Below are 57,671 nucleotides of genomic sequence, written 5' to 3' on the forward strand. Positions count from 1 at the left end.
TGTACATACTCCTTAAATTCTTGATTAAAGGTAAGCAAACTCAAGAGATATAAGAAATGATACTTATTATAAAACCCTTCCACTAAGTTACACGAGTAAATATGCTTTAATATAGAAATCGCTTCCCTAAGCTTCCCCTCAACAATAGAGAAATGGCACATCAAAAGCTCTTGTTCAATATCATAATTTACAACTTTATCTTGCATATCATCACTTCGGTTGTATTTTTTTTCCTTTAATAAGGATATTTGCCTAAACTCATTTAAAGCTTCAATTTTTAATTTTTTTGGATCTTCTTCAACTTCTTCTTCGTTAACTAATGAACGATTTTGCTGAATCGAGTCATGAATAAAAAGAATGCATCGAATATAATTATAACGAGCTTCTAAACTATCGCGATACGTGTCGATGTTAAGTTCGTAATACATCATAAACCTGGCAGCAGCACTTCTATAGTCCCCCTGAGATACACATAAGTTTGCAATAACCAACTCACGTTCAGGGTTACCAGGGGTCAACTCAGAAATAATAGTAAACTGCTTTATTGCTTTAGGTATATCACCATTATAAATGTCATATTTTGCATTTAGCGTCATCGCTTGCGTCGAATTCGGTACCTTTGCTAGCATTTTTTCAACAATAGATTGTGCTCTAGCAAACTCACCTAGCTCTATTAAGCTATCAGCTAAGCCAGCATTTGCCCACTCAACGTCTTTTTCAACAATAATTGAGTCATATAGCTCTTTCGCTTCATTAAACATATTTAACAATGCGTAGAACTCTCCTCTAAACTTTTGAATTAGAAAATGGTATTGAGGGTGTTCAAACTCCAGTTCATCACATAAATTAAGACCGCGAGTATAATCTTTCTGATTTTTTGCTTGGTAAAGCTGATATAAAGCAGATTTTCTTGCTAGAGACCTTCGGATCTTATTAGTAAAATAAGCTGAATTAAAAGGCTTTAAAATATATTCATCAGGAGAGAGCTCAATAATAGAACGAACAATTTTTGATAATGATTCGCCAGTTATCACTATAAAACTACTTTTTGGTTTTATTAAACTGTAGTGTTGAAGCTCTTCAAAGACTTGTTTGCCATTGAGGCGTGTATAAAAATTATAATCGCAAATAATCAGGTCAAAACCCATTTTTTTACAGTGCCAGATAGCAGCTTTAGGATCTTTTGCATGATAAATATTCTTATCATTCAAACCTAAGCTAATCAGCATTCTTCGAATACTCGACAAGATCACTGGGGAGTCATCAACTATTAAAGCTAATATGTCACTGTAATTTTTCATAAATGGGTTGCTCTCCTATAACCGGGCAAGTGTAACATGACCAACTTTGTAAATAATCCCCCCAGTTACAAAAAAATGTGATGCCAGTTATTCTTGACTTAAGATCACACTTTTCACACCAGTAATATCCAGCTAATTGATATGAAGAAGAATAACAAAAAATATGTTACTCACCCTGAATTCATATCAAATCTCAATTTTTCATCTCAAAACGATATAGTGATGAATGCCCGCTTCTCTCAGAATGCGCACCAGCAACGCCGCTATACAAATGAAACACGATGAGAAGAGAAACCAAACAAGTGAACCTATCAGACCACATCATTCAAGAAGCCTTCGAAAACGACTGGCACACCTGCTTTTATCAGCCAAAGGTTGAACCTAGTATCGAGAAAGTGACTGGTGTTGAAGCGCTGTTTCGTTTAGATATTCCAGAAGAAGGGATTTTCTCTCCAGGTGTGTTTATTGATCGTGCATTTGCATTGGGTTATGAAGAAGAGATTTTCTTTAGTGTTCTTGAGCAATCACTGACAGAGGTAAAATCTCTCTCATCTCACTTGAACTTGGCAGTTAATATCAGCAAGAAGGTGTTGGCTAACCCTGATAACGTGGAAAAGGTTCGCGAATTACTTTGGAATACGTCGTTCAAAGCAAAGCAGCTTACTTTTGAACTGAGCGAAAACGATCAGTTGGATGACCAACTTTGTGAGCAGATAAAACGCTTTCAATCTCTTGGCATTAAAACCTCAATCGACGACTTTGGCATTGGCCATTCAGATATGAATAAGGTGATGAGCCTTACTTAATGTTGATGAAGTGAAGTTTGATAAGTCAATCGTGAATAGCGCAGAACCAGCACGTTCGGACTTGGTGAAGCGCACGTTGGCGTACTGCAAAGAGTCTGGAATCGAAACCGTGGCAGAAGGTGTTGAAGATACGGATACACATCAGCTCGTCCACCAGCTAGGTTTTGATAGCTATCAGGGCTTTCTATATTCAAAACCACTGCCTTTGACCGATCTTAGACTTGTCATGTAAAAGTGAGTACTCAAGCAAGGTTAATTTAAGACAAACTCGACGCTTTTCTTTTTCTGCTTAAGATCGTGATATCGAATGCACTTGAAGTAAATATCGTGTTTGTTTTGGATGTTCTGAGAGAACGGGTTATTCACTACTTTCTTTATATCAGCCTTGAAAAATGGCATGCCGAGTTTGCTCATATACGGCTCTAAGTAAAGATCATAGAGGAACTGGGACATTGCAGGATCAAGAGTAGGAAAGCGGAATTCAGTACCCGATAAATTGTCCGCCATGTAATCGAAGATCTTACGACGAATAACAATACTAACGGCACCAACACTGCAAAGCATCTTACTTAACCCGTCATACACCACATGCCCAATAATGACGCCCTCAAAAAGAAAACACAGTACCTGCATATCTTCTTTTATTACGCCTAGATGTTTAGAAACCTCGATAAAATCTTTGCCATAGGTTTTTTGATGCATGATTTGAATCGATTTGAGTCTTTTCGCTGGAAGTGTCCCCATGCTATATGACTCAACACTCGTCACCTCATAGTCATAACCAATATCAACACTGAATGGACGCTCCACATTCTTAGTGGCAGCTTTCACTTGCACCATTTCTTCAACGGAAAAGTCGTAATCTAGCTGAAAGAAGCTTGCGATACCCAGACGGCGCACAAAACTCGGTACTGTTTTTGCCCTTTCCCACTGGCTCACCATTACCTGATTCACACCAGAGAATGCCCGATGAGAATGGGACAACAACTCTGCGAATTCTTCCTGAGAAATGGATGCTGCTTCGCGAAGTCGTTTTAACTCTTCTGGAAAATTCTCTTTATTCATCGGTCACTTACCTAGCTTTTTTATCAGTGTAGTTCACTTACGCTCGTTAATAAATGGCGCTTTCAACATCGCTTTATTAAGTCAGTTAATTAATGAAATTGATTCACAAATCAAAGTAAATCGCTCACAATGACCATTAAGTTCGTCGTTGAAACTAGCTTAACTGGATACTTATGATTAACCCAAAACTCATCGCCCTGCTTCCGGATCTCGCCTCGTTCATTTTGGTGGTTAACGAAGGTAGTTTTACGGCTGCAGCAAAACAGTTAGGCGTGACACCATCAGCCTTGAGTAAGCTCATCACCCGCTTGGAAAAAGCGCTATCGGTGAAACTGTTTGAGCGTACCACTCGTACCCTTATCATTACGCAAGCGGGTCAATTGGTTTATGATCAGAGTGTGGTGATGATCAACGCAGCGCAACAAGCCGTTGAACTGTCTACCTCCGACCATACCGAACCTGCAGGCTCGATAACGGTAGCGGCGCCTGAAGCCTTCTTGAATTCGGTATTGCAGCCTTTCGTTGTTCCATTCTTAAATCAGTATCCAGAAATCCAACTTAAATTGAGAGCGGCTGACGGCGACATCGATATTTTACGTCAAGGCATCGACATTGCTTTCCGCCTGACTGATAAGCCCGACGAAAGCTTAGTATTGAAAGAGTTAGGAAAAACAAACCTTGTGTTGTGTGCAAGCCCTGACTATTTAGATGCCAAGGGGATTCCTCACCACCCTACCGAACTGTCTGAACACGACTGTTTGTATCTTGCAGAGACAGACAAAGATCACATTTGGGATTTTCTTAAAGATGATGAATTTCACACGGTACCCGTCAGTGGGCGTTACGCAGTTAATCATTCGCAGATGCGACTAAAAGGTGTGAAAGAAGGTCTAGGTGTAGGTATTTTCCATGACTTCGTGATTCAAGATGCGTTGGCTGAAGGCTCCGTGGTACAAGTGTTGGAAGATTGGACCATCAAGAGTAACTACCATGGTGCTATCGCGATGCAATTTGCTCAAACCAAGTATATGCCCGCACGACTGCGTGTATTCATTGATTACGCCATGAAGCACTTAGGTGACAAGTTGGCAGGAGAAATAAACTGATGCTGAAAGGAATACACCACGCGGCCATAATCTGTTCAAACTACGACGCGTCGAAACACTTTTACACTGAGATTTTGAAACTTGAGATAATTGCCGAAAACTATCGTGAGGCTCGCCAGTCGTACAAACTTGATTTAGCGCTACCTAATGGTGCTCAAATAGAACTATTCAGCTTCCCTAACGCGCCAGAAAGGCCTAGCTTTCCTGAAGCTCAAGGGCTAAGACACTTAGCTTTTTGTGTTGATGACGTTCAACAAATCAAAAGCTATTTGGAAGAACAAAGAATCGAAGTCGAACAGATCCGAATTGATGAATTTACAGGTAAAGCATTTACTTTTTTTGCCGATCCTGACGGGCTTCCGTTAGAGCTTTATGAAATCTAGAGCTTTATCAAATATAGAGCTGTACAAGTCTAACGTCTTCTTAATAAACAGAGCATGTCATCTGAATAATGAAACTGACCTCCTCAAAAAGGAGGTCAGTTTGTATATCAATTAACTCAATGCCGTCTTGAATTTCTCAACGCGTGAAAATAGTAACCAATCCAGCAGCATTGCTGTCACGATCGTCGCTCCCGCCAGTGGAAACAGTACTGAAATAACTATCACGATCACTAAACCTGTCTTCCAAAGCCCTGCATCGCCAAACTTCGGTGGCGTGCCAAGCTTTCTTTGACCTGAAGGTCTACGTATCCACCACATCACACCGCCAGTCACGGACACAACAATGAACGCCAAACAAAACAAAGCATTTAGAAGCTTGTTAATGATGCTGATGTCACCTTGATGCAATGAAATACCTACCGCTAACGTTTTGGCAATGAAGTTATAATCTTGCCATGTCACCTCACCCAGAATACGACCTGAGTATTGGTCGAGGTGCGTAGTATGGTCCTGCGTTGGATCAATGATGTCACCGCCCATAGTGTTGGCTGTGACCGTGTAAACACCCGTTTCTGAACGCGGGAAATTCACCTTGTATCGTGTAAAGCCAAGTGAGTATGCTTTTTCAGTAACGTCATCAATGTCGAAGTTGCTTGCTGACAACACATGTTGAGAGTGATCTTCACCCATCTTAGAGTGATCATGAGGTTCCGTCGCCTCTTCCACATGATGAACGTGTTCTGCTGGCTTATCTTGAGACAAAGGCAATAGTGTTTGCTCCAAGTTCCAAGGTAGCTCTTCTTCTGAGCCATGGTTGAGGGAAGCGTGCGTCTTATCAGACAACGGAATATCGTCCCACATTTGAGCAGGGAAAGTGCTCCATGCTTGAACAAGCTTACCGCCCCAAAAACCTGTCCATGCCAATCCAGACAGAATAAACAACAACAGAACGAGCGATAACACACCTCCAATGTTCGCATGCAGATCACGCATTAAAATACGCGTTCCTGAACCAAATCGAAGCTTAAGAAAACCAGCGCGGCTCGCGTTATCTCTAGGTAACCATAAGTAAATACCACTGATGAGCAACAGAATAGACAAGCTTATTGCGACTTCAATTAGATAATCACCCCAATCACCAATCAACAAAGTGCCGTGAATGTCATTCGCGAGTTGGTACAGGCTGTCGCTACGCGGAATCTCTCCGACCACTTCGCCCGTATATTGATTTACCGTGGCGAAGACCGATGTGCCGTCTACAAGTGCTACCGAAAAGCGGTTAGCCAGATCAGGAGCTTTGCTCGGAACAAACTGGGTAACCGAACCTTGTGGGTATTGAAGTTGTACTGCAGCTAACTGTTGTGACACTTTAATCGACTCGCCCGATGCAACAATCTCTAGGGCTTCGTGGTGGAAAGTCAATTCGATTTCATCATCAAACAGCATCACCAAACCAGTAATGCTCAGCATTAACATAAACGGGATAACAAATAGCCCAGCATAGAAGTGCCAGCGCCATGTGAGGAAATAGAGGGTTTTATTGCGGTCTTTGCTTTTTATATTGGTTTCCGAACCGGTTGTTGCACTGCTTTTAGACTGCGAAGTTGCTTGTGCTTTCGCAGGGGTTTGAGATTCATTTCTCAACATTATAATTTCCTTTGACACACGCAAACATACCTTCTGAAAAATCAGAAAGTAATCTGAGCATGTTTAACTTTACTTAATACTTTATTTTTTAATTATTTTAATGGGTTAGGTTTAAGCAATAACAAAGGGAGGGCCGCGCGGGGCTTGCCTCGTGTAGCGTTCGCTTAGAGCCAAAAAAGCGTAGCTGTCGGAGACAATAGAACTCAGTCGAGTTGTCAGTAGTGTAGTGGGAAGTTCATCTTGGTGAAACGTGGAAAAATGGCTAAACGGACACGGCTTTCCTTTATGAGTATTAGGTTCGCCTTCTTCGATTTGAACCAATTCAAAGCCATTGACCGTACATAACGACGCCCATACTCCCGCACTATTACCATGAGCATTGATAACAGGCATTAATGTCACTAGCGCCCAGCTTAATGCTGTTGCAAGTAACATGAAGAAGTTGAACGAGGTTCGGCGCATTATTCCAAGTCTTTATAAATTTCCCTTATTATGAGGGACTTGGAATATAGGTAAACGTAAAGATTAACAGCAAGTTAAAAAATTGAAGCTAACGCACACTCTTTTTCGTTAAATACTGGTTACAACACTAAAACTAAGAAAGTAATACTCATCTCTTTGCAGCAGGCTTTCGATAAAAGAGACAATAAAAACGCCGCCTTACACCTTCCTCGAAAGAGGGTAATGTAAGGCGGCGTTTTAGAAATCGAATCTTGAGGTTTGCTCTTTGTTACCTATCTAGCAAACGTTCATGATTAACGAATTAACCGAAGATCTTGCTCCAGATGCTTGGGTTACGCTTCTCATGGTACTCTTCACGAAGGCCATCAATAGTACGAAGTTCTCGCTGTGCCGACGCTAAGTCACCTTGGTCTAGCTTCTGCTCAATGCTATCCAGTGATGCACTGATCTTTTTGAAGCCTTCCATGAAGTTGTCTTCTTTCTCGACTGGGTAAACACCCGTTTTCAGCTCTGCCACTAGCGTATCTAAACGAACGATAGGCTTTTGCATCTCTTCAATGCTTTGAGCTTCTGCCGCTTGTTTGAACGCAAGCTTCATTTCTTGCATGTTTTTCTTAAGGTCTACATTAGCAAATGCGTTGCCAGACAATACTGAAGCAGCGATTAAGCCAGATAAAAGGATTGAGCGAGTTTTCATTGTTTCTCCAAGTGAAGCGGTGTCTTTGAAGTTAGAGCCGTCATTACTGTGGCACTTCGACTTTATTATTTTAGGCTAGTGTATACAAAAATCTTTCAGGCACAAAAATTGATTGTGTCGAAATGCAAACCCGCCGACATTCTCTTAAACAAGATCTGAATATTCTGGGATTTCATTACGACCGCGCAAGGCCAAAAAGGCTAGGAACTGCTTTGGCGAATGGGTAATCACTTTACTCGAATCTACGCCCACTTCATCTAACAATGCTGCGACTAAGTCTAAGCCACCGACATCCAAACAGAAATGCGCATCGCTGCCTGTTGTAATAAATGCACCCTTCGCTTTCGCTATTCTTGCAATCTCATAGCAGCGGTCAACACTGCCAACTCGGCTATTGCCTTTGAGTGTGGTGTTGTTGATCTCAATCGCCACGTTGTTCTCAACCGCACATTGAATAACGGCTTCGAAATCGAAATCAAAATTAGGATTGCCTAAGTGACCAAGCGCATCAATTCGACCGCCCTTAATCACATTCAACAATGCTTCTGTATGGGTAGCGACATCCGATGGGCGAAATACTGGCTCATGAAAACTCGCGATCACCCAATCCAAGTTCTTATCCACACTCGGATGAATGTCGATTTCACCCTGTGTGTTCATGATGTTTGACTCAACACCTCGAATAATTGCGACATCTTCAATAAAACGAGGGAGCACACGTTGGTTACTGAAGAACCAATAGTGTGGCGCGCCCGGCATTGATTCTGAATGATCAGTAGTACAAAACATGGCTAAACCATTTTGCTTTGCCGACTTGGCGTTTTCGATCAATGTGCTGTAAGCATGACCACTTGCGTATGTGTGGGTGTGAGTATCTACTTTGAGTTCCATGAATCAATGCCCTCTTCGCTCGGTCAAAATACGTTTTTCAGAAAGTAACTCTGAATCTCTTTCAGGAAAAGAATACTTCAGAAAATGAATGCCTAATGGCAACAATTCGGCCAGTTTATCAGCTGAAAGTGACAATTAGCACCCAAACATAAAGGTTTATTACTGGTTCATTTACACGACACGGGAATACGTGGCTAACCAGAGCCAGCCAGCGCTTGGCCTTATCTAAGTAGAACCGCACACACTCGGTAATTGCGCCAATTTTTTGCAACCTACCCAAGTTCGTCAATACTTAAACCAGTCTACAAACCGGAGTGTTAGATGAGAAGAAGACGATATCCGCTGAGTATCCACATCACTAGCCTTTTCCTAATTTTGACAACACTTGTCGGTGCGGTATTGATTTCGATAAGTTATCGGCACTCCCAAGAGCTGCTGCTAGGCACAGTGCGCGAGATCAGTAATGAGCACCGCGACAAACTGGAATCAGTATTTAAACAAGCCATTGCCCCTGTTATCACAACCTTAAATGTGATGGCGGTGAGCCCGTTTGTTGCTCATCAAGCTTCCGCTGTCGAAAAAGACTCTTGGCTTGCTTCGGTCGATATCATCTTCAAGCAAAACACCAATTTGGTCGCTCTATTTTATGGTTCTGAAGATGGTGACTTCAGAATCTTTCGTCCATTAAGCACCAATAAACAGAGAGCCGAAAACAGCGCGCCCGCTAAAGCGACCATGATGGTCAGCAGCACCAATCTAGACGGTGAAAACTTTATTACCTATCTTGATGGCGCACATCAAGTGATCAGTACTCGACAAGCAGAGAGTAAGTTCAACCCCACAACTCGTCCTTGGTTTCGTAACGCAAAGCCTGATGGCTCAATACAACTCTCTGAGCCCTATCTATTCTATTTCCTGCAAACCAATGGCATTACACTCTCTAGGCGTTCTGCCGATGGCAAGCATGTGGTTGGTGCCGACTTTACGTTGAGTTCCCTCTCTTCTCAGATCAGTGAATTAGCTTATTCTCCGCAAACCCGACTCGCCTTGTTCGATCAACATTTTAATCTTCTCGGTCAGCATCAACTTGAGCTATCAGTACCCAAGCCTGACTCCCAATCTGATGACACAAGTAAAACTGAGCAAACGAACAACCAAACGACGGGGAATCTCTCTGGCAGTGAGCAAGACCAAAGCTTCTTTAACGTGCCCAAACGTGAACAGATGGAAGCATTGAAAGCGTCCGTTATTGCGCCGCTTATCTCTGATGAAGAGAAGTTTAACCTCAATCTAAAAAACGTTGAGTACAACTTAAACACTTGGGCACTAACGCTAACGCCGGTTCAACTGACTCAAAATGTCACCTTACACTTGGCAGAAGCGACGCCACACAATGAGCTGCTCGCTGATCTTATCTCGATGCGAGACAAGCAAGTTGCGGTCGCGATTGGGATGTTGTTCATCTGCTTCGCTATCGTATGGTTTGTTGCTAATCGACTGTCTCAGCCGCTCAATACGCTGATGCAACTCACCGACAACATCGCTCGGTTCGACTTCAGGCGTACTCATTATCCCAAAAGCATGATTCAAGAAGTGGCTAACCTCGCCCACTCGATTGAGCTAATGGAACACACGCTTCATGATCTGATTACCCTACTTCGAGACACCGCCGGGAATCAGGAGTTTTCGATCTTAGCCAAGAACATTGCTCATCAAAGCTATTTAATTACCAAAGCAGAAACCATTGTCCTTTTCACTCAATCCAAAGAGAAAGACGTGTTTGATACGGCAGCCAACCTTGCCATTCTTCCTTTTAAGGCCGACATCAATGACTTCATCAAACACACGCCTTGGTTGCTGTGTCAGCTTAAATCTGGTGAGACGATCCATTTAAACAGAGAAGACAATGTTCTCAACTATTACCAAGATTCGATCTTCAATTCAGACCTGTACCTATTTCCACTATTAAACCGAGAGAAACTGTTGGTAGGGATTGTGGCAATTGGCTATGAGAGACCAATTACCAAGATGCAGGCAGACAAGCACGCCTTTTTAAGAGAGTTGCTCAGCTTTGCGGAAATAGCGAAAGACAACATCGACCAAATGCAGCAACAAAAAGACATGCTTAATGCCTTTATTGAGCTGATTGCATCGGCGATTGATACCAAGTCACCTTATACGGGCGGGCATTGCCAACGAGTGCCTGAGCTCACCAAATGGCTAACTCAAGCAACCATAGATGATGACCGCTATTACCCGCAATTCTCATTGGACAGTAAACAGTGGGAAGAGTTGATGCTCGCCGCTTGGCTTCATGACTGCGGCAAGGTGACCACGCCTGAATATGTGGTAGATAAGGCAACAAAACTGGAAACCATTTACGACCGAATCCACGAAGTGCGAATGCGTTTTGAGTTGTTGAAACAGCAAGCGGAAACCGATTACTGGAAAGCGATGGCGAACGGTGCACTACAAGAAGAACAACTCAAAATACTCGAACAAAGCCTGTCTGAACTGGATAAGGAGTTTGCCTTCGTTGCTGAGTGTAATCTTGGCGGCGAATCTATGACGGAAGAGCAGTTAGAACGCTTAGATCAAATAGCCAAACGCCAATGGAAACGTACACTGGATGATCAATTGGGTTTGTCTTGGTCTGAAAAAGAGAGATTTAACACCCAAAAAGAGTCGGTTGAGAAAGAGAGAACTGAGCCAACAAGTCAGGAAAATGGTTTGCCTGTCATGGAGCCTCTGCTTGCAGACAAACCGGAGCATAAAATACCTTGGGACAATGGCTTTAACCCTGCCGATGTATGGCAAGAAGCGTTTGTACTTAAGCCCGGAGAAGTTAAATACAACCAAGGTGAACTGCACAATTTGAAAGTACGCCGTGGTACGCTAAACGATGAAGAACGTTTCATGATCAACGATCATATTATCCAAACCTTCACCATGCTCAACAAGTTGCCTTACCCGCCTTACCTTCAAAACATTCCGGATATCGCCAGCGGACACCACGAACGTATCGACGGTAAGGGATACCCAAGAGGCTTAAACGAAGACCAGTTACCTCTGCCGTCCAGAGCAATGGCAATTGCTGATGTCTTTGAAGCGCTCACCTCTAGTGATCGCCCTTATAAGAAAGGTAAACTCTTAAGCGAATCACTCAACATCATGACCGACATGGCCACCAGCGGTCATATCGATCCCAAGTTGTATTTACTGTTTTTGGAAAACAAAATCTACGATAAATACGCTGAGCGATTCCTAGAAATGAACCAACGCTGCGAGATTGACCCGCACGAACACATCGACCGAGTAAAAGAATACATACGCTCATTGTTCTAAGTTTTAAATTAACCATTCAGAGGATAAGCCATAACTCAATGGTTAGCTTTTAGCTGCCGAGTCCAATACCGCAACGTCCACTACAGTCGCTACAGCCACTGTGGTGTGCGGTTTTTGTTTGGCTTTCGCCTTGCTGTGTCTTTTTGCCAGCAATGTATTGGTGATGCTCGCCACGACAATCAGGTTAATGCCAATCATCTGCTGTGTAGAAAACACATCATCAAAGAACAAGCCCTGCCAAAGCGCGCTAAACAGCATGTTAGTAAAAATCAGAGGTGCCAACTGGGAGCCACTGTCTGCAAGCTTATACGCCTTGGAACGGAAGATTTGGGTATTGATGGTAAACAGTGCAAGACCAAGTGATCCGAGAACAATCCAGCGTAAATCGTCAAAAGACAGCAACGCCGACAAGGTTCCTTTCTCTGCACTTTCAAGTACATCAGGCACCGCAGAAACAGAAGTAAACACCACCATTGGTATCACAATAATTGCCGCAACTAAAAAGGTCCACGCGTTAAGCTCTGCCGGAGTCAGGCTGGTTTTAGACGCTCGGTACAAACTCACTTGCGAGCCAGAATTAAATACCCCCGCGAGAAGCCCAAGCAGAAGCGCAGGTCTAAAGAACTCCGAACCCAACTCAAACTGCGACCAATCCCCCGCCATCATCACTACGCCAACAAAAGTGACAGCTAAACACACGATCGTCGTTGTATGAATCTTGGTTCTAAATATTAACTTTTCTAACAATGGAATAAACAGAGGACCCGTACTGAATAACACAACCCCTTCAACCAGCGTTAAGGTTTGCAGTGAAGTAAGGAAACACCACTGACACGCCACCATAAAGATCGCTCGCATCACCAAAGGTTTCCACATTTCTCGTGTCGGCTTGCTGATTTTGTAAAAAGTCAGGAAAAGAAATAAAAACAGACTGGGTAACAAAAAACGCACAAAACTGAGTAACGAAGTGGGCATCACTTCAGATAGATACTTGGCCATCAAGCCACTTAAAGACAAACTGAACGTCGACAACAACATGAAAGTCGTCGCCTTGGTAATATCAGACATAATTATCACCTCCTATGACATCTATTTTAGAGGCGTGACGTAATGAAAAATAGCGAGTAATATTAACGATAACTGTAAGGAAAACTTACCAATGAAAAAACTCGTTCCGCTTAAATCCGTTTACGCTTTCATTGCTGTCGCTGAGACTGGCAGCATGACCGACGCCGCTCGGGTGCTGTACGTCAGTCACTCTGCGGTAAGCCAAGCGATAAAGTCGTTAGAACAACTGGTCAACAAGCCTTTGTTTCAACGAGTCGGTCGTCGTGTTGTTCTTAATGCCGCAGGTAAGCGATATTACCGCAAAGTCGCGCCCGCACTTGAGCAAGTGATAGAGGCGACCGAAGAGCTTGCCAGAACGCCTAACGACCACCGCATTACCCTCAACATGGTCAATTCGCTCGCGATGCACTGGTGGATCCCACGAGTTCCCGACTTCCAAGCTTTCGCTCCCTCACTTGATATCCGTATTTCGACGCTAACTGGCCCTTTCGATATTGAACAGGAAGGGGTCGATGTTGCGCTCGTACATGGCAAGCCCAATGAGTGGGAGCAATATTACAGCGAGAAACTGGGCGACGATGATCTGGTCTTGGTGTGCAGCCCTACTCTATTAAAAAACCAGACCGGATTGAGCGTCGAGCAACTCGTCAAACAAAACCCGACCATTGGCGTTTTTAACCTCAGGCGGCAACACGACTGGCAAGTGTGGTGCGACAATTACCAAATTCCACTGCCCACATTCCATAGCAATCTGACGTTCGATGTCTCCATTCAAGCAGTACAAGCTGCGATTCGTTCACTAGGCGTATTGGTTACACATCGCTTGTTTGTGAAGGATGACATCAGCCACGGGATGCTCGTTGAACTAGGTAAACCGGTTGCTAACCCGCACCAAGATTTTTACTTTGTTTGCCCAAAAAACAAATTAAAACAAGAAAGTGTGCTAAAACTGAGAACATGGTTAAGACATGAATTCACACGCTCAGAGACAGCACTGAACGATGACATTCAAGAGCAAGACCAAACTATCAATCAATAAGCGAGTGACAGCTCAGCAAGCTTACAAGAGGCCATTATGATTATTACCACCACACAATCAGTCGAAGGCAAGCGCATTGTCGATTACAAAGGGGTTATTGCCGGAGAAGCCATTCTAGGGGTGAACGTTTTCAAAGATATGTTTTCAGGAATTCGTGACTTTGTGGGTGGACGTTCTGGCACCTACGAGAAAGAACTGGAAAAAGCACGTAACTACGCGTTCAAAGAGTTAGAACAGAAAGCGATTGAAGCGGGTGCCAACGCGGTGGTGGGTGTCGACATCGATTATGAAGTCTTGGGTACAGGTAATGGCATGTTGATGGTGTCTGCTAGTGGCACTGCGGTGGTGGTTGCTTAGCCAGTGGCAAACCCATCGCTCAATAGCTCTATCCATCGAATAACGGATTCATTCGCTTAATCGTGTGATTCTCTAAAAATGCCCCTTAGCTAAATCGCTAACTAAGGGGCGTTATTGTATTCGCTGCCAAACTAGGCTTGAATATCTCTAACTCGCACGATCTTCTGGCTCAGAAATCATGGCATCAAAAGAGGCAATTCGAGCCAAAAACTCTTTTCTATCTTTAGGCATAATTGAGCTTGCCATTGGTAAGTTCGCCTTCATCGCATCGACGGCGCGACCACGAACCAATACCTCAAAGTGCAAGTGCGGGCCAGTAATACGACCAGTAGCACCCGATAGCGCAATTTTCTGACCTCGCTTAATTTGCTGACCTTTCTTAACTAAGAAGCGGCTCAAGTGAAGATAACGCGTCGTATATACGCTGTTGTGTTCAATCACCAAATATTTACCAGCATACGGGTGGTCACGAAGTGCCACCACTCGACCATCACCAGTTGAGTAGATAGGTGAACCAACAGGTGTCGCAAAGTCGGTACCATTGTGCGGTGAGATTCGCCCAGTTACTGGGTGTCTTCGTGTCGGATTAAACGAAGAAGTGATTCTTCGGAATTTTCTGTCGACTGGGTATCTATCAAAGGCTTGCTCTAGACTATTTCCCTCTCTGTCATAAAAAAGACCATCTGGTGCTAGAAAAGCTGCGACTTCTCGGTTTTTTAATTGAATTGAGATACCTTGAATTTCTGTTTTACCCGTTAGGTGATCATCCGTGTACTGCTCTTTGACCAATACATTGAAGCTATCACCAGCTCTCAGCTCTCGAGCGAAGTTGACTTTGTCTTTTAGTGTGCGGGTGATATTGGCTATCTGGTTAGTAGTTAACCCCGCTTTGTAGGCTGACGTTGAAAAGCTACCATGCACACTGCCAGCATAAAGTTTTTCCTTCCACTCGCCTGGTATCTCATGGAACTGATAGCTGAAGCTTCCATCATCATTTCGAGTAAAGGCTGCTTGCTCAACCAAACTCTCGTGATAAATCAGCTCCACAAGCTGTTTTGAGTCACTATCCAAAAGCAACTCTAGATGGTCACCAGGTTTTATTGTGTCGAGTTTCAAAGACTCCAGATCCGCTTCCATCACCTTTTGAACGGTTCCATATGGCAGTTGCCATGACGAAAAGATGTTGCTTAGCGTATCGCCAACTTTCACAAAATAATGGACCTTAACCAAAGAGTTGGGAGTCGCTTGCGAGTCGATGACTTCCTTATCATTAGGTTGAGAACCTTGGTAAGGTGTTATTTTGATAGAGATTTCTGGTGCTGGTTTGGAGTGAAAAGAGAGCAAAGCAGCAAGGGAAAATGCGCTGATCGCAGTAACGATCAGACCAATACGGAGGAACTTCATAAATACTTAGCGGTTATAACGAGGAACTTAGAAAGTGTTATAACATAACAATTAAATCAAAAAAATAAATGAAATGTAAGAAACCGTTCCGTATAAAGCATAAAAGTATGGTGGACATAAGAAACCCACCATGTCACCAAACATTTATTCTTCGCGAAGCGCCTCAAAGCGCTCTAGGCCACGCAACATTTCAAAGTCCGGCTCTTCAGTTAGCAGCTCTCTCATGGACCCACTGGCTTCAATAGCGCGCTCTAAGTCATCGATAGCTTGACCTTCTGCCCCTAATCGAGCATAGGCGCAAGCACGTTGATACAAGGCATGAGCATTTTGGTCATCGACTTCTAATACACGGTTACAAAGACTCATTGCCCAGTGGTATTCCTGTATATCCATAGCAGCGTCAGCTTTGGCAGTAAGTGCTTCTAAATCTCCAGGACGAACCTTCAGTATTTCATCGTAGATTTCAATTTTTTGCTCTGCCGTTTGTGCGTTCTGTGCTCTCAACCACAAGTTGTGAATCTCATTGATGATTTCGATTTCTCGGTTGTTCTCTGAGATGATTCGAGTCTTGCGCTTAAGATCCCTCTCAAGAAGGTTAAACTTCTTCTCATAGTCTTGGGCAATGTCGTTGAGTCGTCGATCTGCCATCTCTTTAGTGGTATGTTTCAACTCTTTGAGCGATTGCCAACCCACCAGTGCAATTAGGGAGGCAACACCGGCAATAATGTAGAAGAAGTAGGTTACGGTTACATTGGCGTAATTCAGAGACTTGTCTGCCACAGTCAGTTCCCGGTCAGTCATCTGAATGGTCAAGCGTCTTTCAAGATCCTGCTGTTCCATTCGAAGCTGCTTCAACTCATCCAAGATATAGCGTTCCATCAGCGGTCTATCCAAATACTCTTGTTCCGAGTACTTAACCTCTTCGCTTGCAAAACTCATCGTGCTGAACACCGAGATAACTGCAATCAATAAGATTCGAAGCATTATACATTCCTTATATATTTATCTTTAGACTAACTGTATCTCGTAATAGGCATACAAGCTAGGAAGTCGACAAGTTTGCTATGTCCATATTGGAATTAACACTCTAAAACATCATTGATAATTATAAAACACCTGAAGCAACATCATTAATTTCTAAATTATAAAAATACCGCGTAATACTGTTCTATATGATTAATTCGCGATGCGAATATACCGAAAAATGGTTTATTGCATCGAGATGAATCTTATATTAATAACGATCAGAACGAGGTTAATTTGAATAATCCACGATACGATTTAGTAAGCCGTGTACTGCACTGGGTAATGGCTTCTGTAATCATCTATGCAACAATCGCAGGGTATGTGATGCACTATGTCACCAGTCATCCAGAGCTGTTTTCTTTTCTGTCAGTGCTCAACATGTCATTGGCGACCGTTGCGACGCCACTGCTTGTGGTTCGTTATATCTGGAGCCACTTTCGCTCGTCGCCAAGCATGCCAACCTCTGTGCCTGAAGGGCAAAAATGCGTTGCCAAGCTTGCACACTCTTTGATGTATCTTGTGATGTTTATGGTTTTCAGCACCGGCTACTTAATGCTAAAAGAACCGTACTCTTTATTTTGGTTAGTGAGCGTAAATAATCTAATTACCGACTCTGCAATCAACGGCTTCTCTTTCTATTTACATCGTGCCAGTTGTATTGCCCTAGCCTGTTTAATTGTGCTGCATATCAGTGCCGCACTTAAACACCACTTTGTCTCTAGGAACTATGTATTGAAGATGATGCTCTAGATTCAGAGAATTCAACACGGTTTGCACAAACAAAAAAGCCATAGCATGTTCGCTATGGCTTTCTTATTTCAATTTGATTACTTGGTTTGAGTATCAATCATCACTTGCCAGTATTCACATTTAGCCAAGAACTCTTTTAAATAAAGCTCTGGGTTAGCAAGTTTCTCACCGCCTTTAACATCAGCACCAGTCACACGCCAAAAGCCACGAGTAACAAGATTTCTGTGGTAGATAAAATCGTTAAGTTCGTTTGTTTTTAACGGAAGCTGCTCACCAAAGGTTTGTTCGTACAAGATCAACGTAGCAGCTTGCTCACTTGGTTTCTCTCTTAGAAAGGTATACAAGTCCAAATCGAGTGGCTGTTGTGCTTCTTTCGGTAACGCTTTAGCTAATTTAGAGATCACACTGAACAGAGCCAACTCAACTTTTTGAGACGCTAATAACGATGCACCTAAAAGCGCATGTTCGTTGGAAATATGTTGTTCTGTTGATGAAACGGTTGCTGTTGTCACTGTGTTAACCTCAAATAATCATAACGGGTGTTACTGAACTGGATAGAGTCTTTTCACTAAGCTGAATCTTATTCTTGTCATTAAGAAGAATCTTGCAGCTAAGCAGAGCCTTTCAACTAAGCAGAATCTTTTAGCAGAACGCGGTCAGCATCAATAATGGTGAAGCCCGATGCATCTTCATTCTTTTCGACTTGCACTAAACCTTTAAAACCAATCTGCGACAGCTTCTTCGCAAGTTGATCTGGTGCTGTTTCAAAAACAACATTCATAAAAGGTAAAGACTCAGTATCAACAAAACCATGCTCGTTAAACAGTTCCATTGCTTGAGATAAATGGTCTGAGTCGGTTAATTCGATAATTTCTACAACTTCTTCCAACAACATTTTCGATTCCATATTCGCCAGAAAGTGACTGACACAAGCCGGTTCTTTTTGCTTGCATACATCCCGATGCCCTAAGACACCCCTTTAGTAGTAGGGAGATCATAACATATTAATAATCGTAAAATATGTTTTATTTTCCCTAAGCTACTGGGAATACTAGAAAAGAATAGAAATTGGTGAAACATAAGCAACACCAATTCATAGTATCGATAACGGTAAACCTGATTTGAGGTGATCAGGCAACCGTTACTTGAGAATCGCCCGTTTCTACAATCGATTCTTGTAACAAGCCAGCATAAATACCATTGTGTGCCACCAGCTGTTGATGATTACCTTGCTCAACAATTTCACCCTTTTCCAACACCAAAATCGTATCTGAGTGACGAACGGTACTCAAACGGTGTGCAATCGCAATCACAGTTTTTTCCTTGAAAAGGCGCTGCATTGCTTTTTGAATCAGGTCTTCGGTGATTGAATCTACCGAACTGGTCGCCTCGTCAAGCATCATCAATTGACCACCCTGTGCAACCGCTCTAGCGAACGAGATAAGCTGCGTTTGCCCTACAGACAAGTTGGAGCCGTTCTTTTCCAAGTGGAAGTCATAACCTTGTGGCAATTGTTCAATAAACTTATCGGCATAAACATAGCGCGCCGCCTGTTCAACCTCAGTTCTAGATAGATGCGTTTTGCCCAGCGCGATATTGAATTGGATGGTCTCTTCAAATAAGTGCACGTCTTGCATCATCATTGAGAACAAATGAGCAGAGTCTTCACTTGAGATCTGTGACAGCTCTATTCCATTCAACAAAATGCTGCCTTCATAGTCTTGGTAGGCTTTAGAGATCAGACGCAGAATCGTCGACTTGCCCGAGCCCGTCGAACCCACAAGCGCGATTTGATGCCCTTTCTCCAATACAAACGAGACATTCTTTAGAACGTAGGGAGAGTCGTCTTTGTAGCGGAAGCTTACGTTCTTAAACTCTAGGCTCACAAACTGTTCAAGCTGCTTCTCAACCTTGTTAGATGACAACAGGTTGCGCCCTTCTTCTTCAGTCGGCTCAACAAACAGCTCTTCAATATGGTCAAACGCTGCAAATGAACTCTGAATCGAAGCGATCTGCGAAGTAAAGTCTCGGATCGGAACAAACACTTTCTCTAAAGTATTGATGAACGCAATCAGCACACCCAAGGTGAGCGCTCCTTCTATCACTTGCTCAGAGCCATACCAGATCATAATCGCGATAGTGATTGAAGTGATGCCGGAGATAAACGAGAACAAAATCGCATCGTATTTATTGATCTTCTTCTGCGCTCTTAAAAACTCATCGGTATAGCCTTGGTAGCGTTGCTCGACTTGCTCTTCCGCTCGGTACATCTGAACGGTTTTCATGCCAAATAAGACTTCTTGTAAAAAGCCAATACCGCGAGCGAGAGAAGAACGAGTCACCTTATAGAGAGCACGAAGTCGGTTTCTCACATACACCGTCAAATACATCACTGGCGGCATAATGATCAATACAATCATCGTTAACTGCCAATCAATGAAGAACATCATCACCAACAGAGCAATGGTATTGATGCTGTCTTTAACTAGCCCTACAACCGACTGAACAAACGTCTCCCCGATGGTTTCCAAGTCACTGGTTAATCGTGAAAGCGTTACCCCAATCGGTGTGTTATCAAAATAGCTGCGCGGTAGTTTGAGCACGCGAGCAAACAATACTGAGCGCATGTCAGTTATCGTGTATTGCCCGGTTTTACGTAGGTTGTACGAATAGGTGGTATCCACCACATAGCTCGCCACCAGCACGGCAACGAGATAGAAGACGTACTCGAGCAGTCCATCCATATCCCCGTGACTCAGGTGAACATCGATCACTTGAATGATCAGCCAAGGGAACAACAAGCTCGTGATGACAGAAAGAGGAAGCATAGCGATGCCCAGAATCGCAGAGCCTTTGTATTTCTTAGCAAACTTAAAAAAGTGCTTGAGGTACTTGAGATCAACACGTTTTAACATGCTGCTGCCTCCGTTTCATTCTGCTGTAGTTGCCATGTATCGTAATAGTAATCACAGGTTTTCAATAACGTGGCGTGGTCGCCCTTCGCGATCACTTTACCTTCGTTCAACACGATGACTTCATCCATATATTCAAGGGCATTAACGCGGTGTGAAACCACAAGAACCGATTGATTTTCCAAACGTTTAAACAAACCTTCCAAGATCTTACGTTCTGTTTCATAGTCGACAGCCGATAGAACGTTATCCATGATGATCAGGTCGGTGGGTTGCAATAAAGCACGCGCAATACTTAAGCGCTGCTTCTGACCACCTGACAACATGATCCCTTTCTCACCGACTAAGGTTTGATCGCCGTGTTCAAAACGTGTCACATCACTAGCCAACTGGCTGAGCTCTAGCACTTCATCAACCTGACTCTTTGCCAAATCGGTATCTAGGCTACCAAAGCGGATATTGTCTTCGACGGTTGCTGAAAACAGGTAAGGGTCTTGAGTCACGGTTTTCACGTAACGGCGTAAGTCACTGCGTGAGAAGCTAGTGACATCTCTTTCACCAAGGAAAACAGAACCTTGTGGTACATCCAAGTGGTGGTTTAAGCAGTTCACTAATGTCGTTTTACCCGCTCCGATCCCGCCTAACACACCCACTTTCTTACCTGCTGGAATATCAAAGCTGATGTCATCGAGAATCACGCGTTCTTCACCTGAATAGCTGAAGCTGAGGTTGCGAACAGAAAACGTTTTTCCCTTCAGTGATTCAACATCTAGTTCAGTCAGCTTATCTTCATCAAGCTCCGGGACTTTGGCATTAAGAATGGTTTGTGCACTTTGAATACCTACCATGCCACGCTGATAAATGGTCGCGATTCTGCCAAGTTGCATCAATGGCATAGCGAGCAAAACCGAGTAAGTCAGAAAGGCGGTAATCTCACCAAGTGTGAGTTCCTGTCTCATTAACATGTAGCCACCAAGCCCAAGAATGATGATTTTCATCAGGTCATTGGCGTAGTCGAGTACCGGCATAAAGAAGACTTGAATGCGTGTAATTTTAAGGCGGCATTCAAGCAATAACTGGTTCAGCTTTTCAGTTTCGGCTTTCACCCAAGGTGACATCTGCTGGCTCTTAATCAAGTCAATCCCAGACAGGTAACTCATTAGTTGAGCAGACAGGTTTTGTAGACGCTTCATGTGCTCTAAATGCAGCGTTTTCATACGCTTGAAGCCCACACGGAAAATCACAAAAGCGATTGAGATAGGAATGATCGAATACAGTGTGAGTTCTGGCGATATGCGCCACATGTAAAGAGGCGTCAACGACAACGCAAGTAAGGCATTGAAGAACTGCAAGAAGCCGACACCAAACAGCAGTCGAATGCCACTAAGGTCATTGTTGATAATCGAGATCAGTCGACCCGAAGCAAAGCGTTCGTGAAAGCTGCTCGGTAAGCGATTCAACTTTTGTAGAAGTGTACTTTTAAGTGCGGCCTCTGTAATTCGCCCCGGATTAAGCGCATAGATACGAGACAGAATTCTCACCACCACCATGGCAACCGACATCCCGACCACAATCCAAACATAGGTTTGAAGCTGTTGGTGGCCAGTTGAAGAGGCATCATCAATCAAATCTATCGCCAATTGGATATAACGAGGGATCTCTACTTGTAACCAGTTGACGAGAAAGATGAACACAATCGCCAATAAGTACGAGGTGCGATTCATGCGCAGATAATGGGCAATAAACTGTCTTTTATTCATAGTATTCTTTGTTTAGGGCAGGCTCACAGCGAGATTTAACGATATAACCGGGCAGTTAAGCTAGATAGGTTCATCGCTGAGGTAAAGATACATCAAAAACACTTAGTTGACAATATCAACCATATTCAATAATTAGTTTCCGCTATTAAATTTTAGCATTGCTAGAAACAATTTTGCCGCCAAAAGTGGCGGCAAATAAATAGCTTAGCAGGCTAGTATTGATAACGGCTAAAGCATCTCTTTGGCAATCAAATGCAGCAAAAAGGTTTCACGTTCAATACTCATGCCCTTCTTAGGGCTCTCTGCCATGGTCTTTTCGTTATGAGCGATCGCTTCATGGATATTCATCCACACCGGTTTCATCCCGTTTTTCACTTCATAATCTTCGTAAGCCGTTTCACCAAGCTCACGATCGATCTTGCATGAGTAGCAGTAAGAAATCATGTGCATCATGTCTGCATCATCTTTGTACCAAGGACGAAACTCTTCAAAAATGCCGAACGGCTTGATGCTATGGATATTCTTCGCGCCAGTCTCTTCTTCGAGTTCACGAACCATACCTGCGATCACATCTTCCCCTTCATCCAAACCACCACCAGGAATGGTGTAGTCGTGATAACGCTCTGTATACAGCATCAGAATGTCTTCACCATCTAACACAATGGCACGGGCAGCGTTGCGCTTATAGACCGTTTTATTGTCTAGATGGTCGATATCAGGATGGATGGTTGTTTTTAGGTGTCTCATGATTCTGACTGCTCTACTGAATTTGGCGGCATCATATCATAATCATCAATAGATTCGAGGTTCACAACCGCTAACCAGAACGGATCGGACGGGGATATTCCTACGGTAACTTGAATCCACTTAGCTTGATCTAACACTCAAAAAGTCGTTAAACATGAAGAAATATCAACCTATTTCAATATCTTGACCAAATTAGGACAACCTTTTCTGAAATCTAAAATATACTAATTTCATAGAGCTTCTCATTTGGTTCTGTAGAACTTAACGCATTCGATTATAGAGTTATCACGTAGGAGATAGACATGAAGAAAATTGGTTTGATGGCTGTATGTGCCGTTGTATTAGGCGGTTGTGCAAACGACTATGCAGAATATAGCGAGGGCCAACGTGTTTCAGTCGCTAACCCAGCAGCGGTTTATTGTGTTCAACAAGACGGTGAATTAGACACGGTTACTGAAAACAATCAGCGTACAACTTACTGTGTATTCGATGACGGCGAGCGCATTGAACAGTGGGAGTACTACCGCAATAACCATGAGCAAGATTCAGAAAACCAAAGTTAATCACTGTAAAAAAACACATGAGCCTTCTGGCACAATGTTATGGGCGATGATTACGTTCGAGCGGTTAAAAACATCGCTGAAGAAGGCACTGAGCTTCTAGCTTACTGTCTGATTGCCTTTGCGAGTTTAAAGACCGTTATTGGCATCACGAGAAAGAAATAATCACCTATCGCCACCAGCGATGTGTGTGATCCGATTCCGGATCTAAATAACGATTCAATAAAGTCAGGTTAGTATCTAGTAGAGCTAGGTATTCCCTGACTTTTTTTACATCGGTACCCACTGAAGTCTGCTGGATACAGCGCTCCAATGCTGGGAGTAAACTCTCCACAATGTCAAAGTCAGATGAACGTCCAACGAGCTCTTTGGCAGTGATCAATGCTTCCAAAGACAGTCTTTCTGGCTCTCGTCTAACCAACTCTAAATCTCGCTTAAATGCGCCCGCACAAACACCTTCAAGATAAACTCGGTAGGTCGTCAGTACGTCCATCAACAGAAACAATTGCCCCTGAGCACTTTGATGTGGGTATGGCACCGCAACATGAGCCTCCAACCTGCGATCTATTTGCTGCTCTACCCCAAGTGCGGAACACTTCTCGATGAGAACTTTAAGCAAACCTTGCTCGCCCATGATCGATTGAATCTCGAATATACGTTGTAAATGGTAGTCATTCGAAACGAATGTCACTTGCACACTTTGCCCGCGAGTAAACAGCCCGCTTGCAATCATCTCTGAGGCCAAGTTCTGTATATTCTCGACAGTGTTGGTCGAGTGCTGCTCGAGCAAAATCGCCCCTAAAGAAAACGGATGTTCACGCTGCTTTTCAAGCTTTCTAAAGTACTGGTGCATCGCGTCGGCTTCAGACAGTGTTTGCCCTTTTGTTAGCCCACCACAAAATGCTACCGCAGTTTGCTGATTCGACTCTTCTACCAAAGGCTCCGCCAGATACTCAACCAAAGCATCAACTCGACTGATTCCTTCATCAGTCAATTTATTCTCATTAAGTCGCTTACCCAGCACAATAAGGAGGTGATTAATGCTCATTTTATGTTCAAGTCTCGTTTTGGGGATTAGATGGAGTGAATTATGTATACAATACTTGTTAACAAAAGTATTTTGAAATTCTTATATGTTGCTCGCAATAATGCTCACTATTGATAGCGACATCTTAGGTAATACAAGAATAAACGTGTCGCTTTACAGCAAACATAGCACGCTCTTGTATTTCATCGCTCTATGCTTGTTAGCACTAGTCGATAAAAGAGCCCTTTCAATCAATGAATACGCTCTATCGCATAACTGTTTCACCCACAGAACAGGTTCACTCAAAGAAGTGCAACTAACCAAATACAAATTTTACACAGAGTTCGTCCATCGAACCGTCTTCACAGGAAGTTACTATGCTGTCTATTTTTGATATCTACAAAATTGGGGTTGGACCATCCAGCTCCCACACAAATGGACCAATGATCGCTGGGTTTAACTTTACCCAAAAAATTGATGCTCAGCTTAAGCAAGTGAAGCGTATTCAAATCGACTTATACGGCTCGTTATCATTGACGGGTATTGGTCACCACACAGACAGAGCGACCTTGTTAGGTTTGCTAGGTAACCGCCCCGACACCATTAAAATCACCAGTGCTAACCAAGCAATGCGTAAGGCGATTGAAGATAAATCTCTATTGGTTAGCGGTAACCATGAAATTTATTTCGATGTAGAAAGCGATCTGCTCTTCCACAAGACCAACCTTCCGCTGCATGAAAATGGTATGACTATCTCTGCCTTTAACGAAAGCGGCAGCCTTCTGGATATGGAAACCTACTACTCGATTGGTGGTGGCTTTATCGCAACCGCTGATGAGCTACAAAACGGCATACAGGAAGCAGAAACTCAAGTTGAGTTCCCTTTCTCTTCTGCTGATCAGTTGCTTGAACTATCCGAACAACAAGGACTGAGCCTTGGTGGCTTAATTCTACGTAACGAAGTTTCATTCCAAGGTATGGATGTGATTGACCAGAAAGCCGACCAAATTTGGAAGGTGATGTCTCTGTGTATACAGCGTGGCTTTGACACGGAAGGCATCCTTGATGGCGGCCTAGAAGTCACTCGTCGAGCACCTGCTCTGCTTAAAAAGCTTGAAGCGAATGCCTCGATTGAAAACGATCCAATGGAGATCATGGATTGGATTAACCTATTTGCCTTTGCCGTGAGTGAAGAGAATGCAGCGGGCGGTCAGGTCGTGACATCACCTACCAACGGTGCAGCTGGGGTTATTCCTGCGGTATTGATGTACTACCATCGTTTCATCAAGGAGCTAGACACCAAGCAGCTTAAAGACTTCTTGGCAGTCTCTGGCGCAATCGGCATCTTATACAAAACCAACGCTTCGATTTCTGGCGCAGAGGTAGGTTGTCAGGGTGAAGTCGGCGTTTCTTCATCAATGGCCGCAGCAGGCCTAACTGCCCTACGTGGTGGTAGCAACGAACAGATTTGTATTGCCGCTGAGATCGCGATGGAACACTCACTGGGCATGACATGCGATCCGATCGGTGGCCTTGTTCAGGTGCCATGTATCGAACGTAACGCAATGGGTGCAATGAAAGCCATCAATGCATCGCGCATGGCGTTGAAACGTACCAGCAAGTGTCTTATCTCGTTAGACAAGGTTATCGAGACCATGTACCAAACAGGTAAAGACATGAACAAGAAGTACCGTGAAACTTCTCTAGGCGGCCTAGCCGTGATCCACATGGCACCACCTTGTGAATAAAAGACAGGAACACGAGTGGAGAAAGCCTCTATAGAGACAGCATTCTTGTAAACTTAGTTTTCAATATCTCAACAAAGCCAGCCACCAAGCTGGCTTTTTTATTGGCTAAAGCCCAACAGCTAATTGAAAGTGATACTCACTCAAAATAACTTACAGAATGACTACCTCTAACTTTCCCTTTATTAGTTCATTACTTAGCCACAAATGATGATGGCTAAATTTCATACCGCCATGCATCCACTTGCAAAATCTAACGTTGCAAATCTCATTCATGAGAAATATGAATGCACTCATAAGAAAAGATATATCGAGTAAAGTTCTGCTTGGGACAGATGTTTAAGTTTATGTATTACTACTAATGATATTATAATCGGGCAATTACACTACATATTAATACAAACGTGAGAATAAAATAATGTGGAATAGATTAAACAAATCAATGATGTTCTGCCAAATGATGTTCGGACTTTCGTTCTATGGCGTCATGGTGATCTTGACTCGTTTCTTCCTTGAAGATCTGAACTACAATGAAGCCGACACCATGATGGTTGTTGGTGCTTTCTCTGCAATCGGACCGCTATTTGCTATCGCAGGTGGCTTTATCGCCGACAAGTTTTTAGGCGCCTACCGATCTTTAACCATTGCCTTCCTAGGGTTCGCAAGTGGTTACGTTCTACTGGTACTTGGTGCAGCAGCAACCAATGTTCCGATGGCATTATGTGGTATTGCGTTAGCAAGTTATGCACGTGGTTTGATGTCCCCTTCTTACCCAAGTCTTTACAAACGCACGTTCAAAACTCAAGAAGATTTTGAGAACTGCTACCCAATCAACTACTCAGTAAACAATATTGGTGCTCTGTTAGGCCAATACCTGTTCCCAATGCTAGTACTTGTTGTTGGTTTCCACGGTGGTTTCCTTCTTTCAGCGGTGCTAGCCGGTGCTGCGCTTCTGATGATGATCTTTGTTCGCAAAGGCCTTGTTGAAGCAAGTGCTGAAATCGACCAAAAACCAGTAAGCACTAAAAACTGGGCAGCGTTCCTTGGTCTTTCTGCAGCAATGATCGGCTTGGTATTCTTCATGTTCTCTAACATGGATATTGGCCAAAACATCGTGTACGCAATCGGTGGGGCAGCGATCATCTACTTTGTCTCTTTGATGATGAAATCGAAGAAATCAGACATGCTAAAAATGGGGACTATCTTAATCATCACATTCCTGACGACATGTTTCTTCGTGTACTACGGTCAGATGATGACTTCGATGACAATGGTAGCGATCAACACAATGCGTGGCGATCTATTTGGTTTCATCCCTGTCGCACCTGAAGCTTCAATGGCAATGAACCCACTATGGTGTATGGTTGCTGGCCCTATCATCGCGGGTATCTTCTCTAACCTAGAAAAGAAAAACATTAACTTCTCAACTGCAACCAAAGTCGGTTTCTCTTTCATCCTTACGGCTATCGCTTTCGGTATCCTTACGATGGCAGTAACGACAGTTGGTGACGATATTCTGATCCGCCCAGAAGTCTTCCTAGCGATTCACTTCTTCCTAGCATTCGGTGAAGTGATTGTAGGTTCAATGGTTGTAGCCTTCATCCTGTCTGTTGCACCTAAGCACATTGAAAACTTCTCAGTAAGCTTGTTCTCTGTTGCTATCGCACTATCAGGCATTGTTGGCGCGGTATTCTCAACGTCTATTGCACTAGAGAAAGGTCAAGAGATCACACAAGAGATCGTGCAAACGGTTTACGGTGATTACTTCCAAATGCTGACTGTTCTTGCCGTCGTGATGGTAGGTATCGCAATGGCAGCATCGTTCATTATTCGTAAGATGCTAGAAGCTGCGAAAGCCGCTGAAGAAACGATTGAACTAGAGCAAGCAAACAGCTAATTCTGTTCGCTGAGTCAAACCAATCCTAAGAGCCCTTTAGTTTTCTAAAGGGCTCTTTTTTGTAGGATCCGTTTCTCAATAGGATCTGTCGTATAAGTTAGGTAGTACATGTGTAAATCAAAGTAAATGATAACTATTAGTATTGAGTGTTTTTTAGTTCAGGATTATGATGTGGAAATCCAAATCTAAGAGAGCCTTATATGAGCAAGCCTAGCCCTATCACATTAACCGTTACTCAAACCTCAACAATTACTCCAAACATGCAGCGCATAACGCTTAGCGGTGAGGGATTAAGTAAATACCCAACAGAATGTGCCGGCGGCTACATCAAGCTTTTATTCTCGCCACTTGGCACGACTGATTTAAGCCAGCTAAACGAAGGTGAGCGCCCAACCATGCGCACTTACACCATTCGTCAGTACAATCCTGTAGAGCAGTGGATTGAAGTTGATTTTGTTCGCCATATCACTACAGATTTGCAATGTGGTTTTGCGGCTCGATGGGCAATGAACGCAAAAGTGGGTGACACGGTTTCAGTGGCTGGCCCTGGTTTAATTCAGGGGCTTAACCTAGAGTCAGACTGGTTCTTCTTAGTTGCAGACATGACGTCCCTACCTGCGCTTTCTGCAAAAGTAAAAACGCTCCCAGAAACAGCAACGGGGCACGCTATCATTCAGATCAACTCAGCAGCAGATAAGCAGGTACTTGAGACTCCTCAAGGTATCAAAGTAACCTGGTTGATTGAAGATGAAACCTCAGAGTCACTTTCACAAACCGTGCGCAACACAGAATGGTTAGAAGGTCAGGTTTCAATATGGACAGCGTGTGAATTTGAAAGCATGCGTGAGCTAAGACAATACTTCCGCAACGAAAAAGAAGTCGCGAAAGAGAACATCTACATCAGCAGCTACTGGAAACGTGGTGTCACTGAAGATGGCCACAAAGTGTTGAAACAGCAAGATGCTCAAGATTTAGCAGGGTAAGTCTTTTACTACCTACAGCTTCTTACTAGATAAAGAGAAAACGCCCTTAACGAAGTTTGTTTCGCTAAGGGCGTTTTTTCATTTAACTTAATAGAGATACCTATTCACAAATCCCCAATCACTCAGGCGATCTTTTAAGTCAATGAGATAACTAAGCCAGCAATAATTAGAGATACGCCTACACCGCGAGTCGCGTGCCACTTTTCCTTTAAAAAGTAGATCCCCATCACTACGCCGAAAATGATACTCACTTGCCTAAGAGCAACAACCAAGCTGACATTTTCAGTCATGGTCATCGCAAACAGCACTAAGCCATAGGTCGAAGCCATCATGATACCGGCCACTGTGGCTTTCTTACGTAGTATCCACGCATTAGTAAACTCGATTCTTTGGTTGGTTACGAATAACCAAACACTCAGCGGAATCACAATCGCCCAAAACTGAATGCCTAGGTAGAAAATCGCGGTGTGCTTGTTAGTTATAACTGGTGTGCTCAAAGGATCGAGTAACAGAAGCGCTTCTTTATCAATGATGGAATAGCCCGTGGTACCAATGGCCGCGATTAACGCCCACAGTACGCCAAGGTTGAGATACGCTTTTAACCTAAGATCTGAAAACTTCTTAAGTGGTACAAACAACCCAAGGTAATCAAGGTGAAGCCAAACCATTGATTAGGTGACAGCTCATAGCCTATCAACACCGTGCCTAAACCCACCATCAACACGGGCAGCGCTCGTGCCATCGGGTAAATCACCCCAATATCGGCCTGCTTGTAGGCTACACCTAAGCCGATTAAATAGATGATTTGGCAAATACCACTTAAAAGAAGTAGCTTCCAGAATAAAAGCGTGATATCCACAAAGCCGACACTGTAAATGAACCAAATCAAATAGGGAGTCAATATCGCAGCAGCGGCAAAGCCAGAGGCTAAGAAGAAAGACGAGCCCGATCCTTGATTCGATTTACCTAGAACGTTCCAACCCGCGTGAAGCAAAGCCGAAATAGTCACGATGACGATGGCAGAGAATTCCATTTCATTCCTAAATTATAGATGAATTAGCACAACGGCTGACAACAGGTGATAAAAAGGCCTCCGAATAAGAGACCTTTGAACTTTTCAATTGGGCAATCCTGCATAATTGCAGATATGCTAACGTTCTAACGTATGACTAGCGCTCTAGCTGCGCGATTGACTCAATACTGATCGCGTCATGACGCCAATACTCAATATCACAGTCAATCAGATCGCCGTTTTGATTGTAGTTAACACGCTCAACAACCATTGCAGGTGAGCCAGAAGTCGCACGCAGGGCTTGCGCTGTCTCGCCAAGTAAAGACGTTGTGCTCACTCGGTAACGGATCTTCTGATACACCACACCAAAGTGTTCGCGGTAGATGTCCGTCAACGATTTAGACAAGTCATAATCAAGCAAGTTAGGGAACAACTCTGGTCGAATGTAGTTGGTCACATACACAACCGGCCTATCTTCAAGATAACGAACTCTGTCTACTCGATAAACGTCCGAGAAAGGTTGTAACTCAAGAAGCCGAGTCGCCTCCTTGGTTGCTAACATTCCTTTCGCCGCCACCAACTCAGTTTTCGGCTGTCGATTCTGCGATAGAGCCATATTGGTGAAGTTCAGCGTTTGTGTTGGATCGTAACGAAGCGGCTCGGGAGAGATAAACCAACCACGTCGGTCTTCTCGATAAATGCGCCCTTCCGCTTCAAGTGAAGACAAGGCTTCGCGTAAGGTAACTCGAGTCGTATCAAACGATTCAGCCAGCTTACGTTCCGCAGGCAGCTTCTGTCGTGGTGTTAACATCCCCGACTCTATCTGCTCTACGATGACATCTTTGATTTTTACGTACTGCACTTCATTTCCTTTCATTCTTGTTCTTGTCGTCAGCCACTCCTTGGCCAACTGCAATATAAGTGGTTCGCTAGCGTTTACGCCAAGCTTGGGTGCGCTTATCGAATAACTTGTTGATTAGCATATGAATCAACTTCGCACTCGCTGCAGATATCATGATCATCACCGCCATCGCTGCTGCTGCACCGGTTTGACCTGCATCGTCCATATTCAGTACTGATACTGACGCTGGAATCGTATTGGTAGAATACAAGAATACTACCGCAGATGTCGTGGTAAGTGCATTAATAAACAGGTATGTCGCAATATCTAAAATCGCCGGCAGACAAACAGGTAACGTCACCTTAAAGAACAGCTTGTATTGCGGTAAGTTTACCGAAGCCGCTGTTGCTTCAATTTCGGAAGGCAGTTGTTTCAATGCCGTTAACGCCGTCATGTGCCCTACCGTGTAGTAGTGAACCACGGTATTAATCACCAAGAACGCCATCGTGCCATACAAGAAGTTAAGTGGGTTACTCAAATCATTGAAGTAGAAGATATAACCCAAACCCAGCACCATACCCGGAACGGCCATCGGAACAACGCTGAGCATTTGCATCGCTTGACGAACAGGACCGAAGGCGCGACCTTTCTCAATGCAGTATGCACCTAAGAAAATCAGAACAGTACCAATAACCGCAGTCCAAGCACCAAGCGTTAAGGAGTTGAAGAATGGCGCCCAACCATAAGTACTCATTTCTGCGAAGTTGTAGTTGTTTAGCGTCAGCGCTTTGTTCCAAGGCCAGAAGGTGACCATCGAACCGTATATCGCCATGCCCAACACAATAACCACAGCAGCAGAGATGATGGTGCAATAAAGGAAACATAAGCCATCACGTAGTGAACTAGGTTCAGGTTGGTACGCGACGGAACGAGTATCAAACAAGCTCTTTTGTTTCTTTTGAACCCAGCGGTCAACGGTAAACGCAAGCAACGCAGGTAATAGCAGCAAGATACTGGTTACTGCACCCATAGAGAAGTTCTGTTGACCAACCACCTGCTTAAAGATGTCAGTCGATAACACGTTGTAGCTACCACCGATCACCTTTGGCACACCAAAGTCACAAACCACCAGCGTAAACACAACGATCAGGGTGCTGATCAAGCCGTATTTTGCCGCAGGTAACGTCACCATGAAAAAGGTTTTTAACGATGAAGTATTGAGTGCACGTGCTGCCTCATAAAGGCGAGCGTCAGAGGTTCTTAATGAGGTGGTCAGGATCATCAAGGCGTGTGGAAACGTCCAGAATATCAAGCCCAGTGAGATACCAATCAAGCCATAAACCGAGTTGCCACCTAAGACTTCTTTAGCGATACCTTGGTTACCAAATAGGAAGATAAGACTGATTGCAGGAAGCAGTGACGGAGCAAGAATAGGCGCAGAACCCAGCACTTGAAAAAGCCCCTTAAAAGGCATGCATGAACGAGTTAGCGCATAGGCATAACCAAACGCCAAGACGCCCACGACAACTGTCACTAGCAACCCAAGCGTGAAGGTATTGCCTACCGACTGCCATAAGCTTTGAGACGCAAAATACGTTGCGAAATTCTGTAAGCCTACAAATTCGCCATCTGCGTTCTGAACACTCTTTTTCAACATCGCCCACAGTGGCATCAGGATAAACAACGTCATGACCACAGACAAAAAGGCCAACAGCCCAAACAGAATTACGTTGTCTTTGCTTAACCGAGCCAGAAAAGGTTGTACTCGTCGTTGAATTAGCAGCTTAGATTGCATCATTTGAGTCGATTCCATGATTGTTTACGCCGCCTCGTCTTTCATCACTTGCAGGCTTTTCGATGGGTAAGCTCTAAGGCCTTCTTGATCAAACGCCACGTAACGAATATCACTGCGACGCAGCTTCAATCGGTTGAACTCTTTGACGGGTACATCAACGATGATCTCTTTCGCCGTTGAGTCATGTTGCAATTGGCACTCAATACGATAAAACGCCCCTAAGAATTCGCTTGATACGATTCTCACTGGCAAGGATTCACTAAAACGATCAACAAACTGGATTTGCTCTGGACGAACGGCAATATCGAAAACATCACCCAGATTTGGCGTGAGATTATCTAAGCCAGGTAACGGCAGCATTGACTCAGCAATGCGCATCTTGCCTTGAGCCGCAACAGAAGCTTGGATAAAGTTCATGCTGCCAACAAACTCAGCAACAAAACGACTGACGGGTTTTTGGTAGATCTCTTGAGGAGCACCGACCTGCTCGATAACACCATGATTCATCACGACAATACGGTCTGCCATCGTTAACGCTTCATCTTGGTCGTGCGTCACCATAATAGTGGTGATACCCAGCTTGCGTTGCAGTTGGCAGATCTCATCACGTAGGTGTGTTCTTACCTTCGCGTCCAACGCAGAAAGTGGTTCGTCGAGTAGCAACAAGCCTGGAGATAACGCCAATGCGCGAGCCAGAGCAACACGCTGCTGCTGTCCACCAGATAGCTGATTTGGATATTTCTGACCAGACGTTGGTAAGCCGATGGTTTCTAACCAAGACTCAACCGTCTCAAGGGCTTCTTTGGTCGACATGCCTTGGTTTTTCAGACCAATCGCAATATTTTCTTCCACAGTGAGATTTGGAAACAAAGCGTAAGACTGGAACACGATGCCAAAGTCGCGCTTTTCTGGTGGCAAGAAGGTCGTATCATTACCGTTCTGCTCAATAGAACCTGACGTTGGTAAGTCTAGGCCTGCAATCGCACGTAATAAGGTGGTTTTTCCACAGCCAGATGGGCCAAGGAAGCAGACGAACTCGCCTTTATCTATCGATAGGGAGATGTCTTTTAACGCTGTAAATTGGCCAAATTGCTTTACAACGTTTTCAATATTCAAATAAGTTTGGTTGCTCATACTACAGCACTCTCTATATGGTATATACCAAATTTAAACTGAGAATATTGCAGTTGAGTGACAAATTTATAGTAGCTAAATGACAGTTATATTGCACATATAATAAGCATTAAGGATTGCTATTTGTTCAGCATTAACAGTTCGTTCAACGTTGAAAGCCCTCAGTGACTTGCCCATAAATCACTGAGAGCCTTAATGTAAACTTCTAATTTAAACGCAAGATTAATCTATGATTCAACCTTGTCGGCTTTGCCCGCCGCACCTGCGAGTTTGGATAACTGTTTATCTAGCCACAATGGCGTGTTACCCGAATCTTCCGCGTTCTCTTTTCTTCGTACCGCATCACGCACCATCATCGCACCAACCCAACGGAATGGCTCTGGCGGGAAGTGTCCTAATGGGCCTTTAGTTAAACCGCTTCGCGTCCAAGCATTGTCGATATCGAGTACCATTGCTGACAAAACCTTCCCGCCCATACGGGTTTGAGCAACGCCATTTCCAGAGTAACCAAGCCCATAATAGATGTTGCTTTGGCCTTTTAGATTACCGAAAAATGGCAATCCGGTGACCGAACGATCTGAGCCGCCAGACCAGTTGTAATCGAATTCACTTTGTTCCAATTTAGGGAACAATTTTTGGAACGATTGATTGAGAATCGGTAGGTAGTTAGTCGTTTGGTTGAACATGCTTTCAACCTGATTCGCAAACGAGAATTTATTGCCGCCTTTGCCCAACATGAGTCGTCCGTCCTGGGTATCTCGGTAGTAGTGGACAAAGATACGCGAATCTACCACCGCCGCCCCTTTCTCTGGGCCAAATTGCTTGAGCTTTTCCGGAATGGGCTTGGTCACCACCATATCTGAAGAGACAACCACAATGCTGCGTTTGAACTCTTTGAAGTGATCGAGCATCCACGCATTGAGTGCCAAAATCACTTTATCCGCAAATACTGACCCGCCTTTGGTTTGAATTCGAGCGGGAGAGCCATAGTCGAGTGATGTCATTTCTGTGTTTTCGTGAATTTCGACACCCAATTCGATCGCAACGCGGCGTAAGCCTCTCGCCAATAACGCTGGCTGCACACTACCCGCAGCTTCTGAGTAGTAACCCTCAATGTGGCGTTCAGATCCCGCTTTATCAGCCAAAGAATTGTCGCACTTCTTCCAGCTATTGATACCCTGCTTAACCAGCTCATTAACAACAGGCTCCATTCCACCCTTTTGGGCTTCATTAGTCGCCGTGTAGTAAGTACCGCTTCGATATAGATGCGCGTCAATCTTGTGTTCGTTACAGAAGGCTTCGATCTCGTATATAACCTTTTCCGACTCCTTAACCAACCATTTCGCTTGTTCTTTTCCATAGAGCTTTTTCAGCGTCGGATACTTAGTTGACCACGTCAGCATGCAACCGCCGTTCGCACCAGAAGCACCGCTACCACATAGGCCTTTTTCAATCACGACAACATGCTTTTCTGGTTGCTGTTGTTTGATTAAAATCGCCGTCCATAAACCCGTATAGCCACCGCCAACAATGGCGATATCACAGTTGACGTCTTTTTGGAGCGGCTTAGCCGAATCTAGCCCCGCATGGATGTTGCCAAACTCTTGTTCCAACGCTTGCTTGAACCAATATGAGTAGTGCTTTGTCATTTGTTGTACCTTACTTAAAACCTAAAGGCGTAAAACTAAAAAAGGAAGACCGAAGCCTTCCTTTACTGATTTCTAACTTCTAATGAACTAAACAGTTAAATAGCTAAATAGTTAATTAACTGAGTAGCTCGATAGATTAAGATTTTGGCTCTGATTTAGCGTCAAACTTCTCAGACCATGTTTTCAATACGTCTGCACGCTCGCAGCCCATACGTGCAAAGTCCATTTTTGCCATGTTCTTTTCGACGTTAGGGAAGTTTTCAATTGTTGCCGTCACATCTTGGTGACCAACAACTGGGTACATTTCGATGTAAAGCTCGTTTGCTGCTTTAGAGATAGACCAATCAACCACGCGTTGCGCAGCATCAGACGGCTTCACAAGACCTACCGCTTCAGATTCCCAGCCGATACCTTCAGGCGTAATCACAGAAAGTGGTGCACCTTGAGTTTTCAGCTTAGCGCCGCGGCTCGCCATAGAAATACCGATAGCGACTTCACCCATACCCGCTTGAACACATGGCTTAGAACCAGAGTGCGTGTAGTGAGCGATGTTTTGGTCTAGCTTCTGCATGTAGTTCCAACCTTGGTCTTCACCCATGTTTTGTAGCCAAGCAGACACTTGCATATAACCCGTACCAGAAGACGCTGGGTTTGGCATCGCAATGTGGCCTTTGTAGATAGGCTTGGTTAGGTCATCCCAAGATTTAGGTGCTGGTAGGTTAAGTTGTTTCGCTACCGCTTCGTTGAAACAAACCGCATTGAAGAATGCATCGTTGCCATACCAAGCTTGAGTAGATTGCGGATCGTTGAGGTTTGAGCGCAGCGCTTCTACACCTTGAGGAGTGTAAGGCTTAAGAATGCCCTCCTCCTTAAGTAGAGCCATTGAAGAACCCGCAAGGCCCCACACCACTTCTGCACGAGGGTTGTTTTTCTCAGCCAATAATTTTGCCGTCATGATTCCTGTTGAATCACGAACCCATTTGATGTTGATGTCTGGGTTTTCGCTTTCAAAAGCATTTTTGTACTTCGCTAAGATGTCAGTTTCAAAAGCGGTATAAACCGTCACTTCCTGTGCCGCATAAGCGTTACCAGCTAATAGTGTGACTAATGCTGCAAGTGATCCTTTCATAAAACGGTTTTTCATCATTTTCTCCAGTCAGGCCCAACTCTAGAGTGAGAAGTTGCCAAAATTAAAAATTGCCAAAGTTAAAGTTGTTAAAGCTAGAAGCCCTATCGAGAGGCACCTATATTCAAAAATTCATTCCAGTTGTTGGCCCCACTGGTATGTACCAGATTTCGATTATTAAGCTAACTGGCTTTTGTGACGATTAAATGAACGAAAAATGGCAATTTAAAGATCGAAAACTTTCTCAAGACAAGTGACCATTTTTAATATGAAGATTTTGTGAAAATGATGTTTGGGCTATTTACGACCGTTTAAATTGGTTGTTAAAGTAACTCTAAATATTGGTATAGTCCAAAATTAAAATCACGAGAGTTGAACATGAGAAACGAATACTTACTGCTGACACCGGGCCCTTTATCTACTTCTGAAACCGTTCGCCAAGCGATGTTAAAAGATTGGTGTACTTGGGATGATGAATACAACAAAGACGTTGTTGAAGTGATTCGTAGCAAGCTAGTGACTTTAGCGACTAAGCAAGCGGGATATACAAGCGTATTAATGCAAGGTAGCGGCACCGCTTCGGTAGAAGCAACAATCGGTAGCGTTATCTCTAACAACGGTAAGCTTCTTGTTGTTGATAACGGTGCGTACGGCGCTCGTATTGCTCAAATCGCAGAATACTTAAACATTCCATGCCATGTCGTTTCCCCAGGTGAAACATCACAGCCTGACTTGAACGAAATGGAAACGGCATTGGCCATGGATTCAGACATTACTCACGTTGCGATTGTGCACTGTGAAACCACGACAGGCATGCTGAATCCAATTGAAGACATTGCCAAATTGGCAAAACAGCACAACAAAACCGTCATTCTCGATGCAATGTCGAGCTTTGGTGGCATCTCTATGGATATCGCTGACTTAGGTATCGATTACATGATCAGCTCTGCAAACAAGTGCGTCCAAGGTGTACCGGGCTTCGGCTTTGTTATTGCTAAGCAATCGGAACTGGCAAAGTGCAAAGGCCAAGCTCGTTCATTAAGCCTTGATCTGTTTGACCAATGGCACTGCATGGAAAGCAACCATGGTAAATGGCGCTTCACCTCTCCAACTCACACAGTGCGTGCTTTTTACCAAGCCTTGCTTGAATTAGAACAAGAAGGAGGCATTGAAGCTCGTCATAATCGTTACCAAACCAATCAAACCGCATTGGTTGCAGGTATGCGCTCTCTTGGTTTTGAACCGTTACTCAATGATGATCTTCACTCGCCTATCATTACCTCTTTTTATTCTCCAACTCATAGCGATTACCAATTCAAGGAGTTCTATGACCGTTTGAAAGAGCAAGGGTTTGTGATTTATCCGGGCAAGGTTTCAAACGCAGACTGTTTCCGCATCGGTAACATCGGTGAGGTTTACCCTTCTGACATTGAAGCCCTAATTGGCGCAGTGAAAAACGCTATGTACTGGGACATCAAATAATGACGACGACCAATCAAGAGCCCGCTCTAAAGGCGACACACTTTCGAAGCGAAGGCGATGTGAACACCACAGCCGCACGTGAGAAATGGAACGAGTCACTAAACGATGATGCAACTCAAACGATGTTAAAGCGTGACTCTGACGTGTTTCTTCATCAAGCGATGTCAACGCCTTGCCTAGACACACTTGAAGCCGCAGAAGGCATCTACATTCAAGATACCACGGGCAAGAAGTACATGGACTTTCACGGTAACAATGTTCATCAGTTGGGTTATGGTCACCCACACATCATTAATAAAGTGACTCAGCAAATGGCGTCATTGCCGTTTTCACCGCGTCGCTTTACCAATGAAACCGCCGTTCAGTGCGCTGAGAAGCTCACGCAGATCTGCGGTGGCGATTTAAACCGTGTTTTATTTGCGCCAGGTGGTACATCGGTTATCGGTATGGCACTCAAACTGGCTCGACATGTCACCAACAACTTCAAGGTCGTTTCACTGTGGGACTCATTCCATGGCGCGTCACTGGACGCAGTTTCAGTGGGTGGTGAAGCTTGTTTCCGCGAAGGCATGGGCCCGTTAATGGCTGGCGTAGAACGTATTCCACCAGCCGTTTCTTATCGTGGCGCTTTCCCGTTTAACGAGAATAGCGCAGTCAATGCAAACGAAACTGCATGCGACGTTCACTATGCCGACTATTTAGAGTATGTGATTGAAAAAGAAGGTGGCATTGGAGCCTTCATTGCCGAAGCAGTGCGTAACACAGACGTTCAGGTTCCAAGCAAAGCTTACTGGAAGCGCATCCGTGAGATCTGCGATAAGCATAACGTCATGTTGATCATCGACGACATTCCAAACGGTATGGGTCGCAGTGGCGAATGGTTCACTCACCAGGCCTTTGATATCGAACCTGACATTCTTTGTATCGGTAAAGGTTTTGGCGGGGGCTTGGTTCCAATTGCAGCCATGGTCACTAAAGACAAATACAACACGGCAGCGCAAGTATCACTTGGTCACTACACCCACGAGAAAAGTCCTATTGGCTGCGCGGCGGCACTGGCTACGATGGAAGTGATTGAGCAAGAAAATCTACTTGAAAAAGTACAAGCGGACAGCGCATTCGTGCGTGAACAACTGCTTCAAATGAAAGAGAAATACCCAGTCATTGGTGACGTTCGCGGCATCGGCCTGCTCTGGGGAGTGGAATTGGTCACTGACCATATCACCAAAAACCGAGCGTTCGATGAAGCAGAAGCAGTACTTTACCAATGTCTGAACGATGGCCTGAGCTTTAAGGTGTCACAAGGTAACGTGATTCAATTAAGCCCGCCATTGATCATCAGTCGCAGCGAGCTAGAAGTCGCTCTGTCTGTATTCGAAAAAGCGATAGCCAAAGTCTGCAAAGATTTTGAATACCTTTAATTCTCGAAATCAACATTTAAACCAATAACCTTAAACAACCATTTGTTTCCCAGAACTTTGAACTGGGAGTGACACAAAAATAGGACACTATTATGAACACGACATCACCTATCCAAGCGGTTATCTTTGACTGGGCCGGCACTATCGTTGATTTTGGGTCGTTTGCTCCAACTAGCATCTTCGTTGAAGCATTCAAACAAGGTTTCGACTTTGACATCGACTTAGCTGAAGCTCGTGAACCTATGGGTATCGGTAAATGGGATCACATCCAAGCGGTGGGTCGAATCCCTGCTGTTGATGCTCGTTGGAATGCCCAGTTCGGACGTTCGATGACCAGTGAAGACGTTGATGCGATCTACGCGGCATTCATGCCTCTTCAAAAAGCGAAAGTAGCCGACCACGCAGCGCCAATTTTAAACGCGATTGAAGTAGTAAATAACCTTAAAGAGAAGAACGTAAAAATTGGTTCTTGTTCAGGTTACCCACGAGAAGTGATGGACGTACTGATTCCAGCAGCCGCAGATTATGGTTATCTTCCTGACAACGTAGTAGCGACTGATGACTTACCGCAAGGCGGTCGCCCAACTCCATTCATGGCACTTAAAAACGTGATTGACCTAGGCGTGACGAGCGTTGCAGCGTGTGTGAAAGTAGACGACGCAGCACCGGGGATCGATGAAGGACACAACGCAGGAATGTGGACAGTTGGACTTGTATTATCGGGGAACGAAGCAGGCTTAACGTATCAAGAATACTTAGATGCAGACGAAACAACACTGGCAGCAGCACGTGAAAAAGCGAGCCTTAAGCTAAACAAATCAAACCCACACTACCTAATCGATACCATTGCAGACCTACCAGGTGTCATTGCAGACATTGAAAAACGTTTGTTAGCCGGAGAGCGCCCATAACTCCTAGAACTTCGACAAATCAGGGTCGATAGCCCAATAATCCGCACACATGAAAAAGAAACCTCGTATCACCTAAAAATGGTACGAGGTTTCTTCGTTTCCAACATTTGAGACAACATATTGTTGACAAATAACACAGTAAATAGCACCTTAAATATATAATTTTTAACAATTTCATTGACCATAATAAGCAACTGTACTAACAATGTAATAACAGTTCCAAGATAGGTTCGACCTGAATCTAAGCCTTGAACGACCTACTGTTGCAGTGTCCCAATCAGTAAGTCGTCGCTTTAAAGGCTCATTCAGATAACAATAAGAGTTAATCCAAGGATAAGATTATGAAAAAATTGTCAAAAATCATGTGTGCTGTGATAGCTGCTTCAGGTTTCGCTGCTGCTCCATCAATTGCCGCAACGACATACGTAGGCGCAAAAGTTGGCATGGGTTGGCTAGATAGCGCTTGTGTCGACAACGTTAATTGTGAAGATGATTCAGTTGCGGGCGGTATTTACGGTGGCTACAACTTTACCGATAACATTGCTCTAGAATTGAATGCAGATTACTTAGGTGATTATGACACCAGCTTTAACAACAACGGAGCGACTCAAAGATACAGCGATTCTATCGTAGCCATTTCTTTGAGCCCAATGTATCGACTAGCGATTAAACAACAATTTGATATCTTCTTCAAAGCAGGTCCTGCTTACATCATGCACGATGATGAAGACGATGTTGTACTGGCTCTAGGTATCGGTGCTGAGAAACAGTTTGCCGACGACTGGGCAGTGAGAGTGGAATACCAATACTTCGATGATTTTGATGATAAGATTATCCAAGACCTAAACTCTAACCTTGTTACCATTGGTCTGAGCTACAATTTCGGTACAGGTAACACGACAGCTTCAGCCGCAACAGTAGCTACTGCTGCAGCGGTAACACAGGCTCCAGCTGAACCAATTGCAGAGCCAGAAGCTGTGGTCGTTGAAGAGGAAGCGGAGGTAGTGGTTACCAAAGCGCAAACTGAGAGTTTCTCTCAAGGTACATTTGCGACTAACAGCACAGAGCTTTCAGACGAAGGTAAAGCCGCTATACAGCCAATTGTGGAAGTCTTACAAACATACCCTCAGTCTACCGTTAACATTGTTGGTCACACAGATTCAACAGGTGCAGCTGAGTACAACATTATGATCTCTAAGAAACGTGCGGCAGCAGTAGCAGCATACATCGAAGAGCAAGGTATCGAAGCTGAGCGTATCACTGCTACTGGCGAAGGTGAAGAGAACCCAGTTGCATCAAATGATACAGCTGAAGGTCGTGCTCAAAACCGTCGTGTTGACGCAACGATCCCTGGTTTCGAATACCAAGAAGAAGTACAAGTTGAAGAAGTTATCGTAGAAACTGCTGAATAACAACACTCTACCTTAGCCGAAATAATAAGGGCGGAGCACTCAAAGTGCTCCGCCCTTTTCTGTATCTGTCTTTACTAATAAGCCGTAAGCCGAAAAGTACCGGCCCCAAGCTAGGCTGTACAAACCGAAAACTAAACGATTTCCCAGCTGTGAGTCATTTCTACGCCAGCACCTAACATTAGACATACTGAACAGTATTTTTCTAACGAATCAGCACATACTTTAGCCACTAACTCAGGATCTAGGTTGTCACCAGACACTTCAAAGTGAATGTTAATCACAGTAAAGATTTTTGGTGCTGTTTCACGACGTGTCGTTTCAAGTTTTGCATTACAGCCTGTGATGTTCTGGCCTGCAGATTTCAAACCATCGACGACATCAACAGAGCTACAACCACCAGCGGCCATAAGGACCATTTCCATTGGGCTTGGCGCGGTTGCACCACCACTGCCATCCATTACTACAGAGTGGCCAGATTGAGATTGACCTAGGAATTTAAAGCCTTCGACCCATTTAACTTCTGCTTGCATGTTGTTCCTTAGATGTACGATAACCGCCATCGCTGTCTATTATTGGATATCAATACTGACACCCTACTACTGGCGGCATTTATGAGCAAGATTTTCTCGGCGACATATTTTTTTGTGAATGATGCAATTTTTTCCATCTAAAACCTGTCTCTATTCGTACATTCAAAATCGAATGAGAAGAACGTCAAGATGAGGTATCTATGAATAAATTATCTAAAATATTGGTATCACTCGTGGTTGCGCTACCACTGATTTCGCTGTTTGTAAGCCAGACTGGCACTGCCAATACAATGGATAAAACAGCTAATTCAGGTAATAGTGAAATCGCGACACTGGCTGGTGGTTGTTTTTGGTGTACAGAATCCGACCTAGAAAAGCTGACAGGCGTCACCGACGTTATCTCTGGGTATTCTGGCGGTGAACTAGAAAACCCAACCTACAAACAAGTATCCTCAGGCAAGTCGGGTCACATCGAAGTGATAAACGTGACTTACAACCCTGATGTTGTTAGCTATGAACAGGTTCTTGACCAATTCTTCAGACACATCGATCCAACCGATAACAAAGGCTCTTTTGTAGACCGAGGCCGTCATTATCGACCAGCTATTTTCTATCATAACCAAGCACAAAAAGATGTTGCTCAGAACTTCATGATGGAGATCGACAAAGCTAATATCTTTGGTGCACCACTAAAAACAGAACTGATAAAATTTGAGAAATTCTGGCCAGCAGAAGATTACCACCAAGATTATTACAAGAAGAGTAAGGTTCGTTATAACTACTACCGCTATGCTTCTGGCCGTGATCAGTACCTAGATAAGATCTTCGGTGATGATAGAAAGGACAACCCTAAAACACTACGTCAGATCATCGACAGTAAGAATGCGACAGCGAATGCTAAAACATACGTAAAACCGTCTGATGCAGAGATCAAAGCGAAGCTTACAGCACTTCAATACGATGTAACGCAAGAAGACGCTACTGAGCGCCCATTTGACAACAAATACTGGGATAACAAGCAAGAAGGTATTTACGTTGATATCGTAACTGGGGAGCCATTGTTCTCTTCAAAAGACAAATACAAGTCAGGCACAGGCTGGCCGAGCTTTACACAGCCAATCAGCGAGGCTTATGTCGTCACAACTACTGACTACAAACTGCTTTACCCAAGAACAGAGGTTCGCAGTAAGTTTGGTGATTCTCACTTGGGACATGTATTTAAAGATGGTCCAAAACCAACAGGCTTACGTTACTGCATGAACTCAGCCGCAATGCGCTTTATCCCTGCGGATAAATTAGCAGAAGAAGGCTATGAGGAATACGTTGAGATGTTTGAGGGATAGGCATTCAGCAATTAACGATCAGCCTATGACAACAAAGCCAGCATATCGCTAGCTTTGTTTTTATTTACAGAGCTTTATTTATCAGCCCGTGGACCTAATTAACCCGTTAACACCGTGTCTTCAGGGTATTTCAACAAGGAAGGTTCTGGACGAGCTAGCATATAAGCCAAGGTCAGGGGGCCGATACGTCCAATCACCATAACCACAATCATGATGTATTTACCTGGCTCAGTCAGGTTTGCGGTTAAGCCAGCTGTTAAACCAACCGTTGCAAAGGCAGAAATCACCTCAAACATGACTCGATCAAACGCTGCCTTTTCAGTAAGCATTAACAAAAACATCGCGGTGGTTAATAACGCCCCACTTACCACAATAATGGCCAATGACTTTGTTACCGCTTGCCAAGTCACAGTGCGCTTAAACATCACCACGTGCTTTTTCTGACGGAGGAAGGTCCACGTTGCGACAAAGGCTACTGCAAAGGTCGAAACCTTAATACCACCACCTGTTGAGGTAGAACCTGCACCAATCAACATCAGTACAATCATTACCAGCAACGCAGGCTGTGTGTACTGAGACAAATCCACACTATTAAAGCCAGCAGTACGAGCACTTGCCGACTGAAAAAATGCGGCTAGCCACTGTCCTTGAGTCGATAACCCTTCCATGGTTGCTGAGTTATTTCTTTCTAGCAGCCAGAACAATACCGTACCTACCAACAATAGAGTCGGAGTGGCGGTTAGCATAATCTTGGTGTGTAAATGAAGATGTCGAAAACCTTTACGCCAGTTACTCGATAGGTCGCCGACGACTGTGAAGCCTAGCCCACCGAAAATAAACAAGCCAGCTAAGGTGAAGATCACCAGCGGATCATCAACAAAACTCATAATACTGTCTGAAAACAGTGCAAAACCTGCGTTATTGAATGCAGATATCGCATGAAATAGTGCATAAAAACTGCCCGTTGACCATCCCATCTCAGGTACCCAGCGGAAGCAGAGCAATACAAAACCGATAAATTCAGCCACTAATGCAAAGATGATGATCTTCTTAACCAATTTACGAAGGTTAATCTTACGATCTTGGCCAAGCGCTTCTTTCGCTAGTGCTTGTTGTTTAAGGCTTAACCTAACACCGAACATGTAAAGCAGTACCGCAGATAGAGTCATCTGCCCTAACCCGCCGACTTGCATCAAGAACATCAGTAAGATTTTACCCGCCAAGGTGAAATGCTCACCGGTATCGACAACACCTAATCCTGTCACACTGATCGCCGAGGTTGCTGTAAACAGTGCATCCGTAAAACTTAGGCCTGTCACAGAGAATACAGGCATCGTCAACAATATTGCAGAGGGGATAAGTACGCCTAAGAAGCTCGTAAGGATAATCTTAGGTTCAGAGCCTTTACGTGGCTTTTTATCACTCTTAAGCGTGTAGAAAGTACCTTTTCGTTTTAACGAATTCATACTGTTACCTTATTGCCAATTACCAATTGCGTAGCTTTCTAGATAAGGTCTCTTTCGGCCCAGCGATGATCACCACATCCCCAATTTCTAAACTCACATCCAGTTCTGGAGCTTTAGTTAGGTTCGGTCCTCGCTTGAAGCCAAGTACTTCAACACCATTTTCTTTACACAGCTTAAGGTCGCCAAGTTTCTTACCCAACAAATTAGAACCAATAACAATCTCCGTCATCGCTAAACCGCTGCCAAGATCGATAAACTCAAGAACGCGTCTATCCAACATTTTACGCGCAACACGAATGCCCATATCTCGTTCAGGCATGATGATATGGTCAGCACCAATCTTAGAGAGAATCTTGCCGTGAAACTTATCGTTCGCCTTTACCCAAACAGCTTTTGCGCCTGACTCTTTTACCACCAGAGTAGTCAGAATACTGGAATTAACATCAGAGCCAATCGACACCATCACCATGTCGTAATCGTCGAGTCTTAACTCTTTAACTGTCTCCTCGCTTGTACAGTTCGCAACAATCGCTTGTGAAACAAAAGCCGCCGCTTCTTTCACTCGCTCTTCATCAATATCGACGGCCAGTACCTGTGCCCCTGAACTTTGTAGCTCTTTGCAAACAGACAGACCAAATCGCCCTAAACCGATAACTGCATATTGTTTGTCGCTCATTTGAAATCCTGTTTAGAAATTTTAATTACACGGGATAGCCAAACCTACATTAGTTTCTATCTCAAAAAAAGTTAGTTCTGCAAGAATAAGGTTATACTATTGTCATAATCGCTTGATTTATAAAGGTAGAGAACAACTCGAGTTTCTGCTAATTTCCAATTCATAATTTCTGCGGCAGCACACACAATGAATGAATTCATAACCCAAGTACAAACCTACATCAACCAGAGCCATAGTGATTGGGCAAACAGCGTCCTATTCATCACTATTGCGAGTTTTCTCGCTTGGGTAGCTTGGCGAATTATCCATAATCGCTTAGAAATTCTGGTTCAGAAAACCCCATTCCACTGGGACGATCTACTGCTAGAAGCACTAAAAACCCCTGTCAGCACATTACTTTGGTGTTGGCCTGCTACAGTCTCTATCGGGCTAATACTTCAAGACCAGTTTGGCAATGAAATCAATTGGTTAAAAACGCTTAAACACATATTGATTATCTGTACATTCGTTTGGTTTACCTTACGAATGATCACTAACACTGAAGCCTATGTCTTAGAGCAAAAAACCAGAGACGAAACCACTGTACAAGCGATAGCGAAAGTCGCTCGCTTGTTCTTTATGGTGATGGGCGGCCTAACCATTATGCAGGCATTTGGGCTCAGTCTTTCCGGCTTACTCACCTTTGGTGGTGTTGGTGGCTTGATCGTCGGTTTAGCGGCTAAGGACTTACTGTCGAATTTCTTCGGTGGCATGATGATTTACTTCGACCGCCCTTTTAAAGTCGGTGATTGGATACGTTCTCCCGATCGTCAAATCGAAGGCACTGTCGAACGCATTGGTTGGCGCATGACGATCATCCGCACTTTTGATAAGCGTCCTTTGTACGTGCCAAATTCGGTGTTCAGTAGTATTGTGGTAGAGAATCCATCGAGAATGTTGAATCGTAGAATCAATGAAACCTTTGGTCTTCGTTATCAAGATGCAGACAAATTGGCGCTCATTGTTGATGATGTAAGAACCATGCTCGAGACCCACCCAGATATTGATGCCAAACAGACGTTGATCGTTAACTTTGACAAATTTGGGCCATCAACGCTCAACTTCTTTATCTATACCTTCACAAAAACAGTCAACTGGATCAGGTACCACAAAGTGAAGCAAGACGTTCTGTTACAGGTTCTGGCGATTATTCATAAACACAATGCAGACATCGCGTTCCCAACACAGACACTCAAGATTGACCCTCAAGACTTTTCTAATGTTCAAGATCATAACAGCGTTCAAAGCCTAGGTGATAATCAGAATATTAGCGATCCCAAAGACATGTTGAACTCCCCTACGGAAGGTCATCGATAGTCATATCCTTCTTGGTTATCGATAAGTAATAAGCGTGAAGCGTGGTAATATGATGGCAGTATTCTAATGCACCTAATTACCACGCTATGATTTTACCTGTCATTCTAGCCGGCGGCTCCGGAAGTCGTCTCTGGCCACTGTCTCGCGAGCTTTACCCTAAGCAATTTCTCAATATTGCCGGCGACCAGTCAATGCTTCAGCACACACTTCAACGCCTGCAAGGCCTTGAAGAGCACTTGATGGATAGTAAATGCGATGCCCCATTCATTATCTGTAATGAAGAGCATCGCTTTATTGCCGCTGAACAAGCTCGATCAGCTAACATTCAACATAGTGGTATTCTGCTAGAGCCAGTCGGTAGAAATACAGCCCCAGCCATTGCGCTTGCCGCCCTAAAGGCTTTAAGTAAACCACCGCTTAATGAACAAAGCGCATCCGACCCTATCTTGTTAGTGCTGGCTGCTGATCATCACATCGCGAAAACCTCTGAATTCCAACAAGCGATTAGTCGTGGTGTTGATTATGCAAAACAAGGCAAGCTGGTGACATTCGGTATAACACCTAGCTCCCCAGAGACTGGCTATGGCTATATCAAGCAGGGAGAGCCTCTTTCCTCCAGTGCTCAAACTGATACTAATGGAACAGAGCAGCCAATCAATCACGCCTTCGCCATAGAATGCTTTGTAGAAAAGCCAGACACAGCAACAGCAGAAGAGTACATCCGCTCAGAACAATACTTATGGAACAGTGGCATGTTCATGTTTAAGGCATCACGCTATGTTAAAGAACTCGCCGAACACCACCCTGAGATAGTAGCGGCTTGTAAACTCGCTCTTGCAACGCAAAATACCGACCTCGACTTTATCCGTATAGACGCTGAAGCATTCAAAAGCAGTCCAAGTGATTCAATCGATTACGCCGTGATGGAAAAGACCTCGCACGCCGCGGTGATCCCGATGGATGTCGGCTGGAACGATATTGGCTCATGGTCCGCGATCTGGGATGTAAGCGAAAAAGATCAGCACAATAACGTCATTGAAGGTGATGTGTTAACCGTCGACTCTCAACACAACTACATCCATGCTGAAAATAAGCTGGTTGCGACGGTAGGTGTCGACAACCTGATTATTGTCGAAACCAAAGACGCTATATTGGTTGCAAATAAAGACAAGGTTCAGGGTGTTAAATCGATTGTCAGTCAACTAAATCAAGCGGGTCGCACAGAACATGTGCATCATCGTGAGGTGTTTAGACCTTGGGGTAAATACGATGTTATCGACCTAGGCAAGCGCGACAAAGTTAAACGTATCACCGTTAAACCCGGTCACAAGTTGTCGTTACAAATGCACCACCATAGAGCGGAACATTGGGTAGTCGTGGCGGGTACTGCGAAAGTGACCAACAATGAGAAAACCTATCTGGTTGAAGAAGATCAATCCACTTACATCCCTTTAGGTCATATTCACAGCCTAGAGAACCCAGGGGATCTCCCACTCGAGATGATTGAAGTACAAACAGGCAGTCATTTAAGTGAAGGCGACATCATTCGATATCAAGACAGTTATGGGCGAGACGTGCGCAAGCAACAAGTCCACTCATCAAAGCACAACCAAACGAAATAAAGCAGCGACAAATCGATGAAACCAACATTAGACCTAAACTGCTTTAAGAACAACGATATCCGCGGCGTCATTGGTAAACAAATCAATGAGCCACTCGCCTACCTGCTCGGTAAGGCATTTGGCGAATACGTCCTATCCGCTAAGCCTGAAACCTCACTCGATGGTTTGGCGCAGGTAGTGATTGGTCGTGATAACCGCAAAACCTCCCTGTCATTACAAGAAGCCATGACCAAAGGCTTAATCGAGTCAGGGATTACCGTCATTGATCTAGGTATGACTGGCACTGAAGAGGTCTACTTTGCGACTCGTTACCTAAAAGCGATTGGCGGAATACAAATCACAGCCAGCCACAACCCAATCAATTACAACGGCATGAAAATGGTCGGTGTAGACGCTAGCCCTATCAGTAAAAACAGTGGTTTAGATGAAATCAAACGACGCATTGAAGAACTTAATCAAGAGCTGAACTGCAATTTACCGTTCGTTCATGCACAACCAAGTAACTCTAGTAGATCGAACAGTATTCTTGCTCCGTACGTCGAGCACCTACTCTCGTACATAACCCCATCAAAGCTGTCACCGATGAAGATTGTGGTTAATGCTGGGAACGGTGTTGCAGGACATATCATTGATGCTTTAGATAATAAATTTAACGAACTCGGTGTCCCTATCACCTTCATCAAAGTTCATCATAACCCTGATGGAAACTTCCCAAATGGTATTCCAAACCCTTTGATTAGAGAGAACCAAGCAGCCACTCGAGATGCCGTTTTAGAGCATTCTGCCAACCTTGGAATTGCTTGGGATGGAGACTTCGACCGATGCTTTTTCTTTGATGAGCAAGGCGATTACATCGAGGGTTATTACATTGTAGGGTTGCTTGCTGAAGCATTCTTGGTCAAACAGCCTAACACGACTGTATTGCACGATATGCGCATGACCTGGAACACAATTGAAATCGCAAAAACGCATGGTGGAAAAGCGATTGGAATTAAAGCAGGACACGCACTGATCAAAGAGAAGATGCGTGAAACGAATGCCGTCTATGGGGGCGAAATGAGCGCACACCATTATTTTCGTGATTTTGGATATTGCGATTCAGGCATGATTCCTTGGCTATTGGTTATCGAGCTGATGTCGAAAACTCAACAATCTCTTCACCAATTAACGAGTACTAGTATAGATAGATTCCCCTCTTCCGGGGAGATCAATCGAAGAGTCTCAGACCCAGAGCAGGTCATGGCTTGCGTGTTATCGCACTACCAAGATAATGCCGTTGAGATCGATCACACAGACGGAATCAGCATGAATATGGGCTCATGGCGCTTCAACTTAAGAAAGTCCAATACCGAGCCATTAATACGCCTTAACGTTGAAACCAAACAAGATAAAGCTTTACTGTCACTTAAAGTCGACGAGTTACTGTCTTTTCTCATTTAAGAATACAGACACTTCCAGTTTTCAACTAAGATCCACAAAAAAGCCCTTATTAGCTGTTGCTAACTAAGGGCTTTGAATTTTCAGTAGCTTAATCGCTGACTGTAATTAGTCTATTTGTTACGACGAGCTTCAACAGCGTCTGCCAGCTGGCGAAGTACTGTTTCAGTGTCTTCCCAACCAATACACGCATCAGTAACAGATTGGCCGTACGTTGCAGCTTTGCCCTCAACCAGGTCTTGGCGACCTTCAACAAGATGAGATTCAATCATCACACCAAAGATAGCTTTGTCGCCACCAGAAATTTGTGCGCTTACGTCATCAGATACGTTCATTTGACGCTTAAACTGCTTAGAGCTGTTTGCGTGGCTGAAATCGATCATCACTTTTTGTGGAAGACCAGAAGCTGCTAGCTCTTCTTTAATCTTACCAACGTGTTCTGCGCTGTAATTTGGCTCTTTGCCACCACGTAGGATGATATGACAATCAGGGTTACCTGCTGTTTCAACGATAGCTGAGTGACCGTACTTAGTTACTGATAAGAAGTGGTGAGAAGCGCTAGCAGAGCGAATAGCATCTGTTGCAATCTTGATGTTGCCATCAGTACCATTCTTAAATCCAACTGGGCAAGATAGGCCAGAAGCCAGTTCGCGGTGAACTTGAGATTCTGTAGTACGTGCGCCGATTGCACCCCAGCTGATTAGGTCAGCAACGTATTGAGGCGTGATCATGTCTAGGAATTCGCTTGCCGTTGGCATGCCCATGTCAGTTAGGTCCAGCAGTAGCTTACGTCCTAGACGAAGGCCATCATTTAGCTTGAACGTATCGTTCATGTACGGGTCATTTATTAGACCTTTCCAACCAACAGTTGTACGTGGTTTTTCAAAGTAAACACGCATTACGATTTCAAGGTTATCACCAAGTTCGTCGCGCAACACTTTCAAACGTTTACCGTACTCAAGAGCAGCTTCTGTGTCATGAATAGAACATGGGCCGACAATAACAAGCAAGCGATCATCGCTCTCTTCTAAAATATTGTGGATCGCTTTGCGGCTTTCAAAGGTTGTAGAAGAAGCAACTTCTGTCGCTGGAAACTTTTCTAAAACAGCAACAGGGGGTAATAACTCTTTTACTTTGTTAATTCTTACATCATCAGTCTGGAACATTGCTTACTTCTTCCTTTTTTCTATCCTTGAGCTGAATGTACGTTGTCTCACGTCACTTTCTATCAGCACTAATCTTCTTGTTCCCTGTAACTTAACTAGTAAAAACTCTAGTTTCAATCACTAATTAAAAATAAACGCAATTTTTTTTGTGTTTTATATTTAAAACACCCTGTATACCATTATTTACACGCTATCGATTGCGTATTTTATAGCAAGGTAAGAAGAGCCATTCTTCAAGCTACATCATGCATGTAAAATTGTGTCGAACTCAAAAACAAAAAAGCTCACGTGATCAGCGTGAGCTTTTATTTAATTACATTCTTTTCAATGGCTTGACGACACTATCAAGCCCTTCAATTTTCAGAGCAAGGCACAGTTTCAATAAATCGCCGAGTTCGCCAGACGGGAATCCCTTTTTATCAAACCACAGCAAATATTCTTCAGGTAAGTCAATCAGTGTACGACCCGCGTACTTTCCAAATGGCATCTGCATTCGAGCCAACTTAATCAGGTTCTCTTTCTCTAGCATTATTCGGTCTTTACTATGCGTCATCTATGTTGTGTAGAGTATCACCTAAACGTTCAACCCAATAGTTGATCGCGTCTTTGGCATCATCCAGCGAATCAATCATGGTTGAAAAATCTTTGTTACCCGCTTCACGGTCGATGGCTGCAAACAGTGGTGTGCCCTCTTGAGCATCACTGACCAATAACTCTACACTCGCACTCCCAACATTGGTGTGCTCACCAGTCGTGACCTTAGATATGGTTGACATCGCAAGACCAAACGGCAGAACGCTGCTCGTTACAGCTAAGAGCGGATTGGGCGTTTCAACGTTACTCAGAGCGATACTCAAGCGGAGCGTTTTTCCTGTCGGTTCATCGACGATCGTTTTATGAGGCGATATTTTATCTTCCAAGCGCGCAACCATGTGCTCAGTGAGTTCCTGAATCTCTTCCTGATCCAACGAACCTTCTTCTGCTAAAACAAAAATTTGGTCGATCACTACAGAGTCGTAATCATCTAACTTGGATTTCAAACGCTGTGCGTCACGTAGCCCAACCCTTGCCCAAACCTAGTCGACGCCTCCGTCAGGCCCAGCCTGAAAATCTTCGTAGCTGGTAAATTTAGTAGCGGTTCTAATTGGGCCGCCTGCACAACCAAGCAAGAAAATGCTGGTTGCAACAAGCAAAAGGACTTTTAAAGGGTTCATAACGCACTTAGTCAAAATTAAGGAATCTAATTAAGTATGACATACCCTATGTGAAAAGGTTGTAGAAAAAGGGGGTTAAAAATCAGAGCTAACTCTAAAATTAATCATGTTGAACAGTGTGTGCGTACTCTACAATTACCTGATTTCCTTCAATATAAGCATTTTGGATCTCACCATCAACACTCATTCTACTTTTCAGGTAGACCACTTTAGGCCCCGATTCATTGCCCTCTTTTAGCGAGGGGAATACATTCCTTGGTTCCAAATGAAGTAAACGACAAAAATGACTAATGAAAGACATGGTTAATGGCGTCTCCCCTCTTAGAGCTCTTGAGAAATCAAGCTGGTTCATGCCTAGCTTTTTTGAAAACTCCATCTGCGTAATTCGCATTCTCGATTTTTGTGACATCCACGTTTGATACAACGCGTCTCTGTCTAGTTCTGTGAATTCCATACCGGCTCCTTTATATAATTCATACCAATCAATTGTCCGGTTTTTCATACATGGCGTGTCAGGGTTCGGTTAGTGGAAACCAAAGGTTTGGTTTTGATATGTGCACAATTGTTGTACAGAGCGAAGCGAAACAACCCAAAGTCATTCACTAAAACGATTAGAGCAATTGCTTTCTTTATTTATATCAATAATTTATACGTTAACAAACTAAACATATAGCAAGTTAATTTGTATCAAGAATTAAAAGTTCGAGATTGGCATTCCACATTTCAATCGATTGATTCGCATTTATAAAACTGGTTGGCTACATTTCGATTGCTCAAACGCACTTCTGGCAAACTATTTGAAAGAATAGGACGCAAAGCCACCGGTCTGTCGACAAATATTCTGTCTATGATAGCGGGGCCGCCACTTAATAGAATTTAAGTGTAAATGCATGCCGGGGTGTTCTCTTTTTTGTCGGCCAAATACAGTAAGGACAAATAATGAAACAACTCCAAAAAAAATCACTCATCGCGCTATCGCTTCTTAGCGTAAGCGGTGCAAGCTTCGGTCACGGTTATGTCTCGGCATACAACAATGGCGTAGCTGAGAGCCGTGTTGCCCTATGTAAGTTCCCTGCGAGCGATACGCAAGAGAAAAACACCAACTGTGGGGGTATCCAATACGAACCACAAAGTGTAGAAGGCCCTGAAGGCTTCCCAGAAGTTGGCCCTGCTGATGGGAAAATCGCCAGTGCGCAATCTTCTTTAGCAGCAGCACTAGACGAACAAAAGGCAGACCGCTGGGTTAAACGCCCTATCAAGTCTGGTTCTCAATACTTCGAGTGGACATTCACAGCTAACCACAAGACTCGCGATTGGAAATATTACATTACTCAACCCGACTGGAATCCAAACCAGCCGTTGGCTCGCAGCTCTTTTGACTTAACGCCATTCTGTGTTGTTGAAGGCAATATGGAACAGCCACCGATGCAAGTCAGTCACTTGTGTAATGTGCCAGAGCGTGAAGGTTATCAAGTGATCCTTGCCGTATGGGATGTAGGTGACACTGCAGCGGCTTTCTACAACGTTATCGACGTGAAATTTGATGGTGACGGCCCTATCATTCCTGATTGGGATCAAGGTGGTCAAATCAACCCGACACAAGACCTGAATGTTGGTGACGCTGTTTATACGCGTGTATTCGACCAGTCTGGTGAGAACGCTTCATACAGCACTGAGCTTGTGATTGAAACTTCTGAACAAGGCAAAGCCAATAACTGGTCTTACGCGCTTGCTTCTAAGATCAACCAAGAGCAGACGCAAATCAAAGCAGGTCAATTGAATGACCAAGGCGATTTCGCACCCGTTTACGGCACGAATCCTGTTTATCTAAAAGCAGGCTCTGGCTTTAACAGTGTCGAAATCGGCTACAAGATTGATACTCCAGAACCCGAGCATGATCTTGAAGTCTCGGGCTTAGAATCAGAGTACATTATCGATGAGAGCCAACCTACTCAGCTTGATCTTACGTTAGCGGCAACAGGCGATATCCAAGCTGAGCTTACCGTGTACAACCATCACCGTGAAGCACTTGCATCTCAGAAATCGGATCTAACAGACGGACAAGTTGAAGATGTTCAACTGACTCTTTCTAAGTCTGAAGCTGGCCACCACATGCTTGTGGTTGTGACGAAAGATGACCAAGGTAACTTAGTGGATCAGAACACGCTTGATTTTCATCTAATGGACGAGCAAACGCCGCCACCAGCGGGCGATTACGACTTTGTGTTCCCAGAAAGCATTGAATCTTACACTGCAGGAACAAAGGTTCTGAGCAGCGATGGTGGTGTTTATCAGTGTAAAGAGTTCCCATACTCAGGTTACTGTGTTCAATGGGCTCCAACAGCAACTCAGTACGAACCAGGTGTAGGTTCACACTGGCAAGATGCTTGGAACAAAGTGGACTAATTGTTAGCGAGTTACTTATTTTCAAGTATGTGAGCTTGTGTAATTAGCCAAACAAAAGCGGATGCCCAGAGCATCCGTTTTCTTATTCAGCAACAGCAGAAATGCGGTTATCAAAGTAGATAGTGGTCTGCCAACAGAGCCACAAACAAGATCATGAGATGATAGATGGAGAACTTAAAGGTCTTCATGGCCATATTGGGTTCATCACGATATTTCAGTACCCAAGCGTGATAAACAAACCCGCCGTTGAGCACCAATGAAGCGCTCAGATATATCCAGCTGCTCATGCCAACCAATACAGGCAATATACACACGATGCTAAGCAAAAAGGTATACAGAAGAATAGACGTCTTGGTGTATTCGATTCCGTGAGTCACAGGCAACATGGGGATGTTCACTTTGGCATACTCATCACGACGATGAATTGCCAACGCCCAGAAATGAGGAGGCGTCCAAATAAAGATGATCATCACCAACAACCAAGCATTTGAATGCAGCTCGTTGGTGACTGCCGTCCAGCCCAATAACGGTGGCATTGCGCCAGCTATCCCTGCAATTACGATGTTCTGTGGCGTCGCTCGCTTCAAGTACATGGTATAGATGACCGCATAGCCCAATAAACTTGCAAAGGTTAGCCAAGCCGTGAGTTGATTGACCCACACCACTAACGTAGCGAACCCAAATAAGCCGATACCTGCTGCAAAGCTAAACACACGCACACTACTCAGCTCACCGGATGGTAAAGGGCGTCGATTTGTTCGAGTCATCTGGCCGTCGATCTTTTTATCGATCAAATGGTTAAACGCAGCCGCTGAACCTGCCATTAACCCTATCCCAATCATTCCGAACAGAGTTTGTTGCAAAGGCAATCCATTCGGCACGGCCAAACACATCCCAACCAATGCTGTCAGCAACATCAAAGCCACCACTTTAGGCTTAGTCAGCGTTAAATAAACTTTCCAAGTGGCTTTGTTTTTTTCAGCCTTTTCGTTACTTAAAGTTATGTCATTATTGGCTGTTATCTTATGAGTTAAGGCTGCGTCTTGAGCCACCACTTCATACTGTGTTGACGTTCTACTGACCATGATTACCTCCTTGTAATACACTGTTCTTCACCAAGCTCTCACTCGGTTTGCGTTGCCACACCACAAAATTGGTTACAACCATGCTGATGAGCAACATTGCTGCGACTAGGTTATGCAAAACCGCAACTGAGATTGGCAGGTGAAACCATACATTACTGATCCCAAGGCTGATTTGAGTAAACAACACTATTGCGACAATCATGCTCAGCTTTTGGTGAGGCACTTGGCCAAACTTCCATAACTGGTACACGACCATCAGCACCGTTAATGTCGCCACAATAGCCCCGAACCTGTGCATGACATGTATGGTAAGCCTCGCGGGATACTCCAACACACCAAACTCATAGTTATCGTGTCCGTGTTGAGCAAAATCGAACGCATTTTTGAAATCGAGGTAGCTCATCCAGTTACCTTCACAAATAGGCAATTGGGTACACACCAAAGCGGCATAGTTTGACGATGTCCAACCACCAAGCAGTATCTGCCCAACCACAATGAGTAACCCAAACAACGCCCAAAATTTAAGTGTTGGAGAATAAGAAGCCTCGCCAAAACGGCTTTGGAATTGAGACAAACGGCAGTAGAGCAGACACAACAGTGACAGCAACGTGACCCCCCCCATCAAATGCGCCATAACCACAACGGGCATCAACTTAAGAGTCACCGTCCACATTCCAAGCAAAGCCTGAAAAATCACAGTGGCAGAGATAAGTAATGGAAGACCAACTGGTGTGATGTTCTTTTTAATACACCAAGCTACAACGACAAAGATAAGCAACCCTAATGTTCCTGCAAAGTAGCGATGGATCATCTCTATCCACGCTTTGTCTGCTTCAAGAGCTCGCTCTGGAAATTGCAGATTGGCTTGACTCACCGCTTGGGCATCAGACGGAACGGTGATCTTACCGTAACAACCCGGCCAGTCAGGACAGCCAAGGCCAGCATCAGACAGGCGTGTATAAGCTCCGAGAACAATCACGGTAAGGGTTAACAAGATAGTTAATCTCATCACAAGCATCAGTAAATCAGGGGCTTTATTCTGCATCACTTATCTCCCTATACTTATTCCCTTTCGCTGCTTAAGCTCAAGCATTTGCGCCATCAACTACCCAACTCGTGACAGCTTAAGTAGCTTTCTTAAATCATGAATCATACCTTTGGATTGCCCGACTAACTGCGACGGTTCCGACACGCTTTTGTACTCCATAACCAACTGTCCTAGCGGGTCAATAATGACAATGGAAGCCGGCGAAAACTCGGTGCTTAACTGATCACCACCAGCTAACAAAGATAAATCAGGCTTGTTGAGCGAACCCGACAACGAGTTACCTTCTGAGACGAAAACAACGGCGGTCACTCGCTCTTTGTTTTTCCCTAACGCTAAGTAGCTTTGATTCAAATAATGAAGCTGTTGTTCACACAAGCTTTCGCACTCCATCGGTGCGATATACCCCACAACCCAACCCTCTCCTGCCATGGGTACCGTTACGCCAAAATCCGCTAGTGTAATTCTTGGTTCTACCAATTCGCCTGAGTTAGTGACACCTGACGTATACCAATTCTGATCCAACACAGTTTTGGCGATAATGGCTGGCAAAGCGAAAATTAA

General features: G+C 44.1%; 49 protein-coding genes, 3 pseudogenes and 1 riboswitch (1 of these 53 running past the window's edge). Of the genes and pseudogenes, 21 read left to right on the top strand and 31 right to left on the bottom strand.

The window, feature by feature from the left end; translation table 11 throughout:
* On the bottom strand, positions 1-1,301 hold a 1,301-nt coding region (locus AB4517_RS07250; protein ID WP_372148123.1), incomplete at its 3' end, for a response regulator.
* A 281-nt stretch (positions 1,302-1,582) separates the two neighbouring features.
* On the opposite strand from AB4517_RS07250, the pseudogene AB4517_RS07255 reads away from it, so the two are divergent.
* Positions 1,583-2,339, top strand: a pseudogene (locus tag AB4517_RS07255) (EAL domain-containing protein).
* 20 nt (positions 2,340-2,359) lie between these two features.
* Here the strand turns inward: AB4517_RS07255 and AB4517_RS07260 are convergent.
* A complete protein-coding gene (locus AB4517_RS07260; RefSeq protein WP_136978001.1) occupies positions 2,360-3,172 on the bottom strand; it encodes a helix-turn-helix domain-containing protein in 813 nt (270 codons plus the stop codon).
* A gap of 173 nt (positions 3,173-3,345) precedes the next feature.
* Here AB4517_RS07260 and AB4517_RS07265 point away from each other — a divergent pair, with 173 nt between their 5' ends.
* Together AB4517_RS07265 and AB4517_RS07270 are read left to right on the top strand one after the other, a co-directional pair.
* On the top strand, positions 3,346-4,278 hold the full coding sequence (locus AB4517_RS07265; RefSeq protein ID WP_065584581.1) for a LysR family transcriptional regulator: 933 nt from the start codon (positions 3,346-3,348) through the stop codon (positions 4,276-4,278).
* The gene (locus AB4517_RS07270) at positions 4,278-4,661 is read left to right on the top strand and encodes a VOC family protein (protein WP_017069423.1); all 384 of its coding nucleotides are present in this window, start codon (positions 4,278-4,280) and stop codon (positions 4,659-4,661) included. The genes AB4517_RS07265 and AB4517_RS07270 overlap by 1 nt, the downstream gene beginning before the upstream one ends.
* Positions 4,662-4,772: 111 nt before the next feature.
* Here AB4517_RS07270 and AB4517_RS07275 read toward each other — a convergent pair whose 3' ends face one another.
* The 4 genes from AB4517_RS07275 to AB4517_RS07290 form a co-directional block, all read right to left on the bottom strand.
* Positions 4,773-6,308 carry a PepSY-associated TM helix domain-containing protein gene (locus AB4517_RS07275; protein ID WP_372148124.1) on the bottom strand — a complete coding sequence of 512 codons (1,536 nt, stop codon included), beginning with the start codon at positions 6,306-6,308 and terminating at the stop codon, positions 4,773-4,775.
* A gap of 111 nt (positions 6,309-6,419) precedes the next feature.
* A complete protein-coding gene (locus tag AB4517_RS07280; RefSeq protein WP_017064798.1) occupies positions 6,420-6,770 on the bottom strand; it encodes a hypothetical protein in 351 nt (116 codons plus the stop codon).
* A 301-nt stretch (positions 6,771-7,071) separates the two neighbouring features.
* The gene (locus AB4517_RS07285; protein ID WP_372148125.1) at positions 7,072-7,467 is read right to left on the bottom strand and encodes a cytochrome b562; all 396 of its coding nucleotides are present in this window, start codon (positions 7,465-7,467) and stop codon (positions 7,072-7,074) included.
* Positions 7,468-7,611: 144 nt separating this feature from the next.
* Positions 7,612-8,358: a phosphatase gene (locus AB4517_RS07290; RefSeq protein WP_017059533.1), complete on the bottom strand. Its 747-nt coding sequence runs from the start codon at positions 8,356-8,358 to the stop codon at positions 7,612-7,614.
* Positions 8,359-8,679: 321 nt separating this feature from the next.
* On the opposite strand from AB4517_RS07290, the gene AB4517_RS07295 reads away from it, so the two are divergent.
* Complete coding sequence (locus AB4517_RS07295) at positions 8,680-11,703, top strand: HD domain-containing phosphohydrolase (RefSeq protein WP_372148126.1); 3,024 nt, start codon at positions 8,680-8,682, stop codon at positions 11,701-11,703.
* Between the two features lie 42 nt (positions 11,704-11,745).
* On the opposite strand, the gene AB4517_RS07300 is transcribed toward AB4517_RS07295, so the two are convergent.
* Positions 11,746-12,771 (bottom strand): DMT family transporter, encoded by a 1,026-nt coding sequence (locus tag AB4517_RS07300; protein ID WP_017059531.1) that lies wholly within the window; start codon positions 12,769-12,771, stop codon positions 11,746-11,748.
* Between the two features lie 91 nt (positions 12,772-12,862).
* Here AB4517_RS07300 and AB4517_RS07305 point away from each other — a divergent pair, with 91 nt between their 5' ends.
* Positions 12,863-13,810 (top strand): LysR substrate-binding domain-containing protein, encoded by a 948-nt coding sequence (locus AB4517_RS07305; RefSeq protein ID WP_102393577.1) that lies wholly within the window; start codon positions 12,863-12,865, stop codon positions 13,808-13,810.
* Between the two features lie 36 nt (positions 13,811-13,846).
* The gene (locus AB4517_RS07310) at positions 13,847-14,167 is read left to right on the top strand and encodes a heavy metal-binding domain-containing protein (RefSeq protein ID WP_004730185.1); all 321 of its coding nucleotides are present in this window, start codon (positions 13,847-13,849) and stop codon (positions 14,165-14,167) included.
* A 147-nt stretch (positions 14,168-14,314) separates the two neighbouring features.
* On the opposite strand, the gene AB4517_RS07315 is transcribed toward AB4517_RS07310, so the two are convergent.
* On the bottom strand, positions 14,315-15,571 hold the full coding sequence (locus AB4517_RS07315; RefSeq protein ID WP_372148127.1) for a peptidoglycan DD-metalloendopeptidase family protein: 1,257 nt from the start codon (positions 15,569-15,571) through the stop codon (positions 14,315-14,317).
* Between the two features lie 144 nt (positions 15,572-15,715).
* A complete protein-coding gene (locus tag AB4517_RS07320) occupies positions 15,716-16,555 on the bottom strand; it encodes a TPR end-of-group domain-containing protein (RefSeq protein ID WP_017059528.1) in 840 nt (279 codons plus the stop codon).
* 276 nt (positions 16,556-16,831) lie between these two features.
* Between AB4517_RS07320 and AB4517_RS07325 the strand changes: the two genes are divergently transcribed.
* Positions 16,832-17,347: a cytochrome b/b6 domain-containing protein gene (locus AB4517_RS07325; protein ID WP_080582210.1), complete on the top strand. Its 516-nt coding sequence runs from the start codon at positions 16,832-16,834 to the stop codon at positions 17,345-17,347.
* A 77-nt stretch (positions 17,348-17,424) separates the two neighbouring features.
* On the opposite strand, the gene AB4517_RS07330 is transcribed toward AB4517_RS07325, so the two are convergent.
* The 5 genes from AB4517_RS07330 to AB4517_RS07350 all read right to left on the bottom strand — a co-directional run bounded on the left by AB4517_RS07330 (position 17,425) and on the right by AB4517_RS07350 (position 22,766).
* On the bottom strand, positions 17,425-17,859 hold the full coding sequence (locus tag AB4517_RS07330) for a hypothetical protein (protein WP_017059526.1): 435 nt from the start codon (positions 17,857-17,859) through the stop codon (positions 17,425-17,427).
* A gap of 116 nt (positions 17,860-17,975) precedes the next feature.
* A complete protein-coding gene (locus tag AB4517_RS07335; RefSeq protein ID WP_017067627.1) occupies positions 17,976-18,242 on the bottom strand; it encodes a hypothetical protein in 267 nt (88 codons plus the stop codon).
* A gap of 235 nt (positions 18,243-18,477) precedes the next feature.
* On the bottom strand, positions 18,478-20,262 hold the full coding sequence (locus tag AB4517_RS07340) for an ABC transporter ATP-binding protein (protein WP_372148128.1): 1,785 nt from the start codon (positions 20,260-20,262) through the stop codon (positions 18,478-18,480).
* Positions 20,256-22,019: an ABC transporter ATP-binding protein gene (locus AB4517_RS07345; RefSeq protein ID WP_017070637.1), complete on the bottom strand. Its 1,764-nt coding sequence runs from the start codon at positions 22,017-22,019 to the stop codon at positions 20,256-20,258. The genes AB4517_RS07340 and AB4517_RS07345 overlap by 7 nt, the downstream gene beginning before the upstream one ends.
* Before the next feature lie 228 nt (positions 22,020-22,247).
* Positions 22,248-22,766, bottom strand: coding sequence for an NUDIX hydrolase (locus AB4517_RS07350; RefSeq protein WP_017059522.1), 519 nt, complete (start codon positions 22,764-22,766; stop codon positions 22,248-22,250).
* A 302-nt stretch (positions 22,767-23,068) separates the two neighbouring features.
* Between AB4517_RS07350 and AB4517_RS07355 the strand changes: the two genes are divergently transcribed.
* Together AB4517_RS07355 and AB4517_RS07360 are read left to right on the top strand one after the other, a co-directional pair.
* On the top strand, positions 23,069-23,329 hold the full coding sequence (locus AB4517_RS07355) for a DUF333 domain-containing protein (protein WP_017059521.1): 261 nt from the start codon (positions 23,069-23,071) through the stop codon (positions 23,327-23,329).
* A gap of 39 nt (positions 23,330-23,368) precedes the next feature.
* On the top strand, positions 23,369-23,491 hold the full coding sequence (locus AB4517_RS07360; RefSeq protein WP_017059520.1) for a hypothetical protein: 123 nt from the start codon (positions 23,369-23,371) through the stop codon (positions 23,489-23,491).
* Positions 23,492-23,495: 4 nt separating this feature from the next.
* On the opposite strand, the gene AB4517_RS07365 is transcribed toward AB4517_RS07360, so the two are convergent.
* Positions 23,496-24,374 carry a YdcF family protein gene (locus tag AB4517_RS07365; protein ID WP_372123051.1) on the bottom strand — a complete coding sequence of 293 codons (879 nt, stop codon included), beginning with the start codon at positions 24,372-24,374 and terminating at the stop codon, positions 23,496-23,498.
* A gap of 356 nt (positions 24,375-24,730) precedes the next feature.
* On the opposite strand from AB4517_RS07365, the gene AB4517_RS07370 reads away from it, so the two are divergent.
* The 3 genes from AB4517_RS07370 (at position 24,731) to AB4517_RS07380 (ending at position 28,978) form a co-directional block, all read left to right on the top strand.
* On the top strand, positions 24,731-26,101 hold the full coding sequence (locus AB4517_RS07370; RefSeq protein WP_372148129.1) for an L-serine ammonia-lyase: 1,371 nt from the start codon (positions 24,731-24,733) through the stop codon (positions 26,099-26,101).
* 415 nt (positions 26,102-26,516) lie between these two features.
* The gene (locus AB4517_RS07375; protein WP_080582209.1) at positions 26,517-27,995 is read left to right on the top strand and encodes a peptide MFS transporter; all 1,479 of its coding nucleotides are present in this window, start codon (positions 26,517-26,519) and stop codon (positions 27,993-27,995) included.
* Between the two features lie 200 nt (positions 27,996-28,195).
* Positions 28,196-28,978, top strand: a complete 783-nt coding sequence (locus AB4517_RS07380; protein ID WP_017070633.1) for a siderophore-interacting protein — start codon at positions 28,196-28,198, stop codon at positions 28,976-28,978.
* Positions 28,979-29,112: 134 nt separating this feature from the next.
* Here the strand turns inward: AB4517_RS07380 and AB4517_RS07385 are convergent.
* The 6 genes and pseudogenes from AB4517_RS07385 to AB4517_RS07410 form a co-directional block, all read right to left on the bottom strand.
* Positions 29,113-30,011, bottom strand: a pseudogene (locus AB4517_RS07385) (multidrug transporter).
* A 136-nt stretch (positions 30,012-30,147) separates the two neighbouring features.
* Positions 30,148-30,852, bottom strand: coding sequence for a phosphonate utilization transcriptional regulator PhnR (gene phnR, locus AB4517_RS07390; protein WP_029235340.1), 705 nt, complete (start codon positions 30,850-30,852; stop codon positions 30,148-30,150).
* A 67-nt stretch (positions 30,853-30,919) separates the two neighbouring features.
* Positions 30,920-32,629 carry a putative 2-aminoethylphosphonate ABC transporter permease subunit gene (locus AB4517_RS07395; RefSeq protein WP_372058053.1) on the bottom strand — a complete coding sequence of 570 codons (1,710 nt, stop codon included), beginning with the start codon at positions 32,627-32,629 and terminating at the stop codon, positions 30,920-30,922.
* A 21-nt stretch (positions 32,630-32,650) separates the two neighbouring features.
* On the bottom strand, positions 32,651-33,760 hold the full coding sequence (locus tag AB4517_RS07400) for a putative 2-aminoethylphosphonate ABC transporter ATP-binding protein (protein ID WP_136999162.1): 1,110 nt from the start codon (positions 33,758-33,760) through the stop codon (positions 32,651-32,653).
* Between the two features lie 227 nt (positions 33,761-33,987).
* Positions 33,988-35,409: an FAD-dependent oxidoreductase gene (locus AB4517_RS07405; RefSeq protein ID WP_372148130.1), complete on the bottom strand. Its 1,422-nt coding sequence runs from the start codon at positions 35,407-35,409 to the stop codon at positions 33,988-33,990.
* Positions 35,410-35,545: 136 nt separating this feature from the next.
* A complete protein-coding gene (locus AB4517_RS07410) occupies positions 35,546-36,556 on the bottom strand; it encodes a putative 2-aminoethylphosphonate ABC transporter substrate-binding protein (protein ID WP_372148131.1) in 1,011 nt (336 codons plus the stop codon).
* Between the two features lie 357 nt (positions 36,557-36,913).
* Here AB4517_RS07410 and phnW point away from each other — a divergent pair, with 357 nt between their 5' ends.
* The 4 genes from phnW to AB4517_RS07430 all read left to right on the top strand — a co-directional run bounded on the left by phnW (position 36,914) and on the right by AB4517_RS07430 (position 41,761).
* Positions 36,914-38,017, top strand: a complete 1,104-nt coding sequence (phnW, locus tag AB4517_RS07415) for a 2-aminoethylphosphonate--pyruvate transaminase (RefSeq protein WP_372148132.1) — start codon at positions 36,914-36,916, stop codon at positions 38,015-38,017.
* The gene (locus AB4517_RS07420; RefSeq protein ID WP_372148133.1) at positions 38,017-39,438 is read left to right on the top strand and encodes an aspartate aminotransferase family protein; all 1,422 of its coding nucleotides are present in this window, start codon (positions 38,017-38,019) and stop codon (positions 39,436-39,438) included. The genes phnW and AB4517_RS07420 overlap by 1 nt, the downstream gene beginning before the upstream one ends.
* 92 nt (positions 39,439-39,530) lie before the next feature.
* On the top strand, positions 39,531-40,349 hold the full coding sequence (phnX, locus tag AB4517_RS07425; RefSeq protein WP_372148134.1) for a phosphonoacetaldehyde hydrolase: 819 nt from the start codon (positions 39,531-39,533) through the stop codon (positions 40,347-40,349).
* A 341-nt stretch (positions 40,350-40,690) separates the two neighbouring features.
* Complete coding sequence (locus tag AB4517_RS07430) at positions 40,691-41,761, top strand: OmpA family protein (protein ID WP_372148135.1); 1,071 nt, start codon at positions 40,691-40,693, stop codon at positions 41,759-41,761.
* A gap of 131 nt (positions 41,762-41,892) precedes the next feature.
* On the opposite strand, the gene AB4517_RS07435 is transcribed toward AB4517_RS07430, so the two are convergent.
* Complete coding sequence (locus AB4517_RS07435) at positions 41,893-42,291, bottom strand: OsmC family protein (protein WP_017068628.1); 399 nt, start codon at positions 42,289-42,291, stop codon at positions 41,893-41,895.
* Positions 42,292-42,491: 200 nt separating this feature from the next.
* Between AB4517_RS07435 and msrB the strand changes: the two genes are divergently transcribed.
* The gene (gene msrB / locus AB4517_RS07440; RefSeq protein WP_372148136.1) at positions 42,492-43,634 is read left to right on the top strand and encodes a peptide-methionine (R)-S-oxide reductase MsrB; all 1,143 of its coding nucleotides are present in this window, start codon (positions 42,492-42,494) and stop codon (positions 43,632-43,634) included.
* A gap of 98 nt (positions 43,635-43,732) precedes the next feature.
* Here msrB and AB4517_RS07445 read toward each other — a convergent pair whose 3' ends face one another.
* Both AB4517_RS07445 and AB4517_RS07450 read right to left on the bottom strand, forming a co-directional pair.
* Positions 43,733-45,100 carry a TrkH family potassium uptake protein gene (locus tag AB4517_RS07445; protein WP_372148137.1) on the bottom strand — a complete coding sequence of 456 codons (1,368 nt, stop codon included), beginning with the start codon at positions 45,098-45,100 and terminating at the stop codon, positions 43,733-43,735.
* Positions 45,101-45,119: 19 nt separating this feature from the next.
* A complete protein-coding gene (locus AB4517_RS07450; protein ID WP_017065605.1) occupies positions 45,120-45,776 on the bottom strand; it encodes a TrkA family potassium uptake protein in 657 nt (218 codons plus the stop codon).
* Between the two features lie 186 nt (positions 45,777-45,962).
* On the opposite strand from AB4517_RS07450, the gene AB4517_RS07455 reads away from it, so the two are divergent.
* The 3 genes from AB4517_RS07455 to AB4517_RS07465 all read left to right on the top strand — a co-directional run bounded on the left by AB4517_RS07455 (position 45,963) and on the right by AB4517_RS07465 (position 50,194).
* A complete protein-coding gene (locus AB4517_RS07455; protein WP_017061743.1) occupies positions 45,963-47,132 on the top strand; it encodes a mechanosensitive ion channel family protein in 1,170 nt (389 codons plus the stop codon).
* Between the two features lie 86 nt (positions 47,133-47,218).
* Positions 47,219-48,754: a mannose-1-phosphate guanylyltransferase/mannose-6-phosphate isomerase gene (locus tag AB4517_RS07460; RefSeq protein WP_372116613.1), complete on the top strand. Its 1,536-nt coding sequence runs from the start codon at positions 47,219-47,221 to the stop codon at positions 48,752-48,754.
* 15 nt (positions 48,755-48,769) lie between these two features.
* On the top strand, positions 48,770-50,194 hold the full coding sequence (locus AB4517_RS07465) for a phosphomannomutase/phosphoglucomutase (RefSeq protein WP_017061745.1): 1,425 nt from the start codon (positions 48,770-48,772) through the stop codon (positions 50,192-50,194).
* Between the two features lie 110 nt (positions 50,195-50,304).
* Here AB4517_RS07465 and aroG read toward each other — a convergent pair whose 3' ends face one another.
* The 4 genes and pseudogenes from aroG to AB4517_RS07485 form a co-directional block, all read right to left on the bottom strand.
* The gene (gene aroG / locus AB4517_RS07470) at positions 50,305-51,357 is read right to left on the bottom strand and encodes a 3-deoxy-7-phosphoheptulonate synthase AroG (RefSeq protein WP_017061746.1); all 1,053 of its coding nucleotides are present in this window, start codon (positions 51,355-51,357) and stop codon (positions 50,305-50,307) included.
* A 313-nt stretch (positions 51,358-51,670) separates the two neighbouring features.
* Positions 51,671-51,886: a DUF3820 family protein gene (locus AB4517_RS07475; RefSeq protein ID WP_004730103.1), complete on the bottom strand. Its 216-nt coding sequence runs from the start codon at positions 51,884-51,886 to the stop codon at positions 51,671-51,673.
* Between the two features lie 13 nt (positions 51,887-51,899).
* A pseudogene (locus AB4517_RS07480) lies at positions 51,900-52,571 on the bottom strand (DUF3313 domain-containing protein).
* Between the two features lie 100 nt (positions 52,572-52,671).
* Positions 52,672-53,025, bottom strand: a complete 354-nt coding sequence (locus AB4517_RS07485; protein ID WP_372116609.1) for an XRE family transcriptional regulator — start codon at positions 53,023-53,025, stop codon at positions 52,672-52,674.
* 323 nt (positions 53,026-53,348) lie between these two features.
* Positions 53,349-53,438, top strand: a riboswitch (cyclic di-GMP riboswitch).
* A 72-nt stretch (positions 53,439-53,510) separates the two neighbouring features.
* Between AB4517_RS07485 and gbpA the strand changes: the two genes are divergently transcribed.
* A complete protein-coding gene (gene gbpA / locus AB4517_RS07490; protein ID WP_372138917.1) occupies positions 53,511-54,977 on the top strand; it encodes an N-acetylglucosamine-binding protein GbpA in 1,467 nt (488 codons plus the stop codon).
* Between the two features lie 110 nt (positions 54,978-55,087).
* On the opposite strand, the gene cyoE is transcribed toward gbpA, so the two are convergent.
* The 3 genes in view from cyoE to AB4517_RS07505 are tightly spaced (at most 60 nt apart) and all read right to left on the bottom strand, a layout consistent with a single transcriptional unit that may run on beyond the window.
* The gene (gene cyoE / locus AB4517_RS07495; protein WP_017066082.1) at positions 55,088-56,062 is read right to left on the bottom strand and encodes a heme o synthase; all 975 of its coding nucleotides are present in this window, start codon (positions 56,060-56,062) and stop codon (positions 55,088-55,090) included.
* Complete coding sequence (locus tag AB4517_RS07500; RefSeq protein ID WP_229648195.1) at positions 56,052-57,107, bottom strand: heme A synthase; 1,056 nt, start codon at positions 57,105-57,107, stop codon at positions 56,052-56,054. The genes cyoE and AB4517_RS07500 overlap by 11 nt, the downstream gene beginning before the upstream one ends.
* A gap of 60 nt (positions 57,108-57,167) precedes the next feature.
* Positions 57,168-57,671 carry the 3' portion of a hypothetical protein gene (locus AB4517_RS07505; RefSeq protein ID WP_017061753.1) on the bottom strand. Its footprint extends 105 nt past the window's final position, so only the last 504 of its 609 coding nucleotides appear in the window; the start codon falls outside the window, past its right edge — the gene reads right to left on this strand; its stop codon occupies positions 57,168-57,170.

The sequence above is a fragment of the Vibrio sp. 10N.222.52.C3 genome, from assembly GCF_041474195.1.
Taxonomy (GTDB): Bacteria; Pseudomonadota; Gammaproteobacteria; order Enterobacterales; family Vibrionaceae; genus Vibrio; species Vibrio crassostreae_C.

Excerpts from the sequence above, each read along its gene's own strand:
- AB4517_RS07360 (WP_017059520.1), top strand. The coding sequence starts at position 23,369 with ATGGGCGATGATTACGTTCGAGCGGTTAAAAACATCGCTGAAGAAGGC.
- AB4517_RS07350 (WP_017059522.1), bottom strand. The coding sequence starts at position 22,766 with ATGAGACACCTAAAAACAACCATCCATCCTGATATCGACCATCTAGAC.
- AB4517_RS07435 (WP_017068628.1), bottom strand. The coding sequence starts at position 42,291 with ATGCAAGCAGAAGTTAAATGGGTCGAAGGCTTTAAATTCCTAGGTCAA.
- AB4517_RS07275 (WP_372148124.1), bottom strand. The coding sequence starts at position 6,308 with ATGTTGAGAAATGAATCTCAAACCCCTGCGAAAGCACAAGCAACTTCG.
- AB4517_RS07500 (WP_229648195.1), bottom strand. The coding sequence starts at position 57,107 with ATGCAGAATAAAGCCCCTGATTTACTGATGCTTGTGATGAGATTAACT.
- AB4517_RS07450 (WP_017065605.1), bottom strand. The coding sequence starts at position 45,776 with ATGAGCGACAAACAATATGCAGTTATCGGTTTAGGGCGATTTGGTCTG.
- AB4517_RS07375 (WP_080582209.1), top strand. The coding sequence starts at position 26,517 with ATGTGGAATAGATTAAACAAATCAATGATGTTCTGCCAAATGATGTTC.
- AB4517_RS07310 (WP_004730185.1), top strand. The coding sequence starts at position 13,847 with ATGATTATTACCACCACACAATCAGTCGAAGGCAAGCGCATTGTCGAT.
- AB4517_RS07445 (WP_372148137.1), bottom strand. The coding sequence starts at position 45,100 with ATGAATTCGTTAAAACGAAAAGGTACTTTCTACACGCTTAAGAGTGAT.
- AB4517_RS07475 (WP_004730103.1), bottom strand. The coding sequence starts at position 51,886 with ATGCTAGAGAAAGAGAACCTGATTAAGTTGGCTCGAATGCAGATGCCA.
- AB4517_RS07335 (WP_017067627.1), bottom strand. The coding sequence starts at position 18,242 with ATGTTGTTGGAAGAAGTTGTAGAAATTATCGAATTAACCGACTCAGAC.
- AB4517_RS07305 (WP_102393577.1), top strand. The coding sequence starts at position 12,863 with ATGAAAAAACTCGTTCCGCTTAAATCCGTTTACGCTTTCATTGCTGTC.
- AB4517_RS07460 (WP_372116613.1), top strand. The coding sequence starts at position 47,219 with ATGATTTTACCTGTCATTCTAGCCGGCGGCTCCGGAAGTCGTCTCTGG.
- AB4517_RS07270 (WP_017069423.1), top strand. The coding sequence starts at position 4,278 with ATGCTGAAAGGAATACACCACGCGGCCATAATCTGTTCAAACTACGAC.
- AB4517_RS07260 (WP_136978001.1), bottom strand. The coding sequence starts at position 3,172 with ATGAATAAAGAGAATTTTCCAGAAGAGTTAAAACGACTTCGCGAAGCA.
- AB4517_RS07405 (WP_372148130.1), bottom strand. The coding sequence starts at position 35,409 with ATGACAAAGCACTACTCATATTGGTTCAAGCAAGCGTTGGAACAAGAG.
- AB4517_RS07290 (WP_017059533.1), bottom strand. The coding sequence starts at position 8,358 with ATGGAACTCAAAGTAGATACTCACACCCACACATACGCAAGTGGTCAT.
- AB4517_RS07265 (WP_065584581.1), top strand. The coding sequence starts at position 3,346 with ATGATTAACCCAAAACTCATCGCCCTGCTTCCGGATCTCGCCTCGTTC.
- AB4517_RS07455 (WP_017061743.1), top strand. The coding sequence starts at position 45,963 with ATGAATGAATTCATAACCCAAGTACAAACCTACATCAACCAGAGCCAT.
- AB4517_RS07345 (WP_017070637.1), bottom strand. The coding sequence starts at position 22,019 with ATGAATAAAAGACAGTTTATTGCCCATTATCTGCGCATGAATCGCACC.
- AB4517_RS07295 (WP_372148126.1), top strand. The coding sequence starts at position 8,680 with ATGAGAAGAAGACGATATCCGCTGAGTATCCACATCACTAGCCTTTTC.
- AB4517_RS07420 (WP_372148133.1), top strand. The coding sequence starts at position 38,017 with ATGACGACGACCAATCAAGAGCCCGCTCTAAAGGCGACACACTTTCGA.
- AB4517_RS07355 (WP_017059521.1), top strand. The coding sequence starts at position 23,069 with ATGAAGAAAATTGGTTTGATGGCTGTATGTGCCGTTGTATTAGGCGGT.
- AB4517_RS07410 (WP_372148131.1), bottom strand. The coding sequence starts at position 36,556 with ATGATGAAAAACCGTTTTATGAAAGGATCACTTGCAGCATTAGTCACA.
- AB4517_RS07320 (WP_017059528.1), bottom strand. The coding sequence starts at position 16,555 with ATGCTTCGAATCTTATTGATTGCAGTTATCTCGGTGTTCAGCACGATG.
- AB4517_RS07340 (WP_372148128.1), bottom strand. The coding sequence starts at position 20,262 with ATGTTAAAACGTGTTGATCTCAAGTACCTCAAGCACTTTTTTAAGTTT.
- AB4517_RS07370 (WP_372148129.1), top strand. The coding sequence starts at position 24,731 with ATGCTGTCTATTTTTGATATCTACAAAATTGGGGTTGGACCATCCAGC.
- phnX (WP_372148134.1), top strand. The coding sequence starts at position 39,531 with ATGAACACGACATCACCTATCCAAGCGGTTATCTTTGACTGGGCCGGC.
- AB4517_RS07485 (WP_372116609.1), bottom strand. The coding sequence starts at position 53,025 with ATGGAATTCACAGAACTAGACAGAGACGCGTTGTATCAAACGTGGATG.
- AB4517_RS07285 (WP_372148125.1), bottom strand. The coding sequence starts at position 7,467 with ATGAAAACTCGCTCAATCCTTTTATCTGGCTTAATCGCTGCTTCAGTA.
- msrB (WP_372148136.1), top strand. The coding sequence starts at position 42,492 with ATGAATAAATTATCTAAAATATTGGTATCACTCGTGGTTGCGCTACCA.
- AB4517_RS07365 (WP_372123051.1), bottom strand. The coding sequence starts at position 24,374 with ATGAGCATTAATCACCTCCTTATTGTGCTGGGTAAGCGACTTAATGAG.
- gbpA (WP_372138917.1), top strand. The coding sequence starts at position 53,511 with ATGAAACAACTCCAAAAAAAATCACTCATCGCGCTATCGCTTCTTAGC.
- AB4517_RS07395 (WP_372058053.1), bottom strand. The coding sequence starts at position 32,629 with ATGATGCAATCTAAGCTGCTAATTCAACGACGAGTACAACCTTTTCTG.
- cyoE (WP_017066082.1), bottom strand. The coding sequence starts at position 56,062 with ATGGTCAGTAGAACGTCAACACAGTATGAAGTGGTGGCTCAAGACGCA.
- AB4517_RS07430 (WP_372148135.1), top strand. The coding sequence starts at position 40,691 with ATGAAAAAATTGTCAAAAATCATGTGTGCTGTGATAGCTGCTTCAGGT.
- phnW (WP_372148132.1), top strand. The coding sequence starts at position 36,914 with ATGAGAAACGAATACTTACTGCTGACACCGGGCCCTTTATCTACTTCT.
- AB4517_RS07315 (WP_372148127.1), bottom strand. The coding sequence starts at position 15,571 with ATGAAGTTCCTCCGTATTGGTCTGATCGTTACTGCGATCAGCGCATTT.
- AB4517_RS07465 (WP_017061745.1), top strand. The coding sequence starts at position 48,770 with ATGAAACCAACATTAGACCTAAACTGCTTTAAGAACAACGATATCCGC.
- AB4517_RS07400 (WP_136999162.1), bottom strand. The coding sequence starts at position 33,760 with ATGAGCAACCAAACTTATTTGAATATTGAAAACGTTGTAAAGCAATTT.
- aroG (WP_017061746.1), bottom strand. The coding sequence starts at position 51,357 with ATGTTCCAGACTGATGATGTAAGAATTAACAAAGTAAAAGAGTTATTA.
- AB4517_RS07300 (WP_017059531.1), bottom strand. The coding sequence starts at position 12,771 with ATGTCTGATATTACCAAGGCGACGACTTTCATGTTGTTGTCGACGTTC.
- AB4517_RS07280 (WP_017064798.1), bottom strand. The coding sequence starts at position 6,770 with ATGCGCCGAACCTCGTTCAACTTCTTCATGTTACTTGCAACAGCATTA.
- AB4517_RS07380 (WP_017070633.1), top strand. The coding sequence starts at position 28,196 with ATGAGCAAGCCTAGCCCTATCACATTAACCGTTACTCAAACCTCAACA.